This window comes from Streptomyces sp. NPDC047981, from assembly GCF_040653315.1.
In the GTDB taxonomy this organism is placed as follows: Bacteria; Actinomycetota; Actinomycetes; order Streptomycetales; family Streptomycetaceae; genus Streptomyces.
The window spans coordinates 1-55,407 of record NZ_JBEZNQ010000015.1 but is presented as its reverse complement, the minus strand read 5'-3'; the positions used below and the strand labels follow the sequence as shown (position 1 = coordinate 55,407).

At 71.9% G+C, this 55,407-nt stretch carries 54 protein-coding genes and 2 pseudogenes (1 of these 56 only partly in view); 23 read left to right on the top strand and 33 right to left on the bottom strand.

The features are described from left to right. On the top strand, positions 1-432 hold the 3' portion of the coding sequence (locus AB0E14_RS11940) for a hypothetical protein (protein WP_362415214.1). The gene continues 132 nt to the left of window position 1, outside the view; 432 of the gene's 564 nt are visible here — the last part of the coding sequence; its start codon lies beyond the left edge, outside the window; its stop codon occupies positions 430-432. Positions 433-582: 150 nt separating this feature from the next. Next, the gene (locus tag AB0E14_RS11935; protein WP_362415212.1) at positions 583-1,239 is read left to right on the top strand and encodes a class I SAM-dependent methyltransferase; all 657 of its coding nucleotides are present in this window, start codon (positions 583-585) and stop codon (positions 1,237-1,239) included. A 23-nt stretch (positions 1,240-1,262) separates the two neighbouring features. Here AB0E14_RS11935 and AB0E14_RS11930 read toward each other — a convergent pair. After that, a pseudogene (locus AB0E14_RS11930) lies at positions 1,263-1,469 on the bottom strand (hypothetical protein); the annotation flags it as partial. Between the two features lie 191 nt (positions 1,470-1,660). Here AB0E14_RS11930 and AB0E14_RS11925 point away from each other — a divergent pair. Beyond that, on the top strand, positions 1,661-2,068 hold the full coding sequence (locus AB0E14_RS11925; RefSeq protein ID WP_362415210.1) for a type II toxin-antitoxin system PemK/MazF family toxin: 408 nt from the start codon (positions 1,661-1,663) through the stop codon (positions 2,066-2,068). A 102-nt stretch (positions 2,069-2,170) separates the two neighbouring features. On the opposite strand, the gene AB0E14_RS11920 is transcribed toward AB0E14_RS11925, so the two are convergent. After that, the gene (locus AB0E14_RS11920; protein WP_362415208.1) at positions 2,171-3,277 is read right to left on the bottom strand and encodes a hypothetical protein; all 1,107 of its coding nucleotides are present in this window, start codon (positions 3,275-3,277) and stop codon (positions 2,171-2,173) included. Positions 3,278-3,540: 263 nt separating this feature from the next. Between AB0E14_RS11920 and AB0E14_RS11915 the strand changes: the two genes are divergently transcribed. Continuing rightward, positions 3,541-4,014 (top strand): nuclear transport factor 2 family protein, encoded by a 474-nt coding sequence (locus AB0E14_RS11915; RefSeq protein WP_362415206.1) that lies wholly within the window; start codon positions 3,541-3,543, stop codon positions 4,012-4,014. Positions 4,015-4,174: 160 nt separating this feature from the next. Here AB0E14_RS11915 and AB0E14_RS11910 read toward each other — a convergent pair whose 3' ends face one another. The 3 genes from AB0E14_RS11910 to AB0E14_RS11900 form a co-directional block, all read right to left on the bottom strand. Beyond that, the gene (locus AB0E14_RS11910) at positions 4,175-4,804 is read right to left on the bottom strand and encodes an MBL fold metallo-hydrolase (protein ID WP_362415203.1); all 630 of its coding nucleotides are present in this window, start codon (positions 4,802-4,804) and stop codon (positions 4,175-4,177) included. Then, positions 4,804-5,889 carry an S-(hydroxymethyl)mycothiol dehydrogenase gene (locus tag AB0E14_RS11905; protein WP_362415201.1) on the bottom strand — a complete coding sequence of 362 codons (1,086 nt, stop codon included), beginning with the start codon at positions 5,887-5,889 and terminating at the stop codon, positions 4,804-4,806. Before AB0E14_RS11905 ends, AB0E14_RS11910 begins: the two co-directional genes overlap by 1 nt. Before the next feature lie 218 nt (positions 5,890-6,107). Next, positions 6,108-7,073, bottom strand: coding sequence for a pirin family protein (locus AB0E14_RS11900; protein ID WP_362415199.1), 966 nt, complete (start codon positions 7,071-7,073; stop codon positions 6,108-6,110). A gap of 142 nt (positions 7,074-7,215) precedes the next feature. Between AB0E14_RS11900 and AB0E14_RS11895 the strand changes: the two genes are divergently transcribed. The 3 genes from AB0E14_RS11895 to AB0E14_RS11885 all read left to right on the top strand — a co-directional run bounded on the left by AB0E14_RS11895 (position 7,216) and on the right by AB0E14_RS11885 (position 8,813). After that, on the top strand, positions 7,216-7,560 hold the full coding sequence (locus tag AB0E14_RS11895) for a tetratricopeptide repeat protein (protein ID WP_362415197.1): 345 nt from the start codon (positions 7,216-7,218) through the stop codon (positions 7,558-7,560). Positions 7,561-7,604: 44 nt separating this feature from the next. Further along, on the top strand, positions 7,605-8,048 hold the full coding sequence (locus AB0E14_RS11890; protein ID WP_362415195.1) for a DUF6153 family protein: 444 nt from the start codon (positions 7,605-7,607) through the stop codon (positions 8,046-8,048). Between the two features lie 93 nt (positions 8,049-8,141). Further along, positions 8,142-8,813: a DUF305 domain-containing protein gene (locus tag AB0E14_RS11885; RefSeq protein ID WP_362415193.1), complete on the top strand. Its 672-nt coding sequence runs from the start codon at positions 8,142-8,144 to the stop codon at positions 8,811-8,813. A gap of 58 nt (positions 8,814-8,871) precedes the next feature. Here the strand turns inward: AB0E14_RS11885 and AB0E14_RS11880 are convergent, their stop codons facing one another. Together AB0E14_RS11880 and AB0E14_RS11875 are read right to left on the bottom strand one after the other, a co-directional pair. Next, on the bottom strand, positions 8,872-10,542 hold the full coding sequence (locus AB0E14_RS11880) for an amidohydrolase (RefSeq protein ID WP_362415191.1): 1,671 nt from the start codon (positions 10,540-10,542) through the stop codon (positions 8,872-8,874). Between the two features lie 71 nt (positions 10,543-10,613). Next, entirely contained in the window at positions 10,614-12,038 is a 1,425-nt protein-coding gene (locus AB0E14_RS11875; RefSeq protein ID WP_362415189.1) for a cytosine permease, read from the bottom strand. 139 nt (positions 12,039-12,177) lie between these two features. On the opposite strand from AB0E14_RS11875, the gene AB0E14_RS11870 reads away from it, so the two are divergent. Then, positions 12,178-12,792: a TetR/AcrR family transcriptional regulator gene (locus tag AB0E14_RS11870; RefSeq protein WP_362415187.1), complete on the top strand. Its 615-nt coding sequence runs from the start codon at positions 12,178-12,180 to the stop codon at positions 12,790-12,792. A gap of 6 nt (positions 12,793-12,798) precedes the next feature. On the opposite strand, the gene AB0E14_RS11865 is transcribed toward AB0E14_RS11870, so the two are convergent. Together AB0E14_RS11865 and AB0E14_RS11860 are read right to left on the bottom strand one after the other, a co-directional pair. Continuing rightward, positions 12,799-13,713, bottom strand: coding sequence for a hypothetical protein (locus tag AB0E14_RS11865; protein ID WP_362415185.1), 915 nt, complete (start codon positions 13,711-13,713; stop codon positions 12,799-12,801). After that, complete coding sequence (locus AB0E14_RS11860) at positions 13,710-15,161, bottom strand: NAD(P)/FAD-dependent oxidoreductase (protein WP_362415183.1); 1,452 nt, start codon at positions 15,159-15,161, stop codon at positions 13,710-13,712. The genes AB0E14_RS11865 and AB0E14_RS11860 overlap by 4 nt, the downstream gene beginning before the upstream one ends. Positions 15,162-15,368: 207 nt before the next feature. Between AB0E14_RS11860 and trxA the strand changes: the two genes are divergently transcribed. Beyond that, positions 15,369-15,746, top strand: coding sequence for a thioredoxin (gene trxA, locus AB0E14_RS11855; protein ID WP_362415181.1), 378 nt, complete (start codon positions 15,369-15,371; stop codon positions 15,744-15,746). Between the two features lie 78 nt (positions 15,747-15,824). On the opposite strand, the pseudogene AB0E14_RS11850 reads toward trxA, so the two are convergent. The 4 genes and pseudogenes from AB0E14_RS11850 to AB0E14_RS11835 form a co-directional block, all read right to left on the bottom strand. Beyond that, positions 15,825-15,887 (bottom strand): annotated as a pseudogene (locus tag AB0E14_RS11850) (hypothetical protein); the annotation flags it as partial. Next, positions 15,888-17,075: a thiolase family protein gene (locus AB0E14_RS11845; RefSeq protein WP_362415179.1), complete on the bottom strand. Its 1,188-nt coding sequence runs from the start codon at positions 17,073-17,075 to the stop codon at positions 15,888-15,890. It lies immediately after the preceding pseudogene. Positions 17,076-17,240: 165 nt separating this feature from the next. After that, positions 17,241-17,510: a hypothetical protein gene (locus tag AB0E14_RS11840; protein WP_362415177.1), complete on the bottom strand. Its 270-nt coding sequence runs from the start codon at positions 17,508-17,510 to the stop codon at positions 17,241-17,243. 72 nt (positions 17,511-17,582) lie between these two features. Beyond that, complete coding sequence (locus AB0E14_RS11835) at positions 17,583-18,605, bottom strand: LacI family DNA-binding transcriptional regulator (RefSeq protein WP_362415175.1); 1,023 nt, start codon at positions 18,603-18,605, stop codon at positions 17,583-17,585. 156 nt (positions 18,606-18,761) lie between these two features. On the opposite strand from AB0E14_RS11835, the gene AB0E14_RS11830 reads away from it, so the two are divergent. The 4 genes from AB0E14_RS11830 (at position 18,762) to AB0E14_RS11815 (ending at position 22,562) form a co-directional block, all read left to right on the top strand. Next, positions 18,762-20,018, top strand: a complete 1,257-nt coding sequence (locus AB0E14_RS11830; protein WP_362415173.1) for an MFS transporter — start codon at positions 18,762-18,764, stop codon at positions 20,016-20,018. A 61-nt stretch (positions 20,019-20,079) separates the two neighbouring features. Continuing rightward, the gene (locus AB0E14_RS11825; RefSeq protein ID WP_362415171.1) at positions 20,080-20,787 is read left to right on the top strand and encodes an alpha/beta fold hydrolase; all 708 of its coding nucleotides are present in this window, start codon (positions 20,080-20,082) and stop codon (positions 20,785-20,787) included. A 14-nt stretch (positions 20,788-20,801) separates the two neighbouring features. Next, positions 20,802-21,020 (top strand): hypothetical protein, encoded by a 219-nt coding sequence (locus tag AB0E14_RS11820; protein ID WP_362415169.1) that lies wholly within the window; start codon positions 20,802-20,804, stop codon positions 21,018-21,020. Between the two features lie 81 nt (positions 21,021-21,101). After that, positions 21,102-22,562, top strand: coding sequence for an SPFH domain-containing protein (locus AB0E14_RS11815; protein ID WP_362415167.1), 1,461 nt, complete (start codon positions 21,102-21,104; stop codon positions 22,560-22,562). A gap of 77 nt (positions 22,563-22,639) precedes the next feature. Here AB0E14_RS11815 and AB0E14_RS11810 read toward each other — a convergent pair whose 3' ends face one another. Next, the gene (locus AB0E14_RS11810) at positions 22,640-22,804 is read right to left on the bottom strand and encodes a hypothetical protein (RefSeq protein WP_362415165.1); all 165 of its coding nucleotides are present in this window, start codon (positions 22,802-22,804) and stop codon (positions 22,640-22,642) included. A gap of 107 nt (positions 22,805-22,911) precedes the next feature. Next, positions 22,912-23,736: a TIGR02452 family protein gene (locus AB0E14_RS11805; protein WP_362415163.1), complete on the bottom strand. Its 825-nt coding sequence runs from the start codon at positions 23,734-23,736 to the stop codon at positions 22,912-22,914. 169 nt (positions 23,737-23,905) lie between these two features. Between AB0E14_RS11805 and egtA the strand changes: the two genes are divergently transcribed. The 4 genes from egtA to egtD are packed head-to-tail and all read left to right on the top strand — an operon-like array spanning position 23,906 to position 28,207. Continuing rightward, positions 23,906-25,165 (top strand): ergothioneine biosynthesis glutamate--cysteine ligase EgtA, encoded by a 1,260-nt coding sequence (egtA, locus tag AB0E14_RS11800; protein ID WP_362415161.1) that lies wholly within the window; start codon positions 23,906-23,908, stop codon positions 25,163-25,165. After that, on the top strand, positions 25,162-26,478 hold the full coding sequence (gene egtB / locus AB0E14_RS11795; RefSeq protein WP_362415159.1) for an ergothioneine biosynthesis protein EgtB: 1,317 nt from the start codon (positions 25,162-25,164) through the stop codon (positions 26,476-26,478). The genes egtA and egtB overlap by 4 nt, the downstream gene beginning before the upstream one ends. Continuing rightward, positions 26,478-27,245, top strand: coding sequence for an ergothioneine biosynthesis protein EgtC (gene egtC / locus AB0E14_RS11790; RefSeq protein ID WP_362415157.1), 768 nt, complete (start codon positions 26,478-26,480; stop codon positions 27,243-27,245). Before egtB ends, egtC begins: the two co-directional genes overlap by 1 nt. Further along, a complete protein-coding gene (gene egtD / locus AB0E14_RS11785) occupies positions 27,242-28,207 on the top strand; it encodes an L-histidine N(alpha)-methyltransferase (RefSeq protein WP_362415155.1) in 966 nt (321 codons plus the stop codon). Before egtC ends, egtD begins: the two co-directional genes overlap by 4 nt. Here the strand turns inward: egtD and AB0E14_RS11780 are convergent. The 8 genes from AB0E14_RS11780 to AB0E14_RS11745 form a co-directional block, all read right to left on the bottom strand. After that, positions 28,102-28,887: a lysophospholipid acyltransferase family protein gene (locus AB0E14_RS11780; RefSeq protein ID WP_362415153.1), complete on the bottom strand. Its 786-nt coding sequence runs from the start codon at positions 28,885-28,887 to the stop codon at positions 28,102-28,104. The two genes, egtD and AB0E14_RS11780, sit on opposite strands and share 106 nt — an antisense overlap. A gap of 89 nt (positions 28,888-28,976) precedes the next feature. Next, entirely contained in the window at positions 28,977-29,855 is an 879-nt protein-coding gene (locus AB0E14_RS11775) for a GNAT family N-acyltransferase (protein WP_362415151.1), read from the bottom strand. A gap of 313 nt (positions 29,856-30,168) precedes the next feature. Next, complete coding sequence (locus AB0E14_RS11770) at positions 30,169-31,419, bottom strand: extracellular solute-binding protein (RefSeq protein ID WP_362415149.1); 1,251 nt, start codon at positions 31,417-31,419, stop codon at positions 30,169-30,171. A 240-nt stretch (positions 31,420-31,659) separates the two neighbouring features. Beyond that, a complete protein-coding gene (locus tag AB0E14_RS11765) occupies positions 31,660-33,090 on the bottom strand; it encodes a cellulose binding domain-containing protein (RefSeq protein ID WP_362415147.1) in 1,431 nt (476 codons plus the stop codon). Continuing rightward, entirely contained in the window at positions 33,087-34,598 is a 1,512-nt protein-coding gene (locus tag AB0E14_RS11760; RefSeq protein WP_362415145.1) for a beta-N-acetylhexosaminidase, read from the bottom strand. Before AB0E14_RS11760 ends, AB0E14_RS11765 begins: the two co-directional genes overlap by 4 nt. Before the next feature lie 9 nt (positions 34,599-34,607). Further along, entirely contained in the window at positions 34,608-35,441 is an 834-nt protein-coding gene (locus AB0E14_RS11755) for a carbohydrate ABC transporter permease (RefSeq protein ID WP_362415143.1), read from the bottom strand. Beyond that, on the bottom strand, positions 35,438-36,337 hold the full coding sequence (locus AB0E14_RS11750) for a sugar ABC transporter permease (protein WP_362415141.1): 900 nt from the start codon (positions 36,335-36,337) through the stop codon (positions 35,438-35,440). Before AB0E14_RS11750 ends, AB0E14_RS11755 begins: the two co-directional genes overlap by 4 nt. Beyond that, positions 36,334-37,590: an extracellular solute-binding protein gene (locus tag AB0E14_RS11745; protein WP_362415139.1), complete on the bottom strand. Its 1,257-nt coding sequence runs from the start codon at positions 37,588-37,590 to the stop codon at positions 36,334-36,336. Before AB0E14_RS11745 ends, AB0E14_RS11750 begins: the two co-directional genes overlap by 4 nt. A 235-nt stretch (positions 37,591-37,825) precedes the next feature. Here AB0E14_RS11745 and AB0E14_RS11740 point away from each other — a divergent pair, with 235 nt between their 5' ends. Together AB0E14_RS11740 and AB0E14_RS11735 are read left to right on the top strand one after the other, a co-directional pair. Beyond that, a complete protein-coding gene (locus AB0E14_RS11740) occupies positions 37,826-38,593 on the top strand; it encodes a GntR family transcriptional regulator (RefSeq protein WP_362415137.1) in 768 nt (255 codons plus the stop codon). A gap of 104 nt (positions 38,594-38,697) precedes the next feature. Next, positions 38,698-38,913: a dodecin gene (locus AB0E14_RS11735; protein WP_362415135.1), complete on the top strand. Its 216-nt coding sequence runs from the start codon at positions 38,698-38,700 to the stop codon at positions 38,911-38,913. A gap of 119 nt (positions 38,914-39,032) precedes the next feature. On the opposite strand, the gene AB0E14_RS11730 is transcribed toward AB0E14_RS11735, so the two are convergent. Further along, positions 39,033-39,530 carry a hypothetical protein gene (locus tag AB0E14_RS11730; protein WP_362415133.1) on the bottom strand — a complete coding sequence of 166 codons (498 nt, stop codon included), beginning with the start codon at positions 39,528-39,530 and terminating at the stop codon, positions 39,033-39,035. An 80-nt stretch (positions 39,531-39,610) separates the two neighbouring features. Between AB0E14_RS11730 and AB0E14_RS11725 the strand changes: the two genes are divergently transcribed. Both AB0E14_RS11725 and AB0E14_RS11720 read left to right on the top strand, forming a co-directional pair. Further along, the gene (locus AB0E14_RS11725; protein ID WP_362415131.1) at positions 39,611-40,624 is read left to right on the top strand and encodes an LLM class flavin-dependent oxidoreductase; all 1,014 of its coding nucleotides are present in this window, start codon (positions 39,611-39,613) and stop codon (positions 40,622-40,624) included. Positions 40,625-40,651: 27 nt separating this feature from the next. Continuing rightward, positions 40,652-43,006 carry an excinuclease ABC subunit UvrA gene (locus tag AB0E14_RS11720; protein WP_362415129.1) on the top strand — a complete coding sequence of 785 codons (2,355 nt, stop codon included), beginning with the start codon at positions 40,652-40,654 and terminating at the stop codon, positions 43,004-43,006. A 37-nt stretch (positions 43,007-43,043) separates the two neighbouring features. On the opposite strand, the gene AB0E14_RS11715 is transcribed toward AB0E14_RS11720, so the two are convergent. Beyond that, a complete protein-coding gene (locus AB0E14_RS11715; RefSeq protein ID WP_362415127.1) occupies positions 43,044-43,607 on the bottom strand; it encodes a YceI family protein in 564 nt (187 codons plus the stop codon). Between the two features lie 130 nt (positions 43,608-43,737). Here AB0E14_RS11715 and AB0E14_RS11710 point away from each other — a divergent pair, with 130 nt between their 5' ends. After that, the gene (locus tag AB0E14_RS11710) at positions 43,738-44,592 is read left to right on the top strand and encodes a helix-turn-helix domain-containing protein (protein WP_362415125.1); all 855 of its coding nucleotides are present in this window, start codon (positions 43,738-43,740) and stop codon (positions 44,590-44,592) included. Positions 44,593-44,654: 62 nt separating this feature from the next. Here AB0E14_RS11710 and AB0E14_RS11705 read toward each other — a convergent pair whose 3' ends face one another. The 5 genes from AB0E14_RS11705 to AB0E14_RS11685 form a co-directional block, all read right to left on the bottom strand. Further along, a complete protein-coding gene (locus AB0E14_RS11705; RefSeq protein ID WP_362415123.1) occupies positions 44,655-45,482 on the bottom strand; it encodes a tyrosinase family protein in 828 nt (275 codons plus the stop codon). Positions 45,483-45,505: 23 nt separating this feature from the next. Next, entirely contained in the window at positions 45,506-45,901 is a 396-nt protein-coding gene (locus tag AB0E14_RS11700; protein WP_362415121.1) for a tyrosinase cofactor, read from the bottom strand. Positions 45,902-46,221: 320 nt separating this feature from the next. After that, positions 46,222-46,968 carry a succinate dehydrogenase/fumarate reductase iron-sulfur subunit gene (locus AB0E14_RS11695; RefSeq protein WP_362415119.1) on the bottom strand — a complete coding sequence of 249 codons (747 nt, stop codon included), beginning with the start codon at positions 46,966-46,968 and terminating at the stop codon, positions 46,222-46,224. Next, positions 46,965-48,908, bottom strand: a complete 1,944-nt coding sequence (locus AB0E14_RS11690; RefSeq protein ID WP_362415117.1) for a fumarate reductase/succinate dehydrogenase flavoprotein subunit — start codon at positions 48,906-48,908, stop codon at positions 46,965-46,967. The genes AB0E14_RS11695 and AB0E14_RS11690 overlap by 4 nt, the downstream gene beginning before the upstream one ends. A gap of 1 nt (position 48,909) precedes the next feature. Then, the gene (locus tag AB0E14_RS11685) at positions 48,910-49,632 is read right to left on the bottom strand and encodes a succinate dehydrogenase (protein ID WP_362415115.1); all 723 of its coding nucleotides are present in this window, start codon (positions 49,630-49,632) and stop codon (positions 48,910-48,912) included. Positions 49,633-49,704: 72 nt separating this feature from the next. Here AB0E14_RS11685 and AB0E14_RS11680 point away from each other — a divergent pair, with 72 nt between their 5' ends. Further along, positions 49,705-50,601, top strand: a complete 897-nt coding sequence (locus AB0E14_RS11680; RefSeq protein WP_362415113.1) for a LysR family transcriptional regulator — start codon at positions 49,705-49,707, stop codon at positions 50,599-50,601. A 9-nt stretch (positions 50,602-50,610) separates the two neighbouring features. Here the strand turns inward: AB0E14_RS11680 and AB0E14_RS11675 are convergent, their stop codons facing one another. The 3 genes from AB0E14_RS11675 to AB0E14_RS11665 all read right to left on the bottom strand — a co-directional run bounded on the left by AB0E14_RS11675 (position 50,611) and on the right by AB0E14_RS11665 (position 54,914). Beyond that, positions 50,611-52,836 (bottom strand): EAL domain-containing protein, encoded by a 2,226-nt coding sequence (locus tag AB0E14_RS11675; protein ID WP_362415111.1) that lies wholly within the window; start codon positions 52,834-52,836, stop codon positions 50,611-50,613. Next, entirely contained in the window at positions 52,833-53,645 is an 813-nt protein-coding gene (locus AB0E14_RS11670; RefSeq protein WP_362415109.1) for an SAM-dependent methyltransferase, read from the bottom strand. The genes AB0E14_RS11675 and AB0E14_RS11670 overlap by 4 nt, the downstream gene beginning before the upstream one ends. Positions 53,646-53,924: 279 nt before the next feature. Next, positions 53,925-54,914, bottom strand: a complete 990-nt coding sequence (locus AB0E14_RS11665; RefSeq protein WP_362415107.1) for an SCO0930 family lipoprotein — start codon at positions 54,912-54,914, stop codon at positions 53,925-53,927. Positions 54,915-55,407 lie beyond the last annotated feature (493 nt).

Here is a 55,407-nt window from a genome sequence, read left to right as displayed (position 1 = left end):
GCCGAGGAGCGGCGGCACGAGACCGAACGCGCATCGGCTGAGGCTGTTCGGTCTTGCTACGTCGGACTGAACACGGCGTCACTCGACTATCAGTCCGAACTCAACCACTTCTGGCACGCCCTTCGGACCGGCCGTGTCACGGACGACGTGAGATCTCGTCTGGACGATGCACGGCGCGAGCACAGGGCGCGCTACTCCGAGGCACAGATGCGGATTCCGGACGACGTGCTCGACGTCGTCGACGGCGTGCACCGCAGGCTCAACCACATCTACGGAGTTCTCAAGCGTCTGGACAGTGAGCCACCGCCCCACTCGGAGGACGACGAGTCGCTCGACGAAGCGCACCACCAGGTCATGGGGCTCTGGGAGCAGCTCACGGAGATGCGCCGCACCATGCGCCGGAGCATCGGCGTAGCCATGGACAGTCCCTAGCTTCTCGTCCGGATACGGCCCGGCGGCCACTGTCGCCGGACTCAAGCGCGCCGGACTCCGCGGCATCATGGGCTCCGACAGTCCGGTAGCGGGTGATCCGGGTTCCGGAACGGGGGTGTGCACGCCGCCGTGAGTTGATGAACTGGGGCGATGAAGATCCTTTCTCCTCGCGTCCTACATGCTCTCGACCGGTTCAACGCCGCCTATCCGTGGGACCACAACGCTCACTACCACCGCTGGATCCTGCGTCAGCTGCCGAGGCGCTTCGCATCCGCCCTGGACGTGGGTTCCGGCAGCGGTGATCTCGCGAGGCTTCTGGCTGGACGAGCGGACGCCGTGAGGGCAGTGGATGTCGATCCGGCCATCACCGCTCTGGCTCAGAGCCTGACTCCTGCCGCGCTACCCGTGACCTTCGGCGTTGCGGATGCGGCAGCCGAGTTCCCCGACGGCTCGTACGACGTGATCACGTGCGTCGCCGCGATCCACCACATGCCGTTCGCCGAGGCACTCACCCGATTCCGCCGCCATACGGCCCCAGGAGGGACCTTGGTGATCGTCGGCCTGTCCCGCGCACAGACCCCTGTGGACCACCTGCTCGGAATTGTCTCCGTTCCGGCCAACGCTGCCATGGGCTGGCTGAAGAACAAGGGGCGCCCCTCACCACGCCCCGTCGCCATGACGGCCCCCACTCGCTCGGCGAGCATGACCTTTGACGACATCGTCCGTGAAGCCATGGACATCCTCCCTGGGGCGAGGCTGCGGCGACGTCTGTTCTGGCGCTACACGCTTGTATGGAAGCGGCCCTGAGCAGTCTGAGGCAGCCAGGTAGACACCTTGTCGGCATCCCACTCGGCCCGGCCGAGCAGGTGCTGCATGCCGTCCGGAGTGGCCTCACCGGCCCACACGGCGACGCTCCAGCAGTTCTTGCGCGGCAGATCCGGCAGCAGCCCCAGCACCAAGTCCCCCACCCGACGCCGGGGTTCAACCCGCGCGAAGCAGCCCGCTGTCCGGCTCCGTCGGGACCTCGAACGCCTCATGCCGGCGGGCAGGGTCTACGCTGTGACCCGCGGCCGCCGCATGGTCTTCAGTCTTCACACACCGATGATCACCAGTGGCCGCACCCGTCATCACCACCCCCTCGGTCACGACGTGTGAAGACGGGGCCGCATCTTCCGTGTCCCAATCGGGGCACGTAGCGTTCGCCCGCCGTCTCGTGCCAGGAGGACACATGCAACGCGGCGAAGTCTGGTGGGTCGACTTCGACGAGCGACGCCCCGTCGTGCTGCTCTCGGACGACGAGCCATCCGGGTTCCAGGCGATGCAGGTCGTCACTCCAGCGGGCATCGACATCAGCGGCCTCGGCATTGAAGTGATGGTGGGGACCCTGGAAGGACTGCCCTTCGAGGGCGTGTTGAGGTTCGCGTTCCCGCGTCCGGGGCTTACCCCTTGCACATGGCTGACCACCGTGGCCCGGGACGACCTGATCGAGCGGGCGGGCGTCTTGTCCGCCGCGAAGCTCAGCGAGGTTGGTGAAGCCCTCCATGCCGCTGGACAGAGCCGAGAGTGGACCCCGATGACGGCTGCCAGACTCCACGAGATCAAAGATGCCCGTCGTCTCGGAGGACTCGACGAGTAGCGGACACCTCTGCTGCCCAGCTCGATCGCGTCGATGACGGCGTGCCCCCTCTCGGCCCCGCTCCAGCAACAAGATCACGACCTACGGCTGGAGTATCAAGTACTAGAAGAGGTCGGTCGAGGGACCCTGTGTGAGGTTCTCGTGGATCGTTCGCAGCCACGGGCTGCGCACGGCCGGCAGCCGGACCAAAGTGTGCTGGAAGGTTCCCCGGTCGGCTCGGAACGAGTAGGTGGGGAGCGGCGGGAGCGGATCGTCGCGGTGTACGTCCCGGGGTATGCGGCCTGACGCGGGAACCGGCAGGTACGGCTGGGGAGAGACCAGCCACAGCCACACCCCCAGCGGCAGGGGCACGGGGTATGCCGACGCCGTCGGGCCGGCGGGAGTCCAGGACTGACCTGTCTGCGGGTGGACCGGTACGAGGAGGATGTCGACGCCCGCGTCCGGGGAGGGCTGTCCCGGTCCGGCCAGGACGGCGCGCCGCTCCGCGAGGCCTGCCGGCAGCAGGGCGTCAAGCGCGCGTTGGAACACGTCCGCAGTCAGACCGCCTGGAACCCTGACAGGCTGCCCCTGGGAGGCAACCAGCAGGTGGGCGAGCGCCTGGCCGGCTGCCGCCTCCCACTGCGGGCTCCACGACCAGTAGTGGTCCGACCCCAACCGTCCTCCCCACGTGGCGATCGGCTCGAACGGGGGCACTTTCTCCCACGTATCTACCAGCTCCGCCCAGGAGAGGGGCGTAGCAGGGATTCCGTCGACGGGGACGCGCTGCACGGCGTCCGAGCTGAGTCGCACCTGCTGCCAGAGCGAGCAGTCGTCGACCCTGGTCGCGACGGGGAGGTCGCACGTCTCGCAGGCCATGTTGAGCCCGTCGGCTCCGTCGAGGCCGCAGCAGGAACCACCGCGCTTCTCAGGAATCAGCCGGGTTCCACGGGCATCGCCGGGTGCGATGACACTCGCCCCGGGCGTGCCGTCGGACAGGGCGTAGACCCGCGCGTAGATGCCGCGTGCCTCAGCCTCGCCCGGATCGATCTCGTCCCACTTCCGCCAGGGTCCTCCCCAGGGGTCCGGGTCCACGGCGAACGTCCCGGACCGCATGAGCACCGGAAGCTGGGCCCCGTTCCCGTACGTCTGACGGGCGTGGACTGGAAGTGAGACCTGGGACAGCGGGGTGGTCAACTCGGCGCCGCAGCCCGCACACAGGAAAACGAACAAATGCCCTCCGCGTAGCAAACAGACGCATCCTCGCAGCTCGCCAGCGGGCGAGCCAACAGGTTTCTCGTCTGCTGCGGGAACAGCATCTGCCCCGCCGTGGCGTTTCGCTCAATGCTCGAATCCCCGGCGTCCTGTTCCTCCTCCCGAAGTGGTGAACATCTGCTGCCCGTTCCCGGGTGCTGGCTCAGGTTCTGTGGACCGACCACTTCGAGTTACGGCTCGTGAAGCTGCCTCAGCAAGGGGCGACCTGATATGAGTTGATCATGAATGGTGAAACTCATGATCCCTTGGAGCGCCTGCTCGCGGAGCGGGCCTGTGAGCGGCTGGTCGTCGAGTTCGTGCACCGGCTCGACCTCGGGGACCCGGGTTCGGTGGCCGACCTCTTCACGCAGGACGGCACCTGGGAATGGCCCGCCGGCGACCGCCGCATCACGGGTCACGACGCGCTGCGCAGCTACTTCGGCAACCGGCCCGCAGACCGACTGTCACGCCGTATATGCACCAACATCCTGGTCACCGTGACCTCGGCGGACGCCGCCTCCGCCACCACGTACTTCACCACCTACCGTGTCGACGGCTACAGCGAGGGCCTCGTAGCACCGCGGGCGCCGATTCAAGTGGGGCACTACGAAGACACGTTCCGCAAGGTGGACGACACCTGGCTGCTCACCAAGAGGACGCTCTTCCTCTCCTTCGCCGGTCCCACGGAACGCCTCGATGGGCCCGGACAGTCATGAGAACGACTCCCGGCCGACATGCCGTCAGAGGCACTGCGCCACGCGGAGAGCCGGCCGCCCCCTCCTCGCAGGACAATGCGCAGCGGGGAGAGGGCAGTTGTGCGCACGTGAGCCGCGGGCTGGGATCCGCAGGTCCTCGGCGCAGAGGGTGGCTGCGCGGTCAGTGACCGCGGGTGATCCAGTCGTCCAGGTGCGGGCTCTCATCGCCGATGGTGGTGGTGTCGCCGTGACCGGTGCGTACGACTGTGTCCGGCGGGAGAGTGAGCAGCTTGTGCCGGATGGAGTCGATGATGGTCGGGAAGTGGGAGAAGGACCGTCCGGTGGCGCCGGGGCCGCCTTGGAAGAGAGTGTCGCCGGTGAAGACGGTGTTCAGTGCCGGGGCGTACAGGCAGACCGAGCCGGGGGTGTGACCGGGGGTGTGGAGCACGTGGAGGGAGACTCCGGCGATCTCCACCGTCCGGCCGTCCTCGAGGTGGTCGTCGGGTAGCCGGTCCGGGTGGGTCTGCTGCCACAGCGGCAGGTCGTCGCGGTGCAACAGGATGGGCGCGGCGGTGGCTTCGGCCAGGGCGGGGGCGTTGTCGACGTGGTCGTTATGCGCGTGGGTGGAGATGATGGCACGCAGCCGACGTCCGCCGAGCGCGGCCTCGATGGCGTCGGCGTCGTGGGCGGCGTCGATGACGACGGCCTCGGTGTCGTCGCCGACGATCCAGACGTTGTTGTCGACGTTCCACTCACCACCGTCGAGGGCGAAGGTGCCGGAAGTGACGAGTCGGTCGATGCGGGTCACCATCAGAAGACCACCACCGAGCGCAGGACGTCGCCCTCGTGCATCCGGTTGAACGCCTGCTCGATGTCGCCGAGGCCGATGGTCTCGCTGACGAAGGCCGCGAGGTCGAGGCGGCCCTGCTGGTGCAGGTCGATGAGCATCGGGAAGTCACGGGAGGGGAGGCAGTCGCCGTACCAGGAGGACTTCAGCGCGCCGCCGCGGCCGAAGACGTCCAGGAGCGGAAGGTCCAGCTTCATGTCCGGGGTGGGGACACCGACCAGGACGACCGTGCCGGCCAGATCGCGGGCGTAGAACGCCTGCTGATACGTCTCGGGGCGGCCGACCGCATCGATGACGACATCGGCACCATGGCCGCCGGTGAGGGCGCGGATCGCCTCGACGGGGTCCGTGGAACGGGAGTTGACGGTGTGGGTGGCGCCCATCGTCTTGGCGATCTCCAGCTTGCGGTCGTCGATGTCCACCCCGATGATCTTCGCCGCGCCCGCCAGCCGGGCCCCGGCGATCGCGGCGTCACCGACGCCGCCGCAGCCGATGACGGCGACGGAGTCTCCTCGGCCGACCTGGCCGGTGTTGAGGGCGGCGCCGATACCTGCCATCACACCGCAGCCGAGAAGGCCGGCGACGGCCGGGGAGACCCCGACGTCGACCTTGGTGCACTGGCCCGCGGCCACGAGGGTCTTCTCGGCGAAGGCGCCGATGCCCAGGGCCGGAGTCAGCTCGGTGCCGTCCAGCAGGGTCATCTTCTGCTCGGCGTTGTGCGTGTCGAAGCAGTACCAGGGACGGCCGCGCAGACACGCACGGCACTGGCCGCACACCGCACGCCAGTTGAGAATCACGAAGTCCCCGGGAACGACGTCGGTGACGCCCTCACCGACGGACTCCACGACGCCCGCGGCCTCGTGGCCGAGGAGGAACGGGAAGTCGTCGTTGATGCCGCCCTGTTTGTAGTGGAGATCGGTGTGGCACACCCCGCACGCCTGGATCTTCACCACCGCCTCGCCGGGGCCGGGGTCCGGAACGATGATCGTCTCCACCCTGACAGGCTCGTTCTTGCCCGGTGCGATCACTGCTTGAACTTGCTGGGGCACCCTGTCCACCTTGCTGTTGTCGTGAATGGGTTCTGCGCGCCGAAGCCGTGCCGCAGGCAGCGGCTCCGTCCGCGCAGGGCTGCGCCCGATCCGCAGCAGGACCATCCTCGCCGCTGATCGGCCGGCCCGTCACGGCCGCGTCGCCCTGCCGCCGCGTACCGGAAGCGGAGGGGGACGTAGCCGGCCCGACCCTCGTCGGCGGGCCGCATCAGACCTGCTCAGCGCACCCTTCCTCGCGGCTTCAGCGGCGTCGCCGGGAGTTCCGGGGCCGGGAGCGGGGCGCCGTCGTAGCCCTTCACCTCGCCGAAGCGTGTGCCGTTCGTCCAGGCCTCACGGGCTTCCTCGATGTCCTGCTGGGACCGGCCGATCCAGTTCCAGAACATGACGATCTCCTCCTCGAACGGCTCGCCGCCCAGGAGCATCAGGCCCGCGTCGGAGATCGCGCGGAGGGGGAGTTCGCGGCGGCCGCAGCCGAGGTAGAGCATGGAGCCCGGGAGGACCGGGACGCCGTCGACATGAGCCTCGCCCGACATCGACAGGACCGCGTACTCGAAGTCCGGGTCCAGCGGGAGCCGCGTCTCCGCGCCCGCCGTCAGGGCGAGATCCGCACCGATCAGCGGGGTGTACGTCGTGCCGGGCGACTCCGCGCCGTCGAGTTCGCCGAGGATGACCGTGGCGGTGAGGCCGGCGGCGGTGACCTGCGGGAGGTTCGCGTGGTGCTGGAAGTGCGGCTCGACATGCCGGTGGGCGTCCGGGAGCGCTACCCAGAGCTGGGCTCCGTGGAGGAAGCGGGCGTGGGACTTCGGGCTCTCCTCGGAGTGGGAGATCGCCCGGCCCGAGGTCATCAGACCCAGCTCGCGCGGGCGGATCGTCTCCAGGCTGCCCGTGCTGTCACGGTGCAGGACCTCGCCCTCGTGGAGCCAGCTCACGGTCTGGAGCCCCATGTGCGGGTGGGGCGGCACCTGCATCCCGGGCTCGTCCGCGATGTCGTCGGGGCCGTAGTGGTCGACGAAGGCCCAGGCGCCGACCATCCGGCGGCCGAGGTTGGGGAGCAGGCGGCGGACCTCGGTCGACTCGCCGAGCTGGACGTGACGGGGGCTGAGGAGTTCCCGGACCGGCTCGGCGACGACGAAGCCGCGGCCGCCGCATACGGTGAGGGCGGCCTGACGATCAAGATTGCTCATGACACTCAACCTATTCCTGTCGGGGGACGAGGTGGGTGTGTCTCCACCCGGAAACAGTAGTGGAATGTTCAACTAACCTGAGGCGTTGAGCCGAGTGCCGCCCCTTCGGGTGGCAGGGTAGAGACGCTACGAGGGAGAGCAAGTGAACGACACGTACTACGAGTTCGGTACGGCCGGCGAGCGCTGGGACCGTGCCCAGTTCTTCTTCGAGTCCAAGGAGTACCTGACCGCCGCCCGCATCCTGCGCGGCCTGGTCGCCGAGCACCCGGAGCAGAACGCCCAGCGCCTGCTGCTCGCCCGGGCCTACTACCACTCCGCCCAGCTGTCCCGCGCCGAGACCGAGCTCCGTGCCGTCCTCGACCGCGACCCGGTGGAGCAGTACGCCCGGCTGATGCTCGGCCGCACCCTGGAGCGCCAGGGCCGCCACGCCGAGGCCGCCCCGCATCTGCGGCTCGCCGCCGCGATGAGCGGCGACCTTCCGGAGTGAACCCGGGGGACGTTCTGTAGGCTCCCTCGCAGGAGGTACAGGACGTGCGTACGGGACGAGTGGGGCGACGCGGCCTCAGAGTGGCAGGCGCCTTGGCGCACCTGCTGCTCGTCGTCGCGCTCGCCCTCGGTGTCTTCGTGATGCACGCCGTCGGCCACCCGGAGGGCTCCTCCGGGTCCGGGGCGGACCATGCGATCTCCGCCTCCGGAGCCGGGGCGGACCACGCGACCTCCGCCTCCGCTCCCGCGCACCACGGCGGGGCCGACGCCTCCGACCCCTCCGAGGAATCCGGTGCGCACGGGGACATGGCCACGCTCTGCGTCGCCGTCCTCGGTGTCTGGGCCCTCGCCCGGGTCGTCCTCGCCGTCCTCGACCGACGCCCCGACTGGCTGGTCCGACTGCTCGGCCGGCTCGTCGCCGCGCTGGGGCCGAACGCCCCGCCGCCCAGACCTCCCGACCTCGCTCAGCTGTCCGTCCTGCGGATCTAGGCCGAATCGCCGCCGCGGGCCGCCTCGCGCTGCCCGCAGAAGCCTGATTCAGCCTTTCCGACAGTACGCAACAGCACACGAGGTGTCACAGACATGTCTGCCTTCGACAACCGCTACGCCCGCACGGGCGCCGTCACCGCCGCCGCCCTCGCGGCTCTCCTGCTCGCCGGCTGCGGCGCCGGGAGCGACTCCGGCGACGCGGCGAAGACGCCCGCGACCGCCGCGTCCGGCACGACCGGCACCGCCGGCGCGTTCAACGACGCCGACGTCGCGTTCGCCCAGGCGATGATCCCGCACCACCAGCAGGCGCTGGAGATGGCCGCGCTCGCCGACGGCCGGGCCGAGGACGCCGGCATCAAGAAGATCGTCGCCGATGTCGAGAAGGCCCAGGACCCCGAGATCCGGACCATGAGGTCCTGGCTCAAGGCCTGGGGCAAGCCCGAGGCTCCCGAGGGCGCCGGCGCGTCCGGAGGTAGCGGCGGCCACGGCGGTCACGGCGGCGGCGACGCGGGTGCCGGTGACGGCGGCGCCATGGCCGGGATGATGTCCGAGCAGGACATGAAGGAACTCGCGGCCCTGAAGGGCAAGGCCTTCGACCGGAAGTTCGCCGAGCTGATGATCGCCCACCACGAGGGGGCGGTCGAGATGGCCGAGACCGAGCGGAAGAACGGTCGCGACGCCACGGCACGGAAGCTCGCCGACGACGTCGTCCGCACCCAGTCCGCCGAGATCACCGAGCTGAAGAAGATCCTCGGCCGGCTCTGACGCCGGAGCCGTACCGGCGGGCTCCCGGGCGACGGGGGCCCGCCGGTACGTGCCGGTGTCAGGCGGTCACGCGCGCGTGGACCACCTCGCCGCCGACCACGACGGTCTCGGCCACCGTGCCGGGGATGTCCTCCGGGTCGATCCGGAGGATGTCGCGGGAGAGGACGACGAAGTCCGCGAGCTTGCCGACCGTGAGCGAGCCCCGCTCCTCCTCCAGGAAGTTGGCGTACGCCGACCCCATGGTGTAGCCCTCGACGGCGGTCGCGACGTCGATCGTCTCCTCCGGCGTCCACGGCTCTCCCCCGCCGTTCAGCGCGCGGCGGGTGACGGCGGTGTAGATGCCGACCATGGGGTCCATCTCGGCGACGTTCCAGTCGCTGGAGAGGGCGAGGACCGCGCCTGCGGCGTGCAGGCTCCGCAGCGGCCAGGCCTTGTGCCAGCGGTCGGGGCCGATGTTCTCGGCCCAGTCCTGGCCGGGTCCCGCGATGTCGGGCGCGGCATGGCGGGGCTGCATGCAGGCGACGACCCCGAGTGCGGCGAAGCGCGGGGTGTCGGCCGGGTCGAGGCACTCGACGTGGACGACCTGGTGGCGGGCGTCACGCGGGCCGTTGACGCTGCGGGCGCGGGCGACGGCGTCGAGGACCGTACGGATGCCGCGGTCGCCGGTGGCGTGCACGAAGCACTGGAAGCCGCGCGCGTCGAGGCCGGTGAGGAGGTCGGCGAACTCCTCCGGCGGGTAGAAGGTGTCGCCGCGGTGGTGGCCGCAGCCCGCGTACGGCTCCAGGAGCGCGGCCGTGCGGGGTTCGACGACGTCGTCGATGTACAGCTTGAGCGGGCCGACCCGCAGCCGGTCGTCGGCGAACTCCTTCGCCGCGGCGGCGAACTCGTCCAGTTCGGCGTCGGTGGTGCCGCGCGGGTGGAAGAGGGCCGCGACGATCCGGGAGCGGAGCCGCCCCTCGGCGCGGGCACGGGTGAACAGGGCGAGGTCGTCGAGGGAGTTCTGCGGTTCGACGACCGTGGTGATGCCGTACCCGACGGCGGCGTCGAGGGACGTGGCGAGCCGGCCGTACTGCCGGTCCTGCGAGGCCCACGGCACGCCGAGCTCCCGCAGGGCGCGGTGGCCCGCGCGGGAAAGGCCCTTGACGGCGAAGTCCTTGACGAATCCGGTGGGTTCACCGGTCCCGGGGTCGGTGACGGCGGTACCGAAGGGCAGGTCGGTCCGGTCGCGGGTGACGTCGAGCACCTTCAGGGCGGCGGTGTTGAGCCAGGCGGTGTGCACGTCGTAGCTGAGGACGAGGGCGGGGGTGTCGCCGGTGACCGGGTCGAGGTCGGCGGCGGTGGGCATGCGGCCGCCGGGGATCGCGGAGTAGTCGAAGGCCTCGGCCTCGATCCACGGGGCGTCGGGGTGGGCCGCCCGCCAGGTGGTGATCCGCTCGTGGATCGCGTCGAGGGTGCGGGCGCCGGCGAGCTGGACGCAGGCGTCGTCGGAGCCGAGCCGTACGTGGTTGTGGGCATCGATGAAGCCGGGCAGGACCAGGCGGCCGCCCGCGTCGAGGACCGTCGTGGCGGGGCCGGTCCAGCGTGCGGCGTCTGCGTCGGACCCGAGCCAGACGATGCGCCCGTCGCGCACCGCCAGCGCCTCGGCCTCGGGCAGGTGGGGGTCGACGGTGTGGATCCTGGCCCCGGTGAGGACGAGGTCGGCGGTGGGGGCGGGGGTGGTGGTGCTCATGAGGGGGTGAACTCCTGTGCCTGACACGGGTGTTACGGCTGTTCCGTGGTGTTACGGGCTGGACGGGGGTGTTACGGCTGTACGGGGGTGGCGGTGCGGCGCGCGAGGACGGCGTACACGAGCGCGGAGACGACGGCGCCGAGCAGGGTCAGGTCCGCGCCGCCGAGCGGGGCGACGAGAGGGCCGGTCCAGAGTTCGGAGTCGCAGGTCAGCGCGGCGAAGACCATGCCCGCGAGGAGGGCGGTGAGGCCGGCCGGGTGCCAGCCGCCCCGGTACCAGTAGGCGCCGTGCTCGCCGGCGTGCAGCGCGGCGGAGTCGTACGTGCAGCGGCGCAGGACCATGTCGGCGAGGAAGACACCGCCCCAGGGGGCGAAGACGATGATCAGGAGGGAGAGGAAGGCGAGCAGCGAGGTGGTGAAGTCGGTGAGGAACAGCGCGCCGAGCGAGCCGACGGCGGTGACGGCGGCGCTGACGACGATGGCGCGGGCGCGGGTCCAGGGGATGCCGAGGACCTGAAGGTTCAGGCTGGAGGAGTAGAGCGTGATGATCGAGTTCGTCACGGATCCGCCCAGGACCAGAGCGAGGAAGAGCGGCTGGAACCAGCCGGGGAGCAGCGCTTCGGCGCCGACCACCGCGTCGGTCATGTCGGTCTGCGTCGCGGCGGCGACTCCGGCGACGCCGAGGGCGACGGAGGAGAGGAACCCGCCGAGCGCACCGCTCCAGGTGAGGGCCTTGAGCGAGGTGGTGCGCGGCAGATAGCGGGTGTAGTCGGCGGGCATCGGGACGTACGAGACGGGGCCCGCGAACATGACGACGAGGGCGAGGCTCCAGGCGGAGACGCCGGGGGCCGCGGCGGGGGCGGACGTGTCGGCGCCGGGCAGGACGAAGACCAGCAGGGCGGCGAAGCCCAGGGCGAGGGCGTAGGCCATCCAGCGTTCGGCGAACTGGACCGTGGCGTGGCCCCAGAGCGCCACGGCGAAGGTCATGGTGAGGGTCACGATCAGGGCGAGGGCGCGGGCCGTGTGGCCGCCGGCCCAGCCGAGGTCGGCGAGGAAGGCCTCCAGGGCGAGGGTGCCGACGACCGTGTTGACGATGGTGTAGCCGATGCTGACGATCCAGTTGATCAGTCCGGCGGGCCAGTTGCCGCGTACGCCGAAGGCGGCGCGCGAGATGACGAGGGTGGCGGTGCCGGTGCGGACGCCGCCGAGTCCGGCGGCGCTGATCGCGAAGAAGGAGAGACCGCCGATCACGACCACGGCGGTGGCCTGCCAGAAGGAGAGGCCGAAGGCGACGGCGAGGGCGCCGTTGATGACGTAGGTGAAGGTGAGATTGGAGCCGAACCAGAGCCAGAAGAGGTCCTTGGCGCTGCCGTGGCGCTCGGCGTCGGGGATCGGGTCGATGCCGTGGCCCTCCACCTGGAAGACCTCGTCCTTGCGGACCTCCCCGTGGACGCCCTGGTCACGGCCGGTGGCCGGTGCTCTGTCCTGGTGCAGCATGCCCACTCCCAGACTTTGAATGACGTTCTAGAACTTAGAACAGGATTCAAGATGTGCGAGAGGTGACGGCCACGTCAAGACCTCGGGCCTCTGCGGTTAAAGTCGTGACCTGCAGGTGACCGGGACGGAGGCGGAGCGGGTGGCTGGGGCAGCACGACGGCGCGACGGGCACATCACCCAGGAGCGGATGCTCGAAGAGGCGATGGCGGCCATCGCCGAGGACGGACTCGCGGCGCTCACCATGTCGGCACTGGCCGAGCGCCTGGGGACGAGCGGCGGCCACATCCTCTACTACTTCGGCAGCAAGGATCTGCTGCTCCTCGCCGTGCTCCGCTGGAGCGAGGCCGCCCTCGCCGAGGAGCGCCGTGCGCTGCTGGCCCGCCGACTGACCGCCGAGCGCAAGCTCGACCTCTTCCTCAAGCTCTATCTGCCGCACGGTCCGCGCGACCCTCGGTGGATGCTCTGGATCGAGCTCTGGGCGCGCATACCAGCGAACGAGGCCTTGCGCGAGGCGCAGCGGGAGCTGGATCTGGGCTGGCAGGAGGATCTGACGGCGCTGCTCGCCAAGGGCGTGAGCCAGTCCCGGTTCGCCCCGATGGAAGCCGACGTCGTGGCCGCGCGCGCCTCCGAACTCCTCGCGCTCCTCGACGGCCTGAGTACGCGTGTGGTCCTCGGCGAGCAGACCGGTCCGGCAGCCCGCCCCGCCCTCGACGCCGCCCGGTCGGCGGCGGCGCTCCTGGTGCCGCGCGACTGAGGAGCCTCAGGACGCGTGCGGTGGGGGCTCCGGGGCGCCCTGCCGGGCCGGGGGCTGCGGCGGCGCCCACGGTTCGGGAGCGGCCGCGGTGAAGGGCCAGTCCGGCGCGTCGGGGTGGCTGCGGGTCTGGTCGGCGTACCAGCGGATCTGCTCGGTGTGCAGCGCCGGGCGGGACAGCTTGGCGACGGCCGGGTACGAGTCCGCGATCACCTGGGCGAGGGCGAGAGCCGCCTCGGCGTCGGAGGCGGCGTCTCCGGGGTGGGCGTGCGGGACGCCGTACCACTCGGCGACGGCGCGCAGCGAGCGGCGGCCCGAGCGGTAGCGGTCGGTGTGCCGGTCCAGGACCAGCGGGTCGCAGACAGGGGCGACCCCCTGCGGGAGCCGCTCGGTCAGCGGGGCCAGAGCGTGCCGCAGGAGTTCGGCGTGCAGGGTGCTCAGGACGTACGGGGAGAACCAGACGACGAGCACCTCGTGCGCCGCGAGGTGGTCGGCGAGGACGCGCGCGAGGTCGTCGAGGGCCTCGGGCGCGGGGGCGCCTTCGGCGCGGGCACGTGCGACGGCGGCGTCCAGTGCCGCGCCCCCGCCGGAGACCGCAGAAGGGAGATCGGATCCAATATCCATGATCCAATCTCCGATGTACCCGTCGGAGCCCCGCACCGAGGCGGAGAGGATCCGGTCCACGGACGTCCGGTAGCCGGTGGACACGATGTCCACCGCCAGGAGACGCCGGTGGTGCCAGCCCGGCACGTGCTGCCGGTCCGGCGGCTTCTCCTCGGGCACGTGCCCCGCGTGGAAGACCTGCCAGCCGTCCGACGGGCCGTGGCCGTGCCGGAGGACCCCCGTCCCGGCCGGTACGACATCCCCGCAGACCGCGCAGGGACCGTCGTACTCGTTGGTGAGGTCGGGGGCCCTGGGGCTCATGAGGTCCCCGCACCGTCCCGGTACGCCTCGAGGAGCCGCAGCCAGGCCTCGCTCAGCGTCGGATAGGAGGGAACGGCGTGCCAGAGCCGGTCGATCGGGACCTCTCCGACGACGGCGACGGTCGCGGAGTGGATGAGTTCGCCGATGCCGGGACCGACGAAGGTGACACCCAGGACGATCTCGCGGTCCAGGTCGACGACCATCCGCGCGCGGCCCCGGTAGCCGTCCGCGTACAGGCCGGCGCCCGACACCGCGGTCAGGTCCAGGTCGACGGCGCGCACGCGGTGCCCGGCGCGTTCGGCCTCGGCGAGCGAGAGCCCGACGGACGCGGCCTCGGGGTCGGTGAAGACGACCTGCGGTACGGCGGCGTGGTCGGCGGTGGCCGTGTGCGCGGCCCAGCGCCCGTCCGTGGGGAGCGAGGCTCCGGAGGCACGGGCGACGATGGCCGCGCCGGCGATCCGGGCCTGGTACTTGCCCTGATGGGTCATCAACGCCCGGTGGTTGACGTCTCCCACGGCGTAGAGCCAGTCGCTGCCCTCCACCCGGAGGGTGTCGTCCACCGTGAGCCAGGATCCCGGCTCGAGGCCCACGGTCTCCAGGCCGATGTCCTCGGTGCGCGGGCTGCGCCCGGTCGCGAAGAGGACCTCGTCGCCCTCGACCCGGTCGCCGCCCTCCAGGACCACGGTGACCGGGCCGGTGCTCCCGTCGCGCACGACGGCGGCGACGGACACTCCCGTACGGACGTCGGCTCCGCCCTCGATGAGCGCGTCGGCGACGTGGTCGCCGACGAAGGGCTCCATGCGGGGCAGCAGGCCCTTGCCGCGCACCAGGACCGTCACGCGGGAGCCGAGCGCCTGCCACGCGGTCGCCATCTCCGCGGCGACCACTCCCCCGCCGACCACGATGAGCCGTTCCGGGACGTGGTGGGAGCTGGTCGCCTCGCGGCTGGTCCACGGCCGGGCGCCGGTCAGCCCCGGGAGGTCGGGCAGGGCGGCGCGGCTGCCGGTGCAGACGGCGACGGCGTGACGGGCGGTGAGGAGGTGGCGGTCGCCCTCGGGCCCTTCGACGGCGACCTTCCGCTCGCCGCTCAGTCGGCCGTGGCCCCGGAAGAGGCGGGCGCCGGTGGACTCGAGCCAGCCGACGGCGCCGTCGTCCTTCCAGTCGGAGACGTAGTAGTCGCGGTGGGCGAGCACCGCCGCCGCGTCCAGCGGTCCCTGGACCAACTGCCGCAGCCCGGGAACCTTGCGGGCGTCCGAGCGGGCGATGGCGGGACGGAGCAGGGCCTTGCTGGGCATACAGGCCCAGTACGAGCATTCGCCACCGACCAGTTCGCTCTCCACCACGGCCACGCTCAGGCCCGCCGCCCTGGCCCGGTCCACCACGTTCTCGCCCACCGGCCCCGCGCCCAGGACCACCACGTCGTACTCGTGCTCCACCTCGTGTGTCATGGGCCCCAGTCTGGTGGCAGGTGTGCGCCGTGGCCACAGGGGAAGGCGCGGCGTGCACGCTGGGGACACGCGCTGTGCACTCGTGGAACGGGGGCCACGCGCGCGTGGGGCGGCGCGGAATAGCGCGGCTCGATACGCGGTTGTGCGGGGCGAGTCCCCAGGGGACCGTGAAGGACACCCACCAGGAGACCCGGAGAGGTAGAAAACATGAGCACTGTCGAGCTCACCAAGGACAACTTCGACCAGATCGTGAGTGACAACGACTTCGTTCTGATCGACTTCTGGGCTTCCTGGTGTGGTCCGTGCCGCCAGTTCGCGCCCGTCTTCGAGGCCGCTTCCGAGCGGCACGAGGACCTGGTCTTCGCCAAGGTGGACACCGAGGCGCAGCAGGAGCTGGCCGCCGCGTTCGAGATCCGCTCGATCCCGACGCTGATGATCGTCCGTGACAACGTGGCCGTGTTCGCCCAGCCCGGGGCGCTGCCGGAGGCGGCCCTGGAGGACGTGATCGGGCAGGCGCGCAAGCTGGACATGGACGAGGTGCGCAAGTCCATCGAGGACGCGAAGCAGCAGCAGGCGCAGCAGTAGCGCGAGCGAGCGGCACGCGTTGCCGCAGCGTCCGGCGGGGGCGGTACGGGAACTCCCGTACCGCCCCCGCTCCGTCGGTCACCGCCCCGCTCCGTCGGCTACCGCCCCCGCTCCGTCGGCCACCGCCCCCGCTCCGTCGGTTCAGCGCTCCAGGACGAGTGCCAGGCCCTGGCCGACGCCGATGCACAGGGCCGCGAGGCCCGTTCCCGAACCGGCCGCCGCCAACTGGTGGGCGACCGCGCCCGCGAGCCGTGCGCCGGAGGCGCCGAGCGGGTGCCCGATCGCGATCGCGCCGCCCCGCGGGTTGACGATCTCCGGGTCGAGTTCCGGCCACTCCGCGAGGCAGCCGAGGGACTGGGCGGCGAACGCCTCGTTCAGCTCGAAGGTCGTCAGGTCGGCGAAGGAGCGGCCCGCCTTGCCCAGGGCGCGCCGTACGGCCTCCACGGGCCCGAGCCCGAAGAGCTGCGGCTCGATTCCGGTGACGGCCGAGGCGCGGATCCGGGCGAGCGGCTCGCGACCCGTCTCCCGCAGCCCCTCCTCGTCCACGAGGAGCAGGGCGGCGGCGCCGTCGTTGAGCGGCGAGGCGTTGCCCGCCGTGACGGTCCCGCCCTCGGTCCGGAAAGAAGGCTTCAGCTTGGCGAGGGCCTCCATGGACGTGGTGTCGCGGATGCACTCGTCGCGGGTCAGCTCCACCCCCGGGTACGGCACGACCTCGCCGTCGTACAGCCCCTTGCCCCACGCCTCTGCCGCCTTCCGGTGGCTGGCCAGGGCGAACGCGTCCTGCTGCTCGCGGGTGAGGCCGTGCTTGTCGGCGACGAGCTCCGCGCCCTCGCCGAGCGAGACCGTCCAGTCGGCGGGCATGCGCGGGTTGGTCATGCGCCAGCCCAGGGTCGTGGAGTGCAGCTGCTGGTGGCCGGCCGGGAAGGCCCGTTCGGGCTTCTGCAGGACCCAGGGGGCGCGGGACATCGACTCGACACCGCCCGCGACGGCCACGGACGCGTCGCCGACCGCGATGGCGCGCGCGGCCTGGATCACGGCCTCCAGACCGGAACCGCACAGCCGGTTGACGGTCACTCCGGGGACGGAGGTGGGCAGGCCCGCGAGCAGGACGGCCATGCGGGCCACGTCGCGGTTGTCCTCGCCGGCGCCGTTGGCGTCGCCGAAGTAGACGTCGTCGATCCGGGCCGGGTCGAGCGCGGGCACGCGGTCGACGAGGGACCTGACCACATGGGCGGCGAGGTCGTCGGGGCGGACGGCGGAGAGCGCTCCTCCGAACCTGCCGATCGGGGTGCGGACGGCGTCGACGATGTAGACGTCGCGGATGCTCATCGGTTCTCTCCCACGTGCCCTGGGGACGGTCCTCTTCGACCGACCGCCCACCCGTGCGTTCGCCTGGTGAATTTTCCTTCGTTGACGTGCGCGCAGAGTCTCCGCCCGGCATGGGTTCCTGTCAACGGTGCCGAGGGGCGATACGTGGGGGATGAAAGAACCCGGTCATGCCGCCGGCGCGGGCCGGACCAGGGCGGTCAGGCCGTAGTCCAGTTCGCGACCGTCCACCAGCAGCGCCTCGACGGTGCGGGTCTCGGGGTCGATGTCGGCGGCGATGCCGTGGCCCTCGTAGCGCGGGTAACCCGACGAGCCCGTCCGGCCCGTGGCCTCCACGACCGCCGACCGGACCGCGCTGTCCTCCACGGACGCGCCGCCCCGGTCCTCCACGTGCTCGGGGACGAGCAGGATCTCGTAACGCCGCGGCAGTGTGCTCATGCTTCGACGCTAAGCCGCTTCGCCCCACGGCGCCCGCCGCGACCGGCGGGACCGTCGCCGCGAGGCCCTACGTCAGCTGGACTCCCGGGGAATGACGCGCGAGGCCATGAGCTCCTGCGCGCCCGGGGTGGCGTCGGGGTCGCGGACCGCGCTGTCGACGAGTTCGGCCAGGTGCCGGCCGATGACCATGTCGATCTCGACCGTGGTCAGCCGGGGCCGCAGCAGCCGCCCGAGCAGCAGGTCGTCGGAGCCCACGACGGCCGTCTCGGCGGGGACCTCGATCCCGGCGTCCTGCAGCGCGCGCATGAGCAGCATCGCGTACTCGTCGTTGTAGGCGAACACCGCGTCCAGACCCAGCTCCCGCCAGCGTCCGGCGAGCGCGTTCGCCGCCTCCTCCTCGTACCGCAGGGGCAGCGGTACGACGGTGGCGCCGGTGCCAGCCACCGCCTGCCGAGCGCCGTCGAGGCGGGGTCCCGAGAACATCTCCAGGCCCGGCTCCTCCGGGATCACCACACCGATCCGCCGCCGCCCCCGCTCCACCAGGTGCTCGACGGCGACCCGCCCCACCCGTCCCTGGTCCATGACCAGGGCGTGCGCGCCCTCGACCCGGTGCGGGCCGACGGTGATCACGGCCTTGGCCCCGGAGCGCTTGAGGATCTCCACCCCGCCGGGGGTGAGCTGGACCTCGCCCAGGGAGACCACCGCGACCGGACGCAGCTCCGCCCAGGCGCGCGCGGCCTCGTCCCCTTCGAGCCCGAGGCTGCCGTACTGCACGACGGTGTAGTCGAGCCGGCGCAGGGCCCACTGCAGCTCGTTGAAGAACTGGCTGTACAGCGGGCCGATCGGCACGTGCGCGGTGGGCAGCAGGACCATGCGGCTGTGCCCGGCGCGCAGGCTGCGCGCGGCGGCGTGCGGGACGTACCCGAGCTCCTCGGCCGCCTCCCGGACCCGCTGCCGGGTCGGCTCGCTGATCCGGACGGCCGCCGTGTTGTTCAGGACGTAGCTCACGGTGGCTCTGGAGACGCCCGCGAGCCGCGCCACATCGGCGCTCGTCGGGACGGGACGTTCGGCGGACTGTCTGGGTGACTGGCTCATCGCTCCGGCATCTTTCCAGAACAATCCGGCCCGGAGTCTGGCGGATGGCCGGATTCGAGTGCTACACAGTGCTGACACGCGTCAGTGACACGTGTAACCCTATCGAAACTTCCGCTCCTCGCCCCCGCACAGGGCGATCTTCACCAGGAGGGCACCGTGGCCCTTTCCTCCTCCGAATCCGGCAGAGTCGGCACCGCCGGAGTCGACTCCCCTTCGGGCCCCCGGCCCACCCGTGGTCTGCTGCCCCTGCTCCTCGCCGGGAACACGGCGATGTACGCGCTCTACGTCGGCGTGCCCGGACTGCTGCTCGCGCTGCAGATCGAGGGGATCGACCCGGCGAACAAGGTGGCCAACTTCGGCCTGGTCTCCGGTGTTTCCGCGATCTTCGCGACGATCTTCAACCCGGTGGCCGGAGCCCTGTCGGACCGTTCCGGCCGGCGCAACCCGTGGATCCTTGCGGGCGGTCTGCTCGCGATACCGGTGATGTTCCTGCTCGGCAGCGTGGACACGATCCTGCTCGTGCTCATCGCCTGGTGTCTGGGCCAGGCCGTGATGAACGTCTACCAGGCCGCGATCACCTCCGTCGTGCCCGACCGGGTCCCCTTCGCCGCGCGCGGCAAGGCCTCGGCGGCGGTCGGGCTCGGCATGCCGATCGGCTCCACCATCGGCGCGCTGGTCGGCGCCGCGTTCTCGGAGAACTACCGCACCGGGTACCTGGTCTTCGGCGTGATCGTGGCGGCCACCGCCGTCCTGTTCACCACCTGCGCCCGCGAGGAGCGGATGCCCGCCAAGGCGCCGCTGCCGGTGCGGCAGCAGCTCGCCGCCTTCGGCAGCGCGCTCAAGGACCACGACTTCCGCTGGGCGTTCATCGGCCGCGCGCTGCTCGTCCTCGGCTACTTCGCGGTCGCCGGCTTCCAGCTGTACATCCTCAAGGACCACATCGACCTGCCGGCCGGGCTCACCCCCGAGGAGGCGGTGGCGATCCTCATGCCGCTCAACTCCGTTGCCATGGTGGTCTCCACCGTCCTGGGCGGCTGGCTCTCCGACCGCTACGACCGCCGCAAGCTCTTCGTCGGCGCCTCCGCCGCGCTGGCCGCCGTCGCGCTGGTGATCCCGGCCGTCTCGTCGAGCTGGACCGCGATGCTCGCCTTCTCCGTCGTCAACGGCCTCGGCTTCGGCTGCTACATGGCGGTCGACACCGCCCTGGTCACGATGGTGCTGCCGAAGGCCGAGGACGCGGCCCGCGACATGGGCGTGCTCAACGTCGCGAACGCCGGGCCGCAGATCGTCGCGCCGTTCGTCGCCTCGGTCATCGTCTCGCTGAGCGGCGGGTACACGGCCCTCTTCGTGGTCGCGGCCGTCCTGTCGGTCCTCGGGGCACTCGCCGTGCGGCCGATCCGCGGCGTGCGCTGACCTCGTAGGCTCACAGGGCCACCCGGACGTCCCGTCCACCCGATCCGCGAGAGGCTTCGACGTGCTGCTCAACACCCGCACCTGGGGATCCGGCGACCGGATCGCGCTCCTGATCCACGGGATCATGTCCGACCACCGCACCTGGCGCCGGGTCGGACCGGCCCTCGCCGAGCGCGGCTACCGGGTGATCGCGGTGGATCTGCGCGGCCACGGCGCCAGTGGCCGGGCGGCCGGGCCCGACGGGTACGGCCCCGGGGAGTACGCCGACGATCTCGTCGAAACCCTGCCCTCCGGGGCCGAGTTGGCCCTCGGCCACTCGCTCGGCGGGCTGGCTCTCGCCACGGCGGTGGAGCGGCTCGCCCCGCGGCGCGCGGTGTACGTGGACCCGGCCTGGCACCTGCCGGCCGGGGACACGGGATACAGCGCGGAGTTGTTCGTCGCCGCCACGTCCCTCGCGCGGGAGCACATCGCGATGCTCAACCCCCGTTGGGAGAGGGAGGATCTCGACGTCGAGATGGCGACCATGCGGCTCTGGGACGAACGTTCGGCCCACGGGCTCACCGACTGGGTGGGCCGCGATCTGTGGCCGGCGAAGCCCGTGGTGCCCTCGCTCGTCGCCCTGGCCGACCCGAGCCTGCTGGTCTCGCCGGAGAACGCGCGGATGCTGGCGGACCGCGGCTTCGACGTCCGTACGGTGGCGGGCGCCGGACACACGATCCACCGCGACGACTTCGACGGCTTCATGGCCGCCCTGGAGGGCTGGATCTGACGTACCGTGTGAGCATGGACGACGTCTCGATGGTGGGCATGCTCGGCCGGGTCACCGGCACCGTCGGGCCCGGCCTCGTCGGTGAGGTGATCGTCCGGATCCGGGGCGGCGCCGAGCACTTCCTCGCGTACGCGGCCGACGCCAAGGAGCGGATCCATCCCGGAACGGTCGTGATGGTCGTGGAACATCTCCCTCCACGCACCGTGTATGTCACAGCCGCGTACGACAGTTGACCGAGGCGTTGAGCCTCCGACCGTGGAGGCGCACACTCCCTTCACCGGATCCGCACGGCTCCGGTGAAGGGGGAGCTGCCCATGGCCATCGGCATCCTGGCGGGCGGCGTGGTCGTCGCCGTCCTCGTCCTCATCGCACTCTTCAAACTCATGTGGCGCGTCGCCGAGCCCAACGAGGCGCTGATCATCTCCGGTTCCAACCACAAGATGGAGGGGCTCGGAGAGGGCATGGGCTTCCGGATCGTCACCGGGCGCGGCACGCTCGTGATGCCGGGGGTCCAGGCCGTACGGAAGCTGTCGCTCGACCTCAACGAGACCCAGTTGCAGGTGGAGTGCGTCACCCACCAGGGCATTCCGCTCAAGGTCCGGGGCGTGGTGATCTTCAAGGTGGGTGACGACTTCGTGTCGATCGCCAACGCGGCCCGCCGCTTCCTCGACCAGCAGAAGCTCATGTCCGAGCGGGTGCACATCGTCTTCGCCGGTCATCTGCGCGCCATCGTCGGCGGGTTGACGGTCGAGGACATGATCCGTGACCGGGAGAAGCTGACCGGGCAGGCGCGTTCGGCCTGTGGCACCGAGATGGAGAAGCTCGGTCTGATCGTCGACTCGCTGCAGATCCACGAGATCGAGGATCCGACGGGGTACATCAAGAACCTGGCCGCGCCGCACGCGGCGGCGGTCCAGCGGGACGCACGGATCGCGCAGGCCGAGGCCAACCGGCGGGCCACGGAGGCGGAGCAGCAGGCCGCCGCGCGGATGTCGGAGGCGACGAGGGACAGCGAGATCCTGCAGGCCGGCTACCAGGCGGAGCGCGACCAGGCGTCCGCGAAGGCCCGTCAGGCCGGTCCGCTGGCCGAGGCCGGGGCGCGGCAGGAGGTCGTCGTCCAGGAGACGCGGGTCGCCGAGCTGGAGGCGCACCGCAAGGAGCAGCAGCTCCAGGCGGACGTCCGCAAGCCGGCGGACGCGCAGGCGTACGAGACCAGGACCCGCGCCGAGGCCGAGCGCGATGCCCGGATCTCGGCGGCGCAGGCGGAGGCCAGGGAGACCGAACTCGCCAGCGCCGCGCGGGCGGCCGCGACCCGGCTGACCGGTGAGGCGGAGGCGGCGGCCCAGCAGGCGCGGGGGCTCGCGGTGGCCGAGGCGACCCGGGCGAAGGGTCTCGCCGAGGCCGAGGCGATCAAGGCGCGGGCGGCGGCTCTCGCCGAGAACCAGGAGGCCGTGGTCGCTCAGCAGCTGGCCGAGAAGTGGCCGGAAATCGTCGAGGCCGGGGCGTCGGCCTTCGGCAACGTGGACCAGATGGTCCTGCTGAACGGCGCGGACGGCATGGCCGAGATGTTCGCCAAGGCGCTGACCATGGGCGGGACGGGTCTGGGCCTCGCCCGGCAGCTGCTCGCGAACATGAGCCCCGCGACGGCGGCCGAAGGGCCCTCGCTCAAGCTGAAGCTCGACGGCGCGGCGGTACCGGCTCCGGCGGCGCAGGTGCCGGCGGCTCCCTCGGCTCCTGCCGCGGAGGCGATCCCGGTCGGCGACGACGAGGCGTAGCCCTACGGGAGCGTACGGACACGGGCCGGGCCCGGTGCCTTCGTGGCGCCGGGCCCCGGTCGCGGTGAGGCGGAAGGTCAGTTGTGGCCGAACTTCCGTTCCTTCTTGTGGGAGACCTGCTCGATGATCGGCCGGGGCGTCTCCCGCACGACCGGTGTCGATTCCTTCGGTGCGGCTTCGGTCCGGTGTTCGTGGCCGCCCGTACGGGCGCCCTTGTTCACCCGGGTCTGTTTCTTGCCCACGATCGTGCCTCCTGACAGCGGTTCTCGGACGCTGGGGCCGTTTTCAGCCTCGCACGCGAGTACGAGCACCGCATGTCAGGAGAGGGTCCTCCGGAGGAGGGTCGCGCTCAGGCCGCGAGTACGCGCTGGAACGCGCCGAGTGTCGCCCGGCCGGCCGTGCGGTCGAGGATCGCGAAGACGATCTCGTCGAAGTGGGCGGCGAACCGGCCGCCGCCCGTGAGCAGCGCCCGGAACGCCCGCGCGACCTCGGCCGGGTCGTTCTGGAAGACGCCGCAGCCCCAGGCACCGAGGACGAGCCGGCGGTAGCCGCCGGCAACGGCCGTCTCCAGGACCCGTTCGGCGCGGGCGGCGAGCGCGGCCGGTATCCGGTCGGCCAGGTCCGGGGTCTGGCGGCGGACGACGCCCGCGTTCGGGGCGGGCGAGGTGAGGAAGCCGACGGTGAACGGCTCGTCCAGGAGCCCGCCGCGGTCGTCGCGGAAGACCGGGACGCCGGGCGAGAGGATCACGCGGTCGGTGTAGAAAGCATCCTTCTCGGCCCGGTGGTGCGCGTAGAACTCGGGGGCACGCAGGAGGGTGGTGTAGAGGGCGGAGGCCCGGCAGACCGCCTCCTCCTGGGCCTGGGCGCCGTTCAGATAGCCGCCGCCGGGGTTGCGGGCGGAGGCGAAGTTCAGGACGGCGACCGGGGTGGCCGGGTCGGCCCGGGTCAGTCGGCGGGCGGCGTCCAGGCTGCTCTCGTCGGTGACCTCGACCGCAGTGGCGCGGTCGGTGTCAGGGGTCACGGGGACGGGATCGGGGCCGTACATCCGGGTGCCGGCCAGGGCGGCGCTCAGCTCCTCCTCGATGGAGACGGACCGGCCTCCGGGGGCCCGGTACCGGCCCGCCTCGACGATCTCCTCGGTCTGCTTCGCGATCCCCCGCAGTCGTGCGCTCATGCCCAAAAGCATGATCGACTCCGCACTCCGGGGGCAACGGGATATTCACCGTGAGGCCGGTGAGGCGCTCTTGCACGCCCGTCGGCGGTGGCTTTAGGTGGAATCAGCGCCCTTCGGAGCGCCTATCGGAACACCCGTGCGCACGCCGACCGGAACAGGAGGAGACGACATGTCGCCGAGCGGTATACCGCGGAGCGGTCCGGCCATCAACGAGGACGAGGCCGAGGACCTGCTGCGATGTATCTGCTTCAAGACGGGCCCGCCCCGCACCGTCGGGGTGGAGGTGGAATGGCTCGTCCACGAGCTGCGCGATCCGCGGCTTCCCGTCCCCGCCGAGCGCCTGGCGCCGGCCTTCGACACCGTACGGTCCCTGCCCCTCGCCTCTCTGCTCACCCTCGAACCCGGCGGACAGCTGGAGCTCAGCTCGCCTCCCGCCGACTCCCTGATGAGCTGCGTCGACACTCTCTCGGCCGATCTGCGCACGGTGCGTGACGCGCTCACCCCCCTCGGGCTCTCTCTCAGCGGCTACGGGGTCGATCCCTGGAACGCACCGCGCGAGCGGCTCCTGCGCGAGCCCCGCTACGACGCGATGGAGACCGCGCTGGACCGTACGGGTCCCGCCGGACGGGCCATGATGCGCGACTCGGCCTCCGTGCAGGTGTGCCTGGACGCCGGTCACGAGGAACCGGGGCCGCTCGGCTACCACCGCCGGTGGCAGCTCGCCCATCTGCTGGGCGCCGTCCTGGTGGCGGCCTTCGCCAATTCTCCCCTCCATGGGGGGCGCCGGACCGGCTGGCGCTCGACCCGGCAGGCCCTGTGGACCGACCTCGACCCGGCGCGGGCGCTCGCCCCCGATCCGGAGCGCGAGCCGCGCGACGCCTGGGCCGCGCACGTCCTCGACACCCCGGTGATGTGCGTACGGGGCGAGGACGCGCCGTGGGACGTCCCGGAGGGGCTGACCTTCCGGCAGTGGCTGCGCACCGGGCGTCCCCGGCCCGCCGACGAGGACGATCTGCGCTATCACATGACGACCCTCTTCCCGCCGGTCCGGCCGCGCGGGCATCTGGAGCTGCGGATGATCGACGCTCAGCCCGGTACCGACGGCTGGGTCGTGCCGGTGGCCGTGACCACCGCGCTCTTCGATGACCCGGAGGCGGCCGAGACGGTCTACCGGGCGGTCAAGCCCCTGGCGGAGCGGGCGGGTTCGCCGGCGGCTCCGCGCAATCCGCTCTGGCTCGCCGCGGCCCGGGAGGGCCTCGCCGACCCCGAACTGCACGCCGCGGCCCTGGTGGCGTTCCCGGCGGCGCTCGAAGCGCTGCCCCGGATCGGCGCGAGCCCGGCCGTCGTCGGCGCCGTCGCCGCCTTCCACGAGCGCTATGTCCTGCCCGGCAGCTGTCCCGCCGACGATCTCCTGGAGATGGCGTCATGACCGTGACCGACGACCCGACGGTCCTGCGGCGGCGGGCGCTGGACGCGCTCACCACCGCGCGGGCCCGCACCGCGCTCCTCACCTCCTGCGTCGAGGACGACGAACTCACCGCACAGCACTCTCCGTTGATGTCGCCGCTGGTGTGGGACCTGGCCCATATCGGCAACCAGGAGGAGCAGTGGCTGTGGCGGGCCGTCGCGGGGCGTGACGCGCTGCGCCCGGAGATCGACTCGATCTACGACGCGTTCGAGCATCCCCGCGCCTCCCGTCCCACGCTGCCGCTGCTGCCGCCCGCGGAGGCCCGCGCGTACGCCTCGGACGTACGGGGACGGGTCCTGGACGTCCTGGAGCGGACCCCGCTGGAGGGCCGGCCGCTGGTGGAGGCGGCGTTCGCCTTCGGAATGATCGCCCAGCACGAACAGCAGCACGACGAGACGATGCTGATCACCCATCAGCTGCGCAAGGGTCCGCAGGCCCTGACCTCTCCCCCGCCGCCCGCCACGGAGACCGGCCCGCTGCCCTCCGAAGTCCTGGTACCCGGCGGCGCGTTCACGATGGGCACCTCGGACGAGGCGTGGGCGCTGGACAACGAGCGCCCGGCGCACAGCCGGGTCGTCCCGTCGTTCTTCATCGACACCGTGCCGGTCACCAACGGCGCGTACATGGCGTTCGTGGCCGACGGGGGCTACACGGACGAGCGCTGGTGGCAGGTGGAGGGCTGGGAACAGATCCGCAGGCACGAGATCGGCGCGCCGCTGTTCTGGCGGCGGGACGGCGGCCAGTGGACGCGGCGCCGGTTCGGTGTGACGGAGCCGGTGCCCGAGGACGAGCCGGTGGTCCACGTCAGCTGGTACGAGGCGGACGCCTACGCCCGCTGGGCAGGGCGCAGGCTGCCCACGGAGGCCGAGTGGGAGAAGGCGGCCCGGCACGACCCGGCGACGGGACGCTCGCGCCGCTACCCGTGGGGTGACGCGGACCCCGCGCCCGAGCACGCCAACCTCGGCCAGCGGCACCTGCGGCCCGCTCCGGCCGGCAGCTACCCGGAGGGCGCCTCGCCGCTCGGGGTACGGCAGTTGATCGGGGACGTGTGGGAGTGGACGGCCAGCGACTTCCTGCCGTACCCGGGCTTCCGGGCCTTCCCGTACAAGGAGTACTCGGAGGTCTTCTTCGGGCCCGCGCACAAGGTGCTGCGCGGTGGGTCGTTCGCGGTGGACTCCGTGGCCTGCCGGGGCACGTTCCGCAACTGGGACCTGCCGGTGCGCCGGCAGATCTTCTCCGGATTCCGCACCGCGCGTGACGCGGAGCTTTCCTGATGTGCCGTCACCTGGCCTATCTGGGGCCCTCGGTGGCGCTCGGCGAGCTGCTCGCGCGGCCGCCGCACGCGCTGTACCGGCAGTCATGGGAGCCTCGCCGGCAGCGGCACGGCACGGTCAACGCGGACGGCTTCGGGATCGGCTGGTACGCGGAGGACGATCCGGTACCCGCGCGCTACCGCCGGGCCGTGCCGATCTGGGCCGATGCCGCCTTCATGGACCTCGCGCGCGTGGTGCGCGCCGAGGCGTTCCTCGCCGCCGTGCGCGACGCGACGGTGCCGGGGGCCGACGGGGAGGCCGCGGCGGCCCCGTTCGCCTCCGGGCCGTGGCTGTTCAGCCACAACGGGTCGGTGCGGAACTGGCCGGGCTCCCTCGGCCCGGTGGCGGCGACGCTGCCGGCCGAGGAACTGCTCTCCCTGGCGGCGCGTACCGACTCGGCCCTGGTGTGGGCGCTGGTGCTGCGCCGGCTGCGGGCGGGCGACGGTCTGGACCGGGCGCTCGGGGACACCGTGACGGAGGTCGCCGAGGCGGCCCCGGGATCCCGGCTGAACCTGCTGCTCACCGACGGCGCCACCATCGCGGCGACCGCCTGGGGGGACTCCCTCTGGTACCGGACGGAGCCGGGTCCCCCGGGCTCGGCCCACACGGTCGTGGCCTCCGAACCCTACGACGACGATCCGCGCTGGCACGAGGTGCCGGACCGCACCCTGCTGACCGCCACCCGTACCGACGTCACCCTCACCTCGCTCAAGGAGCCGTCCTCGTGAGTCCGTTCCAGCTGACCCGCACCCTTCCCGAGGACGCCACGGAGGCCGACCTTCGCGCCGACGTGCTCCAGGGACTGACCCGTACGCCCAAGGAGCTGCCGCCGAAGTGGTTCTACGACGCGCGCGGCAGTGAGCTCTTCGAGGAGATCACCCGGCTCCCCGAGTACTACCCGACCCGCGCCGAGCGGGAGATCCTCATCGAGCGGGCGCCGGAGATCGCGGCGGTGACGGGGGCGCGGACCCTGGTCGAGCTGGGCTCGGGCTCCTCGGAGAAGACCCGTTTCCTGATCGACGCCCTGCTGCCGGGGCTCGACAGTTATGTGCCGGTGGACGTGAGCGAGTCGGCGCTCAAGGGCGCGGCCGACGCGCTGATCGCGGACCGGCCGCAGCTGCACATCCACGCCCTGGTGGCCGACTTCACCCGGGGGCTCGCCCTGCCGGGGACGCCGGGGCCGCGCCTTGTGGCGTTCCTCGGCGGCACGATCGGCAATCTGCTGCCCGTCGAGCGTGAGACGTTCCTGCGCTCGGTGCGGGCCATGCTGGCGCCGGGCGACGCGCTGCTGCTCGGCACGGACCTGGTGAAGGACGAGGCGACACTGGTCGCCGCGTACGACGACGCTGCCGGGGTGACGGCTGCCTTCAACAAGAACGTGCTGGCCGTCATCGCCCGTGAGCTGGACGCGGACGTCGAGCCGGACGACTTCGAGCACGTGGCGCTCTGGGACCGGGAGCGGGAGTGGATCGAGATGCGGCTGCGGGCGCGTCACGCACTGACCGTGAAGATCCCGCAGCTGGATCTCGTGGTGCCGTTCGAGGCGGGCGAGGAGATGCGGACGGAGGTGTCGGCGAAGTTCCGTCAGGCGGGTGTGCGGGCGGAGCTCGCCGCGGCCGGGCTTGAGCTGACGCGCTGGTGGACGGACAGGGAAGGGCGGTTCGCGCTTTCGCTGGCGACCGCGCGCTGAGCCGCCCGGGCGAGCGCACGACGGTTCGGATATTGGATCGTGGATATCGGATCCAGTATCCGAATCTCGGCGGTGAGTCCGCGCGCGGCCACCACCCGCCAGAGCGAGGCGCCCAGCGGGTCCTCACCGACGAAGGCCGCGGGCCCGACCGGCCGGTACTCGATCCGTACCGGAAGCACCGGCACGGAGGCGTCGAGAGCGGCCTGGAACGCCGCGTGCCGGAAGGCGCCGCCGCCCCGGCCGCACCAGGTCGACCCCTCGGGGAAGACGACCACCCGGCCGCCGCCGGCCATGGCCGCCGCCATCGTCCGGACGGTCTCGGGCAGGGCCCGCAGCCGGTCCCGGTCGATGAAGATCGTGCCGCCCCGCGCGGCGAGCGGGCCGAGCACCGGCCACTGCCGGACCTCCCGCTTGGCGAGCATGCGCCCGGGGAGGACCGAGGCGACGAGCGGGATGTCCAGCCAGGAGATGTGGTTGGCGACGATGAGGAGTGGGGCGTCCACCGGGGCGGGCGTCCCGGTGACCGTGACCCGGACGCCGAAGGACCGCAGGACCAACCGGCACCACACCCGGACGAGCGCCCGCCGGCCGGCGGAGGACAGCGGTACCGCCAGGGGCGAGAGCACCACCCCGGCGAGGACGGCGGTCATGCCCAGGACCAGCCGGACCACCGCGAGCACGGAACCTGCGACCGGCCCTGAGTGCCGTGCGCAGGGGTCGGGTGCGCACGGCGACGTCGGCAGCCAGGGGGAGACGGGGCCGGCGGTGGTCACTGCGCCGGGGCGAGGGAGAGGAAGTGGTTCAGGTAGCGGGGGTTGGTGTTGCGCAGCGACAGCAGGACGTAGAGGTCGGCGACCCCGAAGTCCACGTCGTGGGCGGGCGCGCCGCAGACCCAGGCCCCGAGCCGGATGTAGCCGCGCAGCAGCGGCGGGAGCTCCACGCGGCCCTCGGGGCGGGCGATCCCGTCCGGGGTCCAGAGCTTGTGCGGGGTGACCCAGTACTCCTCGGGGGCGAGGTGCTTGGCCTTGACCCGGTCCCAGGTGGCGGCGGCGAGGGTGCCGCCGTCGGACAGCGGTATCGAGCAGCACCCGGCGAGCCAGTTGTGGCCGGTGCGGGTCATGTAGCGGGCGAGACCGGCCCAGATCAGGGCGATGACGGCGCCGTTGCGGTGCGCGGGGTGGACGCAGGAGCGGCCCACCTCGACGAGGTCGTCCCGGATGGGGCCGAGGCGGCCGAGGTCGAACTCGCTCTCGGAGTAGAGGCGGCCGGCGACCCGGGCGCGGTCGGGCGGGAGCACCCGGTAGGTGCCGACGACCTCGCCGGTGGTCTCCTCGCAGACGAGCAGGTGGTCGCAGTACGCGTCGAAGGCGTCGATGTCGAGGCCCGGCTCGGGTCCGTCGAGGTGGGCGCCCATCTCACCGGCGAAGACCTGGTGGCGCAGGCGCTGGGCGGCGCGGACGTCTTCCTGGTCGCGGGCGAGGCAGACGACGTAGCGGGGCTCCTCGGCGGGCCGGTCCCCGGCGGCGGGCTGGGGCTGCGCCGGGACGCCCGTGAGCGGGGCGCCCGTCAGCGGGGCGCTCATGAGGGGGACACCGGCGGGGACGGGGACAGCGGGTGCGACAGCGGCTGCGGGGGACGGTGCGGGCATGTCGGGCTCCTCCGGCGTACGGAAGGGGGACGGTGGGGGCCGGACCGGGTGAGCGGTGGTCCGTCTCCTTACTTCTTCCGTGGCCGATTGGATTCGACATGACCGTTCGGGGGATCGCGGGTGTGTAGGCGCTGAATGCTGGTCTGCGGACCCCGTACGGCCTGCCGCGTCCGTTCGGCGGACCCCGCGCGACCTGCCCCGTTCCCGGCGCTCCCCCGCTGCTCGGGTTCCCCGCCCCGGCCCCTCTGCCCCGGGTCACCCGCCGCGCCGCCCCGGCTCCCCGGCCCCTGCCCCCGCTGCCTCGGCTCCCCCGCTACTCCGCCAGGGCCTGGGTGATCCGGGTCGAGGCCGCCTCCGCCGCCTTCTTCGGGTCCTCGCCCTGGAGCACGGCCGTCATGTAGGGCTTGATCGGGTTGGCGGCCTCGACGTCGGCCCACTGCGGGGAGTTGGGCGTGGCCTTGCCGCGCGCGGCGCCGACGGCCATGACGGCGGTGGCCTCCTGGCCCTCGACGACCGAGGCGAGGGAGGTCTTGTTGGGGACGTAGTTCATGGCGCGGGCGAGCTCCGTCTGCCACTTCTCGCCGGCCAGCGCCTTGACGACCTCGATCGCGGCGTTCCGCTCGGGCGCGTTCTCCGGGACGATCAGGTCGGAGCCACCGGTGAAGACGGCGCAGGGCTGACCGGCCTTCTTGCCGGGTATCGGGAAGAAGCCCAGCTTGTCCTCGAGCTCGGGGTCGGCCTTGGTGATGGCCGCGACGGCGCTCGGGGTGGCGATGATCTGGGCGACGTCGCCCTTGGCGAACACCTCGGCCTGGGGCGGTGTCTGCTCGTCGGCGTTCTTGGGTCCTGAGCCGAGCGACTGCAGTTCCTTGTAGAAGTCCATGCCGCGCAGCGCGGCGGGGCTGTCCAGGGCGCCGGTCCAGTCGCCGCCCTTGTCCACGGCCAGCTCGCCGCCCTCGTCCCAGATGAACCCGGCGAGCGTGTACCAGTCCTGCCCGGCCAGGTAGATGCCCTGGGAGCCGTTGCGGTTGAGCTTCTCGGTGTCGTCGAGCCACTGGGCCCGGGTGGCGGGCGGCTTGGTGAGGCCGGCCTGCGCGAAGAGGTCCTTGTGGTAGATCACCACGCGGTTGGCGGCGTACCAGGGGATGCCGTACTGCGATCCGCCGATGCGGCCGGGTTCGGCGAGACCGGGCAGCCAGTCGGAGCTGCCGAGGTCGCGCACGGACTCCAGGGTCAGGTCGTAGAGCTTGTCGGTGTCCGCGTACTGGGCGACCTGGGTGTTGCCGACCTCGATGACGTCGGGGCCGCCCTCGCCGCGGATGGCCTCGGTGACCTTCTTGCCGATGCCCGTCCACTCCTGGAAGGTGAACTTCAGCTCGACGCCCTCGTGCTGGGCCTCGTAGTCGGCGGTGAAGCGCTGCAGGAAGTCCTCGCTGACGCTGTCGCGCATGAGCCAGACGTTGACCGTGCGGGTCGCGTCGCCGGAGCCGGGGAGGAGCCCGCAGCCTGCGAGGGCGAGGGCGGTCGCGGCCGCCAGCGGACAGACCAGGTGTCGGTTCTTCACGTAGGTCACCTTCTGCGTCCCATGGAGGGACTGCGGTTGGGGAGCTGACCCGTCGTGGGGGGACCGAACGGCGTGTTCGTGCGGGTGTGTGGGTTGGATTCTGGTCTGGACCAACGGAGCGGTCAAGCCCCGGACGCCCCGGTTCCGGGCAGGCGCACGCGAGGCGCCCGCCCGTTACCGGGGGTAGTGCACAGCGGCCGGTGACGTCGGACAGCTGGTGACGTCGGACGGCCGGTCACGTCAGACGGCCGGCACGGAGTCCTCGAAGGCCGTGCCCGCCGTCCGGTACGCCGCCACCTTGGCGGCCACCTGCGCCGGGGTCAGGACCTGGTCCTTCACGTGCAGGACGTAGTCGACCTTCTGGTCGTAGGACCGGGGCGTGGTGGAGGTCTGCCCCTGGAGGTCGATGAGCCACTGGTTGAAGTTGATGGACATCGGGCGTTCGGGCAGATAGCGGGCGTCGTGCCGGCCGAACTCCTGGCCGTCGACGTAGTAGACGATCGTGCTGTCGTCGATCGTCAGGACGAGGTCGTGCCAGCCCGCGTAGCTCGCCCGGACCTCGGAGTGCTGGTTGACGGCCTCCCACGGGTCGGGCCGGTAGGTCTCCCACGAGGTGGTGTAGAGGATGTTCGCGGGCTCGCCCCAGCCGCCGTTGGGCAGGTACTCGAAGTCGTACTCGGCGTAGTCGTCCGCCATCGGCGCCTTGAGGTCGTTGATGGTGAAGAAGGTCTGCACGAGCCGGTCGCCGTCCGGTCCGGAGAGCGGGGCGTCGGAGAAGCGGACCCGGGCCGCGTACGTGCCGTTCTTGAACTTCATGGACCGGGTGAGGATCTCGGTCTGCCGGGTGGACTCGGCCGTGCCGGCCGTCGAGGTCCGCAGGTTCATGATCGAGTCGGTCCCCTCCTTCGCGAAGGTCACGTTCTCGGGCGCCCAGGCGGCGCCGGGCACGCCCGGGCCGCCGGAGTTGGACCGTACGCTCCAGCCGTGCGCGGCGATCGCCGGGTCGGTGTGGCCCGTGTAGTCGAAGTCGTCGAAGAGCGCGGGCCCGCCGGTGGGCGGCGGGGTGGTCGGGTCGGTGGGCGTCGGCGTCGGCTCGTTGCCCTCGGGCGCCGTGCCCCAGACCTGGACGCCGCCGACGGTGGCGGTGACCTTGCTCCAGTTCGCGTACGTCGTCTGCGTCGGGCCGAAGGAGTAGTCGTCGCTCTGGTTCAGCGGCTGCCAGTTGGAGCGGTGGAAGCGGAGTTGCATGTCGCCGGTGTCGGCGCCGGGGGCGAGGCTGCCGGCGCCCGCGGTGAAGCCGACCTCCAGATAGCGGTCGGCGGTGGCGGTGGGGGGGGCGAGGGTGCCGAAGGTCCCCGTGAGGTTCGCGCAGCCCTTCACCGCCCAGGAGCAGGCGTAGGTGTACGAGGCTCCCGCGTCGGCCTTGAAGTAGTACCGCAGCTTCACCTGGCTCAACGGGACGCTCGCCGTACCGGAGTTGACGACCTTGAACCACGGCTCGACCTGGTCGCTCCCGGTGGCGCTCTGCCGGTACTGGACGGTCACGGCCTCGCCGGCAGCGGCGGCCGGCAGCGCGGTCAGGGCGGTGGCGCCGAGACCTGTCACGCCGGCGACGGCGAGCGCGGCGCGGATCCGCAGCCGCGTCTGTCGGGTACGCGTTCGGGTGCTCATGAGGATTCCTCTCCTTGGACGGAGGTGGGGGAAAGGCGGCGCGGCACCCGGAGGGTGTCGAGCCGGGTCCGGTGGTGGTGCAGCCGCGCCTGGAAGCCGGGCCAGTCACGGCGGCCGGTCCAGGCGGTCTCGGCGAGGGCGCAGAGCCGGGGGAAGGCCAGGTACTCGGCGTGGGCGCCGGTGGGGACGTACTCCGTCCACAGCTGGGCCTGCGTGCCGAGGACCTGTGCGCTCTCCTCCGGGCTCCAGTGGGCGGGCGCGGGGTCGTTGGCGAGCACGGTGCGCAGGTCCACGACGGCGCCGGGCTGGCCGGGCGGCTCGTCGGGGCTCGCCGACTGGGGGTAGTCGAGGTAGGTCGAGCGGTGCGGTGCCATGACGACGCGGTGGCCCCGGCGGGCGGCGGTGCGGCCGTGGGCGGAGTCGCGCCAGGGCATCACGGTGAAGTACGCGGGCAGGTCGGCGCCGGTCTCGGTCCAGCCGAGCGGGTGGCGGCCGGCGTCGCGGAGATGGCCGCCGATCCGCTCCATGAACCAGCCGTGCAGGGCGTCGGGCCCGTCGAGTCCCTCGTCGGCGACGCGCCGGAGGGCGGCGGGCGAGGCGTGCCACTCGGTGGTGGGGCACTCCTCGCCGCCGATGTGGACGTACGGCGAGGGGAAGACGTCCATCACCTCGTCGAGGACGTCCCGGCAGAAGTCCAGGACCTCGTCGTGCACTCCGAGGACCGTGTCGCAGACGCCCCAGCGGTCCCAGACGCGCAGGGCGCGGTCCGGCCGGTTGCCGAGCGAGGGGTAGGCGGCGAGGGCGGCCCTGACGTGGCCGGGCATCTCGATCTCGGGCACGACGGTGATGCCGCGTTCGGCCGCGTGCCGTACGAGGGCGGCGAGTTCGGTACGGGTGTAGGCGCCGCCGTGCGGATGGCCGCCGACCTCGGTGAGCCGGGGGCGGGCGGCGACCGGCATGCGCCAGCCCTGGTCGTCGGTGAGATGGAGGTGGAGGACGTTGAGCTTGTGGAGGGCCAGCAGGTCGACGTACCGGTGCAGGAAGTCGGCGGACCGGAACGTGCGGGAGACGTCGAGCATCGTGCCGCGCCAGGAGAACCGGGGCACGTCGGTGATCTGGACGCAGGGCACGGTCCACTCGACTCCGGTGACCGGGTGGTCGAGGAGGGCGTCGACGGGCAGGAGTTGACGGAGCGTCTGCACGCCGGCGAGCAGGCCGCGCGGGGTGGCGGCCCGTAACAGCACCGCCCGCGCGCCGACGGTGAGGCCGTACCCCTCCTCGCCGAGGCCGGTGAGGGCCGGGTCGACCGCGAGGACGACGGACCCGTCGGAGCGCTCGGGCAGCGGCAGCCCGGTGGCGGGCCGCAGGAGGGTCCGCAGCAGTCCGGCCGCTCCGCGGGCGCCGGGGCCGACCTTGAGCGCGGTGGTCTCGTCGAAGGTGAAACTGCCGGACAGTGAGGTGAGTTGGGTGGGCTCGGGCACGAGCGAGGGGGTGGAGTGGGGGCGCATGGTGGCTCGCTATCCCTTCACGGCTCCGCCGGTCATCCCGGCGGCGACCCGGCCCTGGAGGACCAGGAAGAGGACGAGGACGGGCAGGGCGAAGAGGGTGGAGGCGGCCATGGTGGCGCCCCAGTCGGTGCCGAAGACATTGGAGAAGGAGGAGAGCCAGACCGGCAGGGTCCGGTCGTCCTGGTTCTTGATGATGAGCATGTTGGCGAAGGCGAACTCGTTCCAGGCGGTGATGAATCCGAAGAGCGAGGTGGCCAGCAGTCCGGGCGCGAGCAGCGGCAGCGTCACCCGGCGGAACGCCTCGGCGCGGGTGCAGCCGTCGACCTGCGCGGCCTCCTCCAGTTCGGCGGGGACTGCGGCGAGGAAGGACCGCAGGGTCACGATGGTGAAGGGCAGGGTGACCATGAAGTAGATCAGCGTCAGGGTGACCAGCCGGTCGAGCAGGTCGGCGTCCCGGGCGATGACGTACATCGGAATCAACAGCGCTTCCCAGGGCGCCACTTGGGCCACGAAGACCATCAGCACGAAACCGCGTCGGCCGCGCCAGCGCATCCGGGCGACGGCGAAGGCCGCGCCGAGCGCCACGACCAGCGCCAGCAGGACGCAGCCGGCGGTGACGAGCAGGCTGTTGCGCCAGAAGAGCCAGAAGCCGTCCGCCTCGACCGCGTGCGCGAAGTGCTCCAGGGTGAGGGAGGTGGGCAGGAAGACCGGGGTCTCCGCCTGGATGTCGGGGGTGGGTTTGAAGGCCGTCAGGACCATCCAGTAGACGGGGAAGACGGCGAGGACGAAGACGATCGACGCGGCCGTGTTCAGGGGAACGCGGCGCAGGGCGCGGGGGGTCACCGGTCGGCCTCCTGGCGGAACAGCTGGCGGAAGTAGGCGATCAGCACGGCGACCAGGAGGAGCACGGTCAGCGTCGAGACGGCCGAGCCGAGGTCGTAGCGGTGCAGGGACTGGGCCACCCGGTACGCGTAGACGGGCAGCGTGGTCGTCGCGTCGCCGGGACCGCCGCGGGTGACGGCCCAGATCTGGGCGAAGCAGCGGAAGACCCAGATCACTTCGAGGCAGAGGACCAGACCGAAGATCGGCCGGAGCAGGGGCAGGGTGATGGAGCGGAAGATCCGCCCCGCCCCGGCGCCGTCGAGCCGGGCCGACTCGTACAGCTCCTCGGGGACGGTCATCAGGGCCGCATGCAGGGTGATCGCCGCGAAGGGCACCGACTGCCAGACCACGAGCAGGACGAGGACGGTGAAGGCGGCGGTGCCGTCGGCGAGCCAGGAGTAGCCCTCGTAGGAGCTGAACCCGAGGCGTACGAGCACCCAGTTGACGACGCCGAGCCGGGAGGCGAAGAGCCATTGGAAGACGGTGGTGGTGGCGATGACCGGGCTGGCCCAGGCCAGGACGAGCCCGCTCGTCACCACGATCCGCATCCGCCGGCCGAGCCGCCGCATCATCAGCGCGACGAGGGTGCCGAGCACCATGATCAGGACGACGTTGATCAGGGTCCACCAGAAGGTGCGCCGGACGACCTCCCAGAACTCCGGGTCCGCAAGGACGGTCCGGTAGTTGGCGAGCCCAACGAACGGCGCCCCGCCCCTGATGAGTTCGCCCATGCCGTAGTGCTGGAGGGAGATCAGCAGGTTGCGGACGAGGGGGTAGCCGAGGAGCAGGGCGCCGCCGAGGACGGTCGGCGCGACGAGGAGGTAGGGCCAGAGGGCGGCCCGGCGCCGCCCGCTCACGAGCCGAGGGTCTTGGTGATGCTCTCCGACGCGTCCTTGGCGGCCCGCGCCGGGTCGGTGCCGGTGAGCACGGCCGTCATGTACTGCTTGATCGGGTTTGTGGCCTCGACAGCCGCCCACTGCGGGGAGTTGGGGGTCGCCCGGCCCTGCGCAGCGCCCGCCGCCATGGCGGCGGTGCCCTCGTCGTCCTGGATGACGCGGGCGAGCGAGGTGCGGTTGGGGACGTAGCTCATCGCCTTCGCCATCTCCGTCTGCCACTTCTCCCCCGCGAGCGCCTTGACGACCTCGTACGCGGCGTCGGGGTGGGCGGAGGCCTCGGGGACGATCAGGTCGGAGCCGCCGGTGAACACGGCGCCGGGCTTGTCCGCGGTCGTACCGGGGATCGGGAAGAAGCCCAGCTTGCCCTTGAGCGCGGGGTTGGCCTCCTCGACGATCTTCGCGCCGCCGGGCACGGCGATGATCTGGGCGACGTCCCCCTTGGCGAAGACGTCGGCCTGCGGGGGCTTGGCCTCGTCGGAGTCCTTGGGCCCCTTGCCGAGCGCCTGGAGCTGCCGGTAGAAGTCCATGCCCGCGAGGGCCTGCGGGGTGTCGAGCGCGCCCTTCCACGTGTCGCCGTCGCGTACGGCGAGGTCGCCACCGTCCTCCCAGATGAAGCCGGCGAGGGCGTACCAGTTCTGCCCGGGCAGGTAGATGCCCTGCGTCGAGCCCTTGTTGAGCTTCGCGGTGACGGTGAGCCACTCGGCGCGGGTCTTGGGCGGAGCGGTGATGCCGGCCTGGGCGAAGAGGTCCTTGTGGTAGATGACCACCCGGTTGGCGGCGTACCAGGGGATGCCGTACTGCTTGCCGTCGATCCTGCCGGGCTCGGCGAGTCCGGGCAGCCAGTCGGCGCCGTTCAGGTCGGCGACCTTGTCGCTGAGGTCGCGCACGCCTCCGCTCGCCGCGTACTGGGCGATCTGGGTGTTGCCGACCTCGATGACGTCGGGGGCGTCGTTGCTGGCCAGGGCAGCCGTGACCTTCTCGCCGATGCCGTCCCACTCCTGGATCTGGATGTCGAGGGTGGTGCCCTGGTGCGTCGCGTCGAAGTCGGTGCGGAAGCGGGTGAGGAAGTCGTCGGTGACGCTGTCCTTCATGATCCAGACGGTCACCTTGCCGGACGCGCCGGCCTTCGGGTCGTCCGTCGAGCCGCAGGCCGTGACGGAGACGGCGAGGGCGGTCGCGAGGGCGACGGGGGCGGCGAGGGAGCTGATCTTCACGGGCACCTCGAAGGAGAAGGATTGACCAATTGGTCAGGTGGTCAGCTGCGTGCCCAGAAGGTGGCATGGACCAATCCGGCCGTCAACCCCCGCAAAAATATGCGCTGTTCACGGAAGTGCCGGGTGCACACGGAGCGCACGGAGCCCGAACCGTGGCTAGGATGGTGGGCCAGGGTGGAGCTTTACCAGTTGACCAGTTGACCAGTTGACCAGTCAGGGGAGCCAGGGAGAGCACATGAAGGACAGCCCCTCGGGCGGGGTGCTGAAGCGGGAGCGGGTACGGGAGCATCTGCTCGGCCTGATCGAGGCCCGCGGCCCCGGGGTCCCGATCCCGTCGGAGCGCACGCTCTGCACCGACCTCGGCGTCTCGCGCCCCACGCTGCGCGCCGCGGTCGACGAACTCGTCGCGACGGGTGCGCTCGTACGGGAGCAGGGCCGTGGCACGTTCGTCGCTCCCGCCAAGATCACCCAGCAACTCATGCCGCTCGACTCCGCGTTCACGGTCCCGCGGGCCTCCGGCACCTGGTCGAGCCGGGTCCTGGAGTGCACCAGGACGGCGGCCGGGGCGCGGATCGGACGGAAGCTCCGGATCTCGCCGGCCGCCGAACTGCTCTACATCGCCCGGCTGCGGCTCGTCGACGGCTCCCCGATGGCCATCGAGCACCTCCACATCCCGGCGGACCTGCTGTCCTCGACGCTCACCACCGAGGAGCTGGAGGCGGGCGACCTCTACGAGCACCTGCGCGACCACCACCGGATCCACGTCCGGGAGGCCACGCAGTCCATCGAACCGACGGTCGTGAGCGAGGACGAGGCGGAGCTGCTCGACATCCCCGTGCTCTCGCCCGCGCTCCTCATCGAGCGCCTCACCCTGGACACCTCGGGCCGGCCGGTGGAGTACGTCCACTCGGTGTACCGGGGCGACCGGTACCGGATCGTCTCGCGGCTCGACTTCACCCAGGACGGCGTCGTGACCTCCTCGACGGAGGGGGACGCCTACTGAGCGGGCGCGCGGTGTCCGGCCGGGACCGAGAGGCTCGACGTGTCGCGGACCCGGGCGTGGTGGGGCACCGTGGAATGACCCCCACGGAGAGGAATCCGGCCCCCATGTCGAACCACACCTACCGCGTCACCGAGATCGTCGGCACGTCCACGGAGAGCGTGGACCAGGCCATCCGCAACGGCATCGAGCGGGCCTCGCAGAAGCTCCGGGGCCTCGACTGGTTCGAGGTGACGCAGGTCCGGGGCCACCTGGTCGACGGCGCGATCGCGCACTACCAGGTCGGTCTGAAGGTCGGCTTCCGGCTGGAGGACGGCGACTGAGACGGCAGGACGGGCCGGTCGACGACCGGGACGACGGGCGGGCCGGTGATGACCGGGACGACGGGCGGGCCGGTCGGTTCCGGCCCCTCCCCCCCGCCCTCCCCCTCCCGACGGCCGGCTCAGGCCCTGCCCTCCTTCTCCTGGGCGTCCCTGAGCGCCTCCGAGGCCGTCGCCCAGCGGGCCCGTACGACGGTGAAGCCCGCCGCCTCGGCCGCGTCGCAGACCAGCTCGTCGTCGTCCACGAGCATCCGGATCTCGCGGTCGCGGCCGAGGCGGCGCAGGATCTCCAGCTTCGTCACGCGCGCGGGCCGGAAGTCCCGGTCGCGCCGCATGTGCAGAGCGCCCTCGGGAAGCCCGTGCGCGGCGAGCCACGCGACGGTGTCCCGGCGGCAGCGCTCGGGCCGGCCCGTCAGGTACACGGTCTCGCACTCCTCGGCGGCCTCCAGGCTCAGGGCGACACCCTCCGCGAGCGGCGGGTCCTGGGGCGCCGCCGCGAAGAACGCCGCCCAGTCGCGTGGCTTGCGCTCCAGGAAGCGCTGCCGGTGCGCCGTGGAGGCGAGGGTGTTGTCGAGGTCGAAGACGGCGAGGGGCCTGTCGGCACTGCTGGTACGGGTCACCCGGTCAGCCTAGGCAATTCCGGACCGTGCCCCGTCCCCCGCGCAGGGAATCCTCGGCGACCTGGGGCGTTGAACCCCATGTGACTCTTTCCGCCGACGGCATACGTCTCTCCGTGCTCGACCGCTCCCGGACCCGGGAGGGCGAGGAGGGCTCCGCCGCTCTGCGCGCGACCGTGGACCTGGCACGGGAGGTGGAAGCGCTCGGCTACCACCGCTTCTGGGTCTCGGAGCACCACAGCGTGCCCGGCGTGGCCGGTTCGGCGCCGACCGTCCTGGCCGCCGCCGTCGCCGCGGCGACCTCGGCCATCCGGGTCGGGACCGGCGGGGTGATGCTCCCGAACCACCAGCCGATGGTGGTCGCGGAGCAGTTCGGCGTCCTCGAGTCGCTGTTCCCCGGCCGGATCGACATGGGTCTGGGCCGCTCGGTCGGCTTCACCGACGGCATCCGCCGGGCGCTCGGCCGGGACAAGGACGACGCCGAGCGGTTCGCCGAGCAGCTGGACGAACTGCTCGGCTGGTTCACGGGAACCCAGACCGCCCATCCGCAGGTGCACGCGCGCCCGGCCGAGGGCCTGCGGGTCCCGCCGTACGTGCTGGCCACCGGCGAGGGCGCGCAGATCGCGGCCCGGACCGGGCTGCCGCTGGTGATCGGGGACCTGCGCGGCCGGGAGCGGATGCTGCGCGCGATCGACGACTACCGGTCCGCCTTCCGGCCGTCGCCGTGGTCCGTGGAGCCGTACGTCGTGATCTCGGGCACCGTCGCGGTCGCCGCCACCGACGAGGAGGCGCGGGAGCTGCTCGTCCCCGAGGCGTGGTCGCTGGCGTACTCCCGTACGCGGGGTGTCTTCCCCGCGCTCGCACCCGCCGACCGGGTCCGGCGGCTCGCCATGACCGACAAGCAGCGCGAGTTCTTCGATTCGGGCCTCCAGGGGCATCTGTACGGCACGGAGGAGCAGGTCGGTGAGGCCCTGGAGCGGGTGGCGAAGGAGAGCGGCGCGCAGGAGGTGCTGGTGACGACCAGTACGTACGACCGCGCGGCGCTGCTCGACTCGTACCGCCGACTCGCCCGTACGGCGGGCCTCACACCAGCCTGACCAGGCAAAACGCTTAGAATCTGGCCCATGCCCCACAGCTCCCCCGGCACCTTCGACCCGTACGTCCGTGTGCGCGGCGCCCGCGAGCACAATCTCGCCGGCGTCGACGTGGACATTCCGCGCGACGCGATCGCCGTCTTCACGGGGGTGTCGGGCTCGGGCAAGTCCTCCCTGGCCTTCGGGACGATCTACGCGGAGGCCCAGCGCCGCTACTTCGAGTCGGTCGCGCCGTACGCGCGGCGGCTCATCCACCAGGTGGGGGCGCCGAAGGTCGGCGAGATCAGCGGCCTGCCGCCGGCCGTCTCGCTGGAACAGCGCCGCTCCTCGCCGGGTGCCCGCTCCTCGGTCGGCACGGTCACGACGCTCTCCAACTCGCTGCGCATGCTGTTCTCCCGCGCCGGTACGTATCCGGCGGGCGCCGAGCGGCTGGACTCCGACGCGTTCTCGCCGAACACGGCCGCCGGTGCCTGCCCGGAGTGCCACGGTCTCGGCCGGGTGCACGAGACCACTGAGGAACTGCTCGTCCCCGACCCGGAGTTGTCGATCCGGGACGGTGCGATCGCCGCCTGGCCCGGCGCGTGGCAGGGCAAGAACCTCCGCGACGTGCTCGACGCCCTGGGCCACGACATCGACCGGCCGTGGCGGGAGCTGGCCGCGGCGGACCGGCGGTGGATCCTGTTCACCGACGAGCAGCCGGTCGTCACGGTGCATCCGGTACGGGACGCGGGACGCATCCAACGCCCCTACCAGGGAACGTACATGAGCGCGCGGCGCTATGTGATGCACACCTTCTCCGACTCCAAGAGCGCCACGCTGCGGGCGAAGGCGGAGCGCTTCCTGACCAGCGCGCCCTGCCCGGTCTGCGGGGGTGGCAGGCTCCGTCCCGAGGCGCTCGCGGTGACGTTCGCCGGCCGGTCGATCGCCGGTCTCGCCGCCCTGCCGCTGACGGACCTGGCCGGGCTCCTGGCGGAGCACGACGGCTCGGAGACCGCCCGGGTGCTGACCGAGGACCTCGTCGCGCGGATCGGCACGGTCACCGAACTGGGCCTCGGTTACCTCAGCCTGGACCGGGCCACCCCGACGCTCTCCAACGGGGAGCTCCAACGGCTCAGGCTCGCCACCCAGTTGCGTTCGGGCCTGTTCGGTGTCGTGTACGTCCTCGACGAACCCTCCGCCGGTCTGCACCCGGCCGACACCGAGGCGCTCCTGGTGGTCCTCGACCGGCTGAAGGCGGCCGGCAACACGGTGTTCGTGGTGGAGCACCATCTCGATGTGGTCCGGCACGCCGACTGGATCGTGGACGTCGGGCCCGGGGCCGGGACGCACGGCGGCCGGGTGCTGCACAGCGGCCCGCCGGACGGCCTCGCGGCGGTGACGGAGTCGGCGACGCGCCGCTACCTCTTCGACCGCGCCCCCGTGCCGGAGCGGGCGGTCCGCTCCGGCACGGGGACGCTGCGCGTCGGCCCTGTCACCCGGCACAACCTGACGGGCGTGACGGCGGCGTTCCCGACCGGGGTGCTCACGGCGGTGACCGGGGTCTCGGGCTCGGGCAAGTCGACGCTGGTCGGCGAGTTGAGCGAGGAACTCGACGGCGTGGGACGGCTCGTGACGGTCGATCAGAAGCCGATCGGCCGGACTCCCCGGTCCAACCTGGCGACGTACACGGGCCTCTTCGACGTCGTACGGAAACTGTTCACGGACACCGAGGAGGCGCGGGCCCGCGGCTACCGGGCGGGCCGGTTCTCGTTCAACGTGAGCGGCGGGCGGTGCGAGACCTGCCAGGGCGAGGGTTTCGTCTCGGTCGAGCTGCTGTTCCTGCCGAGCACCTACGCCCCCTGCCCGGACTGCCGGGGTGCCCGCTACAACCCGGAGACCCTGGAGGTCCGGTGGCGCGGGCTCACCATCGCCGAGGTGCTCGACCTGACGGTCGAGTCGGCGGCCGGGTTCTTCACCGACACCCCGGCCGCCGCGCGGAGCCTGCGGACGCTGCTGGACGTCGGCCTCGGGCATCTGCGACTCGGGCAGCCGGCCACCGAGCTGTCCGGCGGCGAGGCCCAGCGCATCAAGCTGGCCGCCGAACTCCAGCGGCCGCGCCGGGGCCACACCCTCTACGTCCTGGACGAGCCGACGACGGGGCTCCACCCGGCCGATGTCGAGGTCCTGATGCGCCAGTTGCACGGCCTGGTCGACGCGGGTCACACCGTGGTCGTGGTCGAGCACGACATGGACGTCGTCGCCACGGCGGACTGGGTGATCGACCTCGGTCCGGGCGGCGGTGAGGAGGGCGGCCGGATCGTCGCCGAGGGGCCGCCGCGGGCCGTGGCGGCGGTGGCCTCGAGCCGGACCGCTCCGTACCTCGCGGCCCGGCTCGACGACCGGTGACCTCCACCCCGACGGGCTGAACGCCCCGAGCCCAGGTCTACTGGGGCTCGACGAACTGGACCTCCAGGCTCACCTTGATCACGTCACCGAGGAAGCCGGGCGCGAAGTCGAGGCCGAAATCGCTGCGCCGGAACTCCCCGGTCGCGTCGAAGCCCGCGTGCCGGCTCCCGTCCACCGGGACGTCGACGACGCCCCCGAACTCGACGTCGAACGTGATGGGGCGGGTGACGTCCCCGATGGTGAGGTCGCCCTCCAGCGTCCACTCCTCCCCCGCGCCGCCGATCCGGGTGGACCGGAACGTCATGGTCGGGCGCTTCTCGACGTCGAGGAGGTCCGCGGCCCGCACGTGCGCGTCCCGGTCCGCGTTGCCGGTGTCGATCGAGGCGAGGGCGACGGTCGCCGTGATGGAGGAGTCCGCGAGGCTCTCGCCGACGACCAGCTCGGCGCTCAGCTCGTTGAAGCGTCCGCGCACCTTGGAGATGCCGAGGTGGCGGATGGTGAAGCCGACCGAGGAGTGCAGCGGGTCGAAGGCCCAGCGTCCGGCGGTCAGCGGAAGCGCGGTCGGGGTGGCGGTCGTGGGGATCTGTGCGTCGTTGGTCATGGCTCCACGCTGCTGCCTGGCCGCACGGGGAGGAAGGCCGTGCCGGGAGGGGTAGCACGCAGACGGGTAGCGCGGAGAGTGGTAGTGAGAGGGCCACCCTCACGCGCGTGCCGCCTCGTACGATCGGGGGATGAGCGACAACGAACTGGGGGCGTTCCTGCGCGCCCGCCGCGAGGCCCTCACCCCCGCGGAGGCGGGGCTGCCGGCCGGGACACGGCGGCGGACGCCGGGGCTGCGGCGGGCCGAGCTGGCGATGCTGGCCGGGATCAGTGTCGAGTACCTGGCCCGCCTGGAGCAGGGCAGGGACCGCAACCCCTCCGCGCAGGTCCTCGGCACGCTCAGCGACGCGCTGCGGTTGCCGCTCGACGCCCGTGTGCACCTGCGGCGGCTGGCGAAGTCCGACGGCGGCAGGCACCTGTGCGCGGCGGCTCCGGCGCCGGCCCGCGAGGTGCGGTCCACGGTGCGCGCCCTGATCGACCGGCTCGGCGAGACGCCGGCCGCCGTCACGAACATGCTGGGCGAGACCGTCGCGTACAGCGACGGCTATGCCCGGCTCGCGGGCCCGCTGGGCCTCCTCGACGGCGATCCGCCGAGCCTGCCGCGGTACGTCTTCACCGATCCCCGGGCCCGCGAGGTCTTCCCGGACTGGGACCGGGTGGCGGACCGGCAGGTGGCGGCGCTGTACTTCGGCATCACCGGCTCCGACCCCGCGATGGCGGAGCTGGCCAGGGAGCTGACGGTCACCGGGGGCGCGCCGTTCTCCGACCGGCTGACCGCCTCGGGCGTCCTGCCGGACCGCTCGGGTGTCGAGCGCCTGGTCCACCCCGAGGTCGGCGAGCTGCGCCTCGCGTTCGAGGTCCTCGACCTGTCGGAGGCGGACGGTCAGCAGCTGGTGGTGCGGCTGCCCGCCGACGAGGCGTCCTCCGCCGCCCTCGACCGGCTCGCGGGCCGCCGCCCGGGCACCCTGCGCGCGGTCGGCGGCTGACGCCGGGCCCGTCACGGCCCCGGCGGAGGGCCGGCCACCGGGCCGGCCCTCCCGGACACGGCCTAGGCCGCCGTGTCGAAGGTGTAGTGGCGCGTGTGGTCCAGCATGTCCGCGGGGGTCACGTTGTTCCAGGGCCGCATGGTGTCGTTCAGGTCCACGACGTTCGGCGTGCCCGCGGCCGGCAGGTACGCCGACCGGGGGTGACGGGCCTGCCAGTCGGCCCACAGCTTGTCGACGAAGGCGTGGTGCATCCAGAAGACGGGGTCGTTCGGGGAGACTCCCGTGCCCATCTGGCCGCCGACCCAGACGTGGACGCGGTTGTGGAGGTTGACACCGCGCCAGCCCTCCAGGTGGTTGCGGAACCCGTCCGACGAGCTGTTCCACGGTGCCATGTCGTACGTCTCCATGGCGAGGACGGAGTCCACCTCGGCGCGGGTGGGGAGCTGGCGGCCGCCCGCGCCCAGGTCGCGCCGCAGGAAGTCACGGCCGTCGACGCGGACGTTGATCGTCCACCGGTTGCCGCCGCGGGCGAACGCGCCGTCCATCACCTGGCCGTCGCGGACCCTGCCGGTGCCGCCGAGGAAGTCGGGGGCCCAGAGCGAGGAGCGGGCGGTGCGGTCGGCGGTCCAGTCCCAGTAGGGCAGGGCGACGGTGGCGTCGACCGACTGCAGGGCCTGCTCGAACTCTATGAGGTAGCGGCGGTGCCAGGGGAGGAAGGAGGGAGAGCGGTGGCCGACTCTGTCACCGCTGTCGGTGTCGCCCATGATGAAGGCGTTGTGGGTGGTGACGAAGGCGTCGTAGCGGCCCGAGCGCTTGAGTTCGAGGAGCGCGTCGACGAAGCGCTTCTTCTCGTCGGCGGTGAGGGTGGCCTGGTTCTTGCGTACGGTCATGGTGGTGCGGCTCCTGGATCGGGTCAGACGAGGGTGAGCGGAACGAGGGACGCGCCCCTCAGTTCACGGACGGCCGCGCGGGCCGCCGCCTTGGGCGTGGCGACCGGCTCGTAGTGGCTGATCACGCTGATCCAGGTGCCGTCGGCGTTCTGCATGAGGTGCAGGTCCTCGCCGTCGATGGTCACGGAGTAGCCGCCTCCGTGGTGCCCCCCGTGGTGGCCGCCGCCGTGCGCGGGGCCGCCCTTGATGCGCCGGCCCAGGTAGGTCTCGTCGAAGGAGGCCGGGGCGGAGCCGCTCGCCGCGGCAGCACCGGTGAGCGGCGCGGCCGCGTCGGCGGCCCCTGCGGCGGCGAGGCCGGCTACGGCACCGGCGGCGCCGGCGGCGACGCCGAGGGCCTTGCGGCGGGTGATCGTGGACATGATGGTCCCCCCAAATGGTCGGTTACGACCGGGGGTTGGTCATATGCCCCCGGCAGGACCATCAATACCCAAGGGTGACGGAGCGCCGGAAATCACCAGATGACGGTTGGCCGCGAAATGGACAACTCTGCGCGAAATGTACAGAGTTGAACTGAGTTGATCTTGCGGTGCGGACGCACCGAAGCCCTCCGGAGTGAAAGTCTTACGGAGATCGCGACGATCTCATGAAGATCTTCCACTCCGGGGCGCGGCGCGTGGCGGGGGTCACGCTCTCCGGCTGTCCGAAACCGGTCGCGGTCGCGGCCCCCGGAACGCGCGATTCAGCCGCGCGCCTTGCGCTGTGCGCGGAGCCACTCCTTGTTCATCGCGGCGATCGACGGCAGAGGGATGCCCTTCGGGCACGCCGTGGCGCACTCGCCGGTGAGGGTGCAGCCCCCGAACCCCTCCGCGTCCATCTGGCCGACCATGTCCAGGACGCGGCTCTCGCGCTCCGGGGAGCCCTGGGGCAGGACGTTCAGGTGGTTGACCTTCGCCGAGGTGAAGAGCATCGCCGAGCCGTTGGGACAGGCGGCCACGCACGCGCCGCAGCCGATGCACTCGGCGTGCTCGAAGGCGAAGTCGGCGTCGGCCTTCGGCACCGGGGTGGCGTGGGCCTCGGGGGCCGAGCCGGTGGGGGCGCTGATGTAGCCGCCGGCCTGGATGATGCGGTCGAAGGCGGAGCGGTCGACCACCAGGTCCTTGACCACAGGGAAGGCGGAGGCGCGCCAGGGCTCGACGTCGATGGTGTCGCCGTCCCGGAAGGACCTCATGTGCAGCTGGCAGGTCGTGGTGCGTTCGGGACCGTGGGCGTCGCCGTTGATGACCAGGCTGCACGCGCCACAGATGCCCTCGCGGCAGTCGTGGTCGAAGGCCACCGGGTCCTCACCGCGCAGGGTGAGCTCCTCGTTGAGCGTGTCGAGCATCTCCAGGAACGACATGTCGCTGGAGATGCCGTCCACCTCGTAGGTGGCCATGGCTCCGGGGGCGTCGGCGTTCTTCTGGCGCCAGACGCGGAGGTTGAGCTTCATGCGTAGCTCCGCTGGGTGGGGTGGACGTACTCGAAGACGAGGTCTTCCTTGTGCAGGACGGGGGCGTCGCCCTCGGTGAACTCCCAGGCCGCCGCGTACGAGAACTCCTCGTCCCGGCGCGCGGCCTCGCCGTCCGGGGTCTGGGACTCCTCGCGGAAGTGGCCGCCGCAGGACTCGGCCCGGTGCAGCGCGTCGAGGCACATCAGCTCGGCGAGCTCCAGATAGTCGACGATCCGGTTGGCCTTCTCGAGCGACTGGTTGAACTCCTCGCCCGTGCCGGGGACCTTGATGCGGCGCCAGAACTCGGCGCGGATCTGCGGGATGCGGTCCAGCGCCTTGCGCAGCCCCTCGTCGGTGCGGGCCATGCCGCAGAACTCCCACATCAGCTCGCCGAGTTCGCGGTGGAAGGAGTCCGGGGTCCGGTCGCCGTCGACCGCGAGCAGCAGGTTCAGCCGGTCCTCGGTCTCGGCGAGCACCTCCCGTACCTCCGGGTGGTCGTCGGTCACGCGCTCGGCGTGCGGGTGGCGGGCCAGGTAGTCGTTGATGGTGGACGGCAGGACGAAGTAGCCGTCGGCGAGGCCCTGCATGAGGGCGGAGGCGCCGAGCCGGTTGGCGCCGTGGTCGGAGAAGTTGGCCTCACCGATGGCGAACAGGCCCGGGACGGTGGTCTGGAGGTCGTAGTCGACCCAGAGTCCGCCCATCGTGTAGTGCACGGCCGGGTAGATCCGCATCGGGACCTCGTACGGGTTCTCGGCGGTGATCCGCTCGTACATGTCGAAGAGGTTGCCGTACTTCTCCTCGACCGCCTTGCGGCCCATCCGCCGGATGGCGTCGGCGAAGTCCAGGTACACGCCCTGTCCGCCGGGGCCGACGCCGCGCCCTTCGTCGCAGACGTTCTTCGCCGCGCGGGAGGCGATGTCGCGCGGGACGAGGTTGCCGAAGGAGGGGTAGATCCGCTCCAGGTAGTAGTCCCGCTCGTCCTCGGGGATCTCGGCGGCGGGGCGGGTGTCGCCCTTGGCCTTGGGGACCCAGATGCGGCCGTCGTTGCGCAGCGACTCGCTCATCAGCGTCAGCTTGGACTGGTGGTCGCCGGTACGCGGGATGCAGGTGGGGTGGATCTGGGTGAAGCAGGGGTTGGCGAAGTACGCGCCGCGCCGGTGCGCCCGCCAGACGGCGGTGGCGTTGGAGTTCATGGCGTTCGTCGACAGGTAGAAGACGTTGCCGTAGCCGCCGCTGGCGAGGACGACGGCGTCCGCGTAGTGCGTGGAGATCGCGCCGGTGATCAGGTCGCGGGCGACGATGCCGCGCGCCCGGCCGTCGACGACGATCAGGTCGAGCATCTCGGTGCGGGCGTGCATCTCGACGTTGCCGGCGGCGATCTGCCGGGACAGCGCCTGGTACGCGCCGAGCAGCAGCTGCTGGCCGGTCTGCCCGCGGGCGTAGAAGGTGCGGGAGACCTGGACGCCGCCGAAGGAGCGGGTGTCGAGGAGGCCCCCGTACTCGCGGGCGAAGGGGACGCCCTGGGCGACGCACTGGTCGATGATCTCGACGGAGATCTGGGCGAGCCGGTGGACGTTGGACTCCCGGGCGCGGAAGTCGCCGCCCTTGACGGTGTCGTAGAAGAGCCGGTGGACGGAGTCGCCGTCGTTGCGGTAGTTCTTGGCGGCGTTGATGCCGCCCTGGGCGGCGATGGAGTGGGCGCGGCGCGGGGAGTCCTGGTAGCAGAACTGGACGACGTGGTAGCCCTGTTCGGCGAGGGTCGCGCCGGCGGAGCCGCCCGCGAGGCCGGTGCCGACGACGATGACGGTGTGCTTGCGCCGGTTGGCCGGGTTGACCAGCTTGGCCTGGAAGCGGCGGGTGTCCCAGCGTTCGGCGATGGGGCCCGCGGGGGCCTTGTGGTCGACGACCGGCTCGCCGGTCGTGTAGTCGAGGAAGCTCATGTCAGCTCACCACTCCGGTCATGACGGCGACGGGTACGGAGACGAAGCCCGCGGTCAGGACGAGCGCGAGGCCGTTCGCGAGGATCTTGAGGAGGCGTTCGCGGCGGGCGTTGCCGACGCCGAGGGTCTGGGCGGCGCTCCAGAAGCCGTGGCGGACGTGCAGGCCGACGGCGAGCATGGCGACGAGGTAGATGACGTTGCCGTACCAGGTGGAGAAGGTGTCCACCACGTTCTCGTACGGCCTGCCCTCCTGGAAGCCGCCGGAGTGGACGGTTCCGGTCGTCAGGTCGAGGATGTGCCAGACGATGAAGAGGGCCAGGATGATCCCGCCCCAGCGCATGGTGCGGGTGGCGTACGAGGCCCCCTTGCGGCGGTGGACGTAAGCGGTGGGGCGGGCCTTGATGTCGCGCCTGCTGAGCTGGTAGGCGGAGACGGCGTGGCCGACTACGGCGGCCAGCAGCACGATCCTGACCAGCCAGAGGGCCCAGGAGTAGTGCAGGACGGGGTCGCCCATGGTCCGCAGCCAGTGGCCGTAGGCGTTGAACTCCTCGGGGCCGAAGAAGACCTTGAGGTTGCCGGCGACGTGCGCCACCAGGTAGCCGAGCATGATCAGACCGCTGACGGCCATGACGGTCTTCTTGCCGATGGTCGAGGACCAGAAGCCGCGGGGGCGTGAGGTCGACGGTGATCGTTCCTTCGATGCCGTCTTCGTTGCCAGAGCCATGGATCCGACGCTAGGGCCGAAGGGCCCGAGAGGTCCAAGACATGGTTCGGCTCATCTCGATAGGCTGAGCCTATGCAGTTCCAGCAGCTTCTGTACTTCGTCGCCGTGGCGGAGACCCGGCACTTCACGCGCGCCGCGGAGCGGGTGCACGTCTCCCAGCCCTCGCTGTCGCAGCAGATCCGGGCCCTGGAGCAGGAGCTGGGGGCGGAGCTGTTCAGCCGGGCGCGGGGGAACATCGCGCTGACCGAGGCGGGCGAGGCGCTGCTGCCGCTGGCGCGGCGGATCCTCGCGGACACGGACACGGCCCGGCACGAGGTGCAGGAGCTGGTGCAGCTGAAGCGGGGCCGGGTGCGGCTCGGCGCGACGCCGAGCCTGTGCACGGGGCTGCTGCCGGACGTGCTCCGCGCCTTCCACGACCTGCACCCGGGGATCCGGCTGCTCATCGAGGAGGGCGGCTCGCACGATCTCGTACGGGAGCTGGCACGCGGGGCGCTCGATCTGGCGCTCGTGGTGCTGCCGCTGCCGACGCCGTCACCGGCGCTGACGACGGTGGAGCTGCTGCGCGAGGACCTGGTGGTGGTGTCGAGCGCGGCGGCGCCCGCGCCCGCGCGGCCGGTGCGGATCGCGGACCTGCGCGACCAGCCCCTGGTGATGTTCCGGCACGGCTACGACCTGCGGGAGCTGACGGTGGCGGCCTGCCGGGCGGAGGGCTTCGAGCCCTCGTTCACCGTGGAGGGCGGCGAGATGGACGCCGTGCTCGGCTTCGTGCGGGCGGGCCTGGGGGTCGCGGTGGTGCCCGCGATGGTGGCCGCCCGGGCGGGCCGCGACCTGCGGGTCACGGCCCTGGCGCGGCCGGGCCTGCGCCGCACGATCGCGCTGGCCCACCGCAGCGACGTGGCCCCGCCGCGGGCGGCCCGGGAGCTCCAGCGACTGCTCCTGCACTCGACGCGTGACCGCCCTGCCCCCTGATCCCCCCGGCTACACCGCGTCCGCCAGGACCAGCGAGTGGATGCGGTCGGGGGCGCCCGGGCGGGCGTAGTACCAGCCCTGGGCGGTGTCGCAGCCGAGGTCACGGAGCTGCTGCGCCTGCGCGCCGGTCTCCACGCCCTCGACCGTCACCGCCAGCTCCAGGCTGTGCGCCAGGGAGACTATGCCCTCGACGATCTTCAGGTCGACCGGGTCCGCCGGGTGCTGCTGCATGCCCTGGGTGAAGGAACGGTCCAGCTTGAGGACGCTGACCGGCAGCCGCCGCAGATTGGCCAGGTTCGAGTAGCCGGTGCCGAAGTCGTCCAGGGCGATGTCCACGCCCATCTCGGCGAGCTGCCGCAGCGGCTTGAGGAGGTCGTCGTCGGCGCCGATGAGCGCCGACTCGGTGACCTCCAGGCAGAGCGCGCCGGGTTCGAGCCCCGACCGCTCCAGGACGTCGACCGTGTCGGCGACCAGGCGCGGGTGGTGCAGCTGCGTCGGCGAGAGGTTGACGTTGATCCGCAGCGGGCCGCCGTCGGAGTGCCGGGTCTGCCAGAACCGGGCCTGGCGGACGGCCTCCTGGAGGACCCAGCGGCCGAGCGGCACGATCAGCCCGGTGTTCTCGGCGAGCGGGATGAACCGGTCGGGTCCGAGCACCCCGTGCTGGGGATGGCACCACCGTACGAGCGCCTCGGCGCCGTGCACGCTGCCGTCGCCGAGGTGCACCAGCGGCTGGTACTCGATGAAGAACTCGCCGCGCTCCAGCGCCGCCGGCAGCGCGGTGGTGAGCCCGTGCCGGGTGATCGCGCGGGCGTCGGCGTCGGCGTCGGCGAACTCGAAGCGGTTGCCACCGGCCGACTTGGCCCGGTACATGGTGATGTCCGCGCTGCGCAGCACCTCCGCCGGGGTCCGCTCCCCCGCCGGTCCCTCGACGATCCCGACGCTGCCGCGGACGCTCAGCTCGCGGCCGTCGATCCGGACGGGAGCGGCGAGCGAGGCGAGGATACGGTTCGCCAGCTCGACGACCTCCCGCTCGGTGTGCGGGCCGGTCGTCAGGGCGACGAACTCGTCGCCGCCGAGCCGGGCGACCATCTCGCCGGGTGCCGTGGCACAGCTCTGCAGCCGGTCGGCGACCTCGACGAGCAGCCGGTCGCCGGTCGAGTGGCCGAGGCTGTCGTTGATGGCCTTGAAGCCGTCCAGGTCGAGGTAACAGAGGCCGAATCGCCCGCCGTCGGGCGAGGAGAGCGCCTTCTCCAGGCGCTCGAAGAACAGGGTCCGGTTGGGCAGCCCGGTGAGCGCGTCGTGGGTCGCCTCGTACCGCAGGCGCAGGTTGAGCAGCCGCCGTTCGGTGGTGTCCTCCAGGAGCGCCAGCTGGTACTGCGGGACGCCCTCGGCGTCCCGCAGCAGGGAGACGGTGAGGTTGGTCCACAGGACCGTTCCGTCGCCCCGGTAGTACGGCTTCTCCACCCGGTAGTGCTCGCGCTCGCCGCGCACCAGCTCGCCGTAGAGCTTCCAGACGTGCGGGCCGTCCTCGGGGTGCGCCCACTCGCTGACGTTGCGGCTGCGGACGTGCTGTTCGAGCCCGCCGAACATCCGGGTGAGGGTCTCGTTGACCTCCAGGACATTGCCGTCGAGGTCGGCGATCCCGATCCCGACGGCGGCGCCGTCGAAGACCGCGCGGAACCGGCTCTCCGTGATGTGCAGGGCGACCTCGGCGGCGCTGCGGGCGCTGAGCGCGGACCGCGCGATGGCTTCCTGCTCCAGCCGCGTCCGCTCGCGCAGCGCCTGGGCGAAACCGGCGGCCATCGCGTGCTGGAGCCGCGCGCAGCGGGCCCGCAGCTCCTCCGCGGTGGCGCCCGTGGCCGTGGCCGCCGCGCCGGCCGGGGCGGTCGGGGTGGCCGTCCTCGTGGCGGCGGCCTCCTCCTCGCCGCAGTACAGCACCAGGTAGGAGTCGATGACCCCGAGGGTGCGGCTGAGCGCGTCGGGCTCGGTGCAGTGCACGCCGACGAGCGCGGCTCCCGCGCGGTGCGCGGAGCCGGTGTCGAAGGACCTGTCGTGCAGCGCGGCGCGCAGTTCGCGGGCGAGCGGCAGCAGATGCCCCTCGAACTCGGCGCGGGTCATCGAGGTGGCCGTGACCGGGAAGATGGCCCGGCTCCAGATCGTCACGAACCGCCTGAGTCTGTCCTCGAGGCCGTCCGGCTCCGCGCCGGAACCGGACGGCTGCGACGGCACCTTCACGCTGTGCGCCCCACCCCTGCGAAGCCCGAGAAGGCGAAGGGATCCTCGTCCTCGACCGGGCTGTCGGGCCGCCATTCGGGCATCGACACCAGGCCCGGCTCGATCAGTTCGCAGCCCTCGAAGAAGCGGCTGATCTCGCCGTGCGAGCGCATCACGAGCGGGTTGCGGATGCTCTTGTAGACCCCGACGGTGCCGGCGGCCTCGTCCTGCGAGAGCGGAATGCCCTCGTACGAGGCGTGGGTCAGCACCAGCAGACTGCCGGGCGCGAGGGCGGCGAGGAGTTCGGCGACGGCCGCGCCCGGTTCGTCCTCGTCCTCGAGGAAGTGCAGGACGGCCACGAGGAGCAGCGCCACCGGCCTTTCCAGGTCGAGGAGTTCGCGGACCTCGGGGCTGTTCAGGATCTCCCGCGGCTTGCGCAGGTCGGCGGCGACGACGGCGGCGCGGTCGTTGCCCTCCAGGACCGCGCGGCTGTGCGCGACGGCGACCGGGTCGTGGTCGACGTACACCACGCGCGCCTCGGGGGACGCCGCCTGGGCGACCTCGTGGACGTTGCCGAACGTCGGTATGCCGGAGCCGATGTCGAGGAACTGGGTGACGCCGTTGTCGACGGCGAAACGCACGGCGCGACGCATGAAGGCCCGATTCGCCTGCATGATCTTGGGGAGACCCGGCATGAACTCCATGGCCTTGCGGGCCGCTTCCCGGTCCACCTCGAAATTGTGCGAGCCGCCCAGATAGAAGTCGTACATACGGGACACGCTCGGTACCGAAATATCGATACCCGGCGGGGCCCAGGCGGGACGCTCCATCAATGTCTCCAACAAGTCGCCACGGGGGATACGGCCATGTGTTCGCGGCCGGTGTTCGAGCCGAGGCTACTGATCGCCCGCCGAGAGAGCGAGTGGAAACGGAAATTCGCGGTCCGTTCTTGGTCACACGCCATTGGCACGTGCGCGTGGAACTGCGTGAGGAACGCAGAGTTCACGCCTTCAGCGCGTGCACTTTCACGTGCATATGGACGTGCGCCGGCCCGCCGTCACCTGCGGGGTGACGGCGGGCCGGCCGGCCGGAAGCGCTGCGCGGGGGAGTTACTTGGGCGCTCCGACCAGCTTTCCCTCGGGGGAGACGGCGTACCAGGTACCGCCCACACCTTGGCCGTTGGTGTCTCCGGGCGCGTTGTCGCCGGCGAAGGTGTACAGGGGCCAGCAGTCGATCGTCTGCTGCTTGATGCCGTCGGGGCGCGCGAAGGTGACGAAGCCCTTCTTGGTGATCCCCTCGATGTCGTTCTTGTCGACAGGGGCGACAACCGGCCACTTCTCCAGACAAGCGCCCGTGCAGGCCGTCTTCATGGGCCAGGCGGAATCCTTCTTGAAGCGGTAGACCGTCATCCCTCGCGAATCGACCACGATGTCACCGAGCTTGGGGTCCTTGCGCACCGAGAGGCCCGCGGCACCGGTTTCCGGCGCCTCCTCCGCACCCTCCTCCGCGCCTTCCTCGGCGCCCTCGTCGGAGGCCGGCGCGGCCTTCTTTCCGTCAGGGGCCGCGGCGAACCAGGTGCCGCCGACACCCTGCCCGTTGAGGTCGCCCGGCTTGGTGTCCTTGGCGTAGCGGTACATCGGCCAGCCGCCGATGGTCAGTTGCGTGGAGCCGTCGGCGCGGGCGACCTCGCCGAGCAGCGAGGCGTCCACGCCGGCCGGGGGCTCGGCGCCCTCGGCGCCGACCACGGGCCACACCGCGGCGCAGTCGCCCTCGCAGGTCGCCTTCGGCGGGGAGGAGGAGTCCTTGTCGAAGCGGTACAGGGTGAAGCCCTCGCTGTCGGTGACCACCTTGCCGAGCTGCTTGGTCGTGGACACCGCGAGCTGCCCGGCGGGTTCGGCACCGCTCCCGTCGGCGGCACCGGAACCGGAGCCGTAGCCCCCGGAGGCGTAGCCGCTGTCGGCGGGCGCGCCCGCCGGGTTGGCGGCTCCCGCCGGCTGACCGCCCAGCGTCTGGTCGCCCTTCTCCTGACCGCACGCCGTCGTCAGCGCGAGTACGGCCGCCGCCGTGAGTGCGAGCGCCGCGTTCCGCCAGGTCTTCATCTCAACTCCCGTTGTTCTCTTGCCTGTTGAGGCGACCCCGTGCGGTCGCTTCCCGGCATGGAGTACGGACCGCGCGGGCGTCGTACTCAACGGAAGCCGAAGAAAGTTCCGAAGATCGTCAAACCGGCGGACACGCAGATCCCCACCATCCGGGGAATCCGCGCCGATTCACGGCGTGCTGGGCCAGGACTGTGATCATGCTCTTCCGCGTGTCTCTGTACGGATCTCCCTTACGGCGGGCCCTGACGGCCGGCGTGCTGCTGTGGCTGCTCGCCGCTCCGGCGCCCGCGGCCGCCGACGCCTGTGCCTACGCCACGACCGGGCCCGGTGGCTCGAACACCTCGGTCGCGGTCATCGGTCCCGGCGCGTGCTCGCCCACACCGACCCCTCCCCGGCCGCCGCGACCGGCGCCCACACCGGATCCCGCGCCGCCGAAGCCCGCGCCGCCGCCTCCCGTACGGGCGGACCCGCCGCCCCCGCCCCTGCCCGCCCC

Bases quoted from the DNA above. Each gene is read 5' to 3' on its own strand.
- AB0E14_RS11735 (WP_362415135.1), top strand. From the start codon at position 38,698: ATGTCGAACCACACCTACCGCGTCACCGAGATCGTCGGCACGTCCACG.
- AB0E14_RS11690 (WP_362415117.1), bottom strand. From the start codon at position 48,908: ATGAGCTTCCTCGACTACACGACCGGCGAGCCGGTCGTCGACCACAAG.
- AB0E14_RS11720 (WP_362415129.1), top strand. From the start codon at position 40,652: ATGCCCCACAGCTCCCCCGGCACCTTCGACCCGTACGTCCGTGTGCGC.
- AB0E14_RS11900 (WP_362415199.1), bottom strand. From the start codon at position 7,073: ATGAGCAATCTTGATCGTCAGGCCGCCCTCACCGTATGCGGCGGCCGC.
- AB0E14_RS11815 (WP_362415167.1), top strand. From the start codon at position 21,102: ATGGCCATCGGCATCCTGGCGGGCGGCGTGGTCGTCGCCGTCCTCGTC.
- AB0E14_RS11820 (WP_362415169.1), top strand. From the start codon at position 20,802: ATGGACGACGTCTCGATGGTGGGCATGCTCGGCCGGGTCACCGGCACC.
- AB0E14_RS11715 (WP_362415127.1), bottom strand. From the start codon at position 43,607: ATGACCAACGACGCACAGATCCCCACGACCGCCACCCCGACCGCGCTT.
- AB0E14_RS11700 (WP_362415121.1), bottom strand. From the start codon at position 45,901: ATGTCCACGATCACCCGCCGCAAGGCCCTCGGCGTCGCCGCCGGCGCC.
- AB0E14_RS11935 (WP_362415212.1), top strand. From the start codon at position 583: ATGAAGATCCTTTCTCCTCGCGTCCTACATGCTCTCGACCGGTTCAAC.
- AB0E14_RS11680 (WP_362415113.1), top strand. From the start codon at position 49,705: ATGCAGTTCCAGCAGCTTCTGTACTTCGTCGCCGTGGCGGAGACCCGG.
- AB0E14_RS11665 (WP_362415107.1), bottom strand. From the start codon at position 54,914: ATGAAGACCTGGCGGAACGCGGCGCTCGCACTCACGGCGGCGGCCGTA.
- AB0E14_RS11845 (WP_362415179.1), bottom strand. From the start codon at position 17,075: ATGAGCATCCGCGACGTCTACATCGTCGACGCCGTCCGCACCCCGATC.
- AB0E14_RS11840 (WP_362415177.1), bottom strand. From the start codon at position 17,510: ATGAGCACACTGCCGCGGCGTTACGAGATCCTGCTCGTCCCCGAGCAC.
- AB0E14_RS11885 (WP_362415193.1), top strand. From the start codon at position 8,142: ATGTCTGCCTTCGACAACCGCTACGCCCGCACGGGCGCCGTCACCGCC.
- AB0E14_RS11910 (WP_362415203.1), bottom strand. From the start codon at position 4,804: ATGGTGACCCGCATCGACCGACTCGTCACTTCCGGCACCTTCGCCCTC.
- AB0E14_RS11740 (WP_362415137.1), top strand. From the start codon at position 37,826: ATGAAGGACAGCCCCTCGGGCGGGGTGCTGAAGCGGGAGCGGGTACGG.
- egtC (WP_362415157.1), top strand. From the start codon at position 26,478: ATGTGCCGTCACCTGGCCTATCTGGGGCCCTCGGTGGCGCTCGGCGAG.
- AB0E14_RS11760 (WP_362415145.1), bottom strand. From the start codon at position 34,598: ATGCGCCCCCACTCCACCCCCTCGCTCGTGCCCGAGCCCACCCAACTC.
- AB0E14_RS11695 (WP_362415119.1), bottom strand. From the start codon at position 46,968: ATGAAGCTCAACCTCCGCGTCTGGCGCCAGAAGAACGCCGACGCCCCC.
- AB0E14_RS11710 (WP_362415125.1), top strand. From the start codon at position 43,738: ATGAGCGACAACGAACTGGGGGCGTTCCTGCGCGCCCGCCGCGAGGCC.
- egtA (WP_362415161.1), top strand. From the start codon at position 23,906: ATGTCGCCGAGCGGTATACCGCGGAGCGGTCCGGCCATCAACGAGGAC.
- AB0E14_RS11835 (WP_362415175.1), bottom strand. From the start codon at position 18,605: ATGAGCCAGTCACCCAGACAGTCCGCCGAACGTCCCGTCCCGACGAGC.
- AB0E14_RS11925 (WP_362415210.1), top strand. From the start codon at position 1,661: ATGCAACGCGGCGAAGTCTGGTGGGTCGACTTCGACGAGCGACGCCCC.
- AB0E14_RS11805 (WP_362415163.1), bottom strand. From the start codon at position 23,736: ATGAGCGCACGACTGCGGGGGATCGCGAAGCAGACCGAGGAGATCGTC.
- AB0E14_RS11875 (WP_362415189.1), bottom strand. From the start codon at position 12,038: ATGCTGCACCAGGACAGAGCACCGGCCACCGGCCGTGACCAGGGCGTC.
- AB0E14_RS11775 (WP_362415151.1), bottom strand. From the start codon at position 29,855: ATGCCCGCACCGTCCCCCGCAGCCGCTGTCGCACCCGCTGTCCCCGTC.
- egtB (WP_362415159.1), top strand. From the start codon at position 25,162: ATGACCGTGACCGACGACCCGACGGTCCTGCGGCGGCGGGCGCTGGAC.
- AB0E14_RS11860 (WP_362415183.1), bottom strand. From the start codon at position 15,161: ATGACACACGAGGTGGAGCACGAGTACGACGTGGTGGTCCTGGGCGCG.
- AB0E14_RS11670 (WP_362415109.1), bottom strand. From the start codon at position 53,645: ATGGAGCGTCCCGCCTGGGCCCCGCCGGGTATCGATATTTCGGTACCG.
- AB0E14_RS11880 (WP_362415191.1), bottom strand. From the start codon at position 10,542: ATGAGCACCACCACCCCCGCCCCCACCGCCGACCTCGTCCTCACCGGG.
- AB0E14_RS11915 (WP_362415206.1), top strand. From the start codon at position 3,541: ATGAATGGTGAAACTCATGATCCCTTGGAGCGCCTGCTCGCGGAGCGG.
- AB0E14_RS11765 (WP_362415147.1), bottom strand. From the start codon at position 33,090: ATGAGCACCCGAACGCGTACCCGACAGACGCGGCTGCGGATCCGCGCC.
- AB0E14_RS11685 (WP_362415115.1), bottom strand. From the start codon at position 49,632: ATGGCTCTGGCAACGAAGACGGCATCGAAGGAACGATCACCGTCGACC.
- trxA (WP_362415181.1), top strand. From the start codon at position 15,369: ATGAGCACTGTCGAGCTCACCAAGGACAACTTCGACCAGATCGTGAGT.
- AB0E14_RS11865 (WP_362415185.1), bottom strand. From the start codon at position 13,713: ATGAGCCCCAGGGCCCCCGACCTCACCAACGAGTACGACGGTCCCTGC.
- AB0E14_RS11705 (WP_362415123.1), bottom strand. From the start codon at position 45,482: ATGACCGTACGCAAGAACCAGGCCACCCTCACCGCCGACGAGAAGAAG.